Below are 57,671 nucleotides of genomic sequence, written 5' to 3'. Positions count from 1 at the left end.
GCGAGGTGCGCCGGTGGGAGTGCGAGATGGCGTTGCCGAAGCTCGGCACGGCCCCGGTCACCTGGCAGCGGGCGGGCATGGCTGGGTCCTCTCGATCCGGCGGACGGCGTGGTAACGCCGCGACGGGGAGGACGCTACCGTAAACGGGAACCGTTCTCATCGATTGAGGAGCCGCCATGAAGCCCGGCACGCACCCGCCCTACGGACCCGTCGTCTTCCGCGACCGCTCGGCGGGGGTCTCCTTCCTCTCGCGCTCGACGCTGGCCGGCCGCGCGGGCGGCGCCGTCGTCGAGTGGGAGGACGGCCGGACGTACCCCGTCGTCGACGTCGACGTCTCCGCGGCCAGCCACCCGTTCTGGACGGGCAACGCCCGCGTGCTGGACGCCGAGGGCCGCGTGGAGAAGTTCCGCCGCCGCTACGGCCGGCGGCCGTGAGCCGGCTCGTGCGGCGCGGACGCCGCACCACCCCGGTGACGGTCGTCGTCTCCGCCGACGGCGTCCTGCGCGACGCCGCCGTCGGCGGGCTCCTCTGCGACGAGCCGGGGGTCGTCGTCGTGCGGCACGACCTCGGACCGCACCGCGAGGACGGCCTGCGGCGGGTGGTCGTCGACGCGACCGGCGTCGTCGAGGACGTCACGGTCGCCCTCGAGCACTCCTGCCTCTCGTGCGCGCTGCGCGAGGACGCGCTGCCCGCCGTCGTCGCCGCCGCGCGGGACGGCCGGTGGCGCCGCGTCGTCCTCGTGCTGCCCGTGACGGCGGAGCCCGTGCCGGCCGTCATGGCGCTGGCGAACGGCGAGGTGGCGGGACGGGCCGTCGCCGAGGTGGTGCACCTGGACGGCGTCGTGGCCGTGGCCGCGGCCGGCGCCGTCGTGCCCGACCTCTTCGGCGACGACCTGCTGCTCGAGCGCGGGCTGGGCCTCGACGAGGTCGACGAGCGGTCCGTCGGCGAGGTCGTGGCCCGGCAGCTCGAGGAGGCGGACGTCGTCCTCCTCGACGGCCCGCCCTCCCCCGCGGCGGGGGCGGCCCTGCGCCACCTGGCCGGCGCCCGGGCGGAGGTGCTGCGGCTGCACGAGGCGACCGGCGCCGAGGTGCTCGCGCCGCGGCGGCCCGCGGCCGTGCGGGGCGCGCGCAGCGACCTCCGCCGGCTGCGGCACCCGGGCGTCCCCGACGAGCACGGGGTGTGGACGCTGCTGCTCGAGTCGAGCCGGCCCCTGCACCCGGGCCGTCTCGTCGACCGGGCCGCCGAGCTGGGCGGCAGCCCGCTGCGGGCGCGCGGCACCTTCTGGGTGCCCACCCGGCCGGGCACGGCTTGCGCCTGGGACGGCGCGGGCGGCCAGCTGAGCATCGGCCCGCTCGCCGGGCCCGGGCTGCCGGCCGCCGGCGGCCCGCCCGTCACGCGGCTGCTCGTCACCGGGCGCACGGGACACCCGGAGGAGGAGGACCCGGACGGGGCCGCGCCGGAGCAGGTGCGCCGGGTCTTCGAGGAGGTGCTGGCGACGCCGGCCGAGCTCGCGGCCGGGTGGCCGGCGGGCGACGACGGGCTCTCGCCGTGGCTCGGGGCGCCGGACGTCGTCGGGCGCGAGGGCAGGGGCCGCGCTGGGGCGGCCTGAGCCGGCGCGGGCCCGGCTCCTCGTCCCGGCGGTCACCCCGGCGACGTCACCGGCGACCGGCCGTGGGCCACGGGCGCAGGGGCCGGGCCCCGGGGACCGTCGCCGGGCGCCCGACGCCGCCGGGACGGCACCGTCACGGCCGCGGCCACCACCACGGCGGCAGCGGCCCCGGCGGTGTTGAGGAGCGCGTCCACCGGGGAGACGACCCGGCCGGCGGCCGTCACGAGCTGCAGCACCTCCACCGCGACGGCGACCCCGGCCGCCGACGCCACGAGCGCCGGCACGTGGGCCGGGCCGGGCCGCAGCCGCGACGCCGCCAGGGCCGCGGGCACGAGGAGGAGCAGGTTGCCCAGCAGCTGCACGAGCGTGCCGGGGCGGCCCAGGCCCGCCGCGTACCAGCGCAGCTCCTCGACGGGCGGGGCCCAGGTCCACCCCGCCCCCGTCGGGGAGAGCGTCAGCACCGCCGTCGCCGCCAGCGCGGCGACGAGCGCGGACGTCGCCGCCCGCCGACGTCCCGACGACGCAGGGGCGCTCGTGCCGGCGGCCGGGCCACCGCCGGTCGAGGGGCCCGGGGGTACCGCGGTCCCGGTCGGGTCGGTCATCGGGTCCTCCGGGGCGGGGGGTCGTGCGGCGGGTGGACGCCCCGACCATCGGCCGCCCCGAGGACGCCGACAAGGGACCTGCGGGACCGCGGACCGCCGGGCCCCCTGTGCGCCGGCGGCTCCCGCCGCCCGGGACGGGTGCGCACGGGTCTGCAGGGGGCGGCCCGCGGCGGGCACGGCTCCCCGAGCCGCTGACCGACGGGCCCTGGCTCCGGTGCTGCGCGGCGCGGACGGTGGGGCCTCGCCGTCGCGTCGTCGACGTGGACGGCCCCACCACGACGACCCCGGAGGTCCGCCATGCCCCGCCGCCCGTCCGACGTCCCGCCGTCCGCCACGACCGGCACCGCGGCGGAGCACCGCGGCGACGAGGGCGGGGCGAGCTCCCGGCCGGTGTCGCGGCGGTCCGTCCTCCGGCTGCCGGTGGTGGCGCTGGCCGCCGGTGGCGCCGGGTACGGCGGGGCCCGGCTGACCTCCCCCGGGGCGGAGATCCCGGACTGGACCGCGGCGGACGTCCCTCGGCAGGACGGCCGCCGCGCCGTGGTGACGGGCGCGAACGGCTACCCCGCGGACGGCCGCAGCGGCCTCGGCTACCACCAGGCCCTCCTGCTGGCCGGGGCGGGCGCCGACGTGACCATCGCCTCGCGCGACGCCGAGCGGGGCGCGGAGGCCGTGCGACGCATCCGGCGGGCCGCGCCGGGCGCGGCGGTCACCTTCGAGACGCTCGACCTCGCCGACCTCGGCTCGGTCCGCTCCTTCGCCGCCCGCCTCGGCGACACCGGGGACCGGCTCGACCTCCTCGTCAACAACGCCGGCGTCATGGCCCGGGTCGACCGGGAGGTCAGCGTCGACGGCTTCGAGCGCACCTTCGCGACCAACGCCCTCGGCCCCTACGCCCTGGCCGGTCGGCTGCTCCCCCTGCTGCGGAACGGCACGGCGCCGCGCGTGGTGTGGATGGCGAGCCTGCGCGGCCACACCGGGGCGATCGACTTCGACGACCTGCAGCAGGAGGACCCCTACGGCTACGAGCGCTCCTACGACGACACGAAGCTGGCGAACCTGCTGATGGCGTTCGAGGCGCAGCGCCGCAGCACGGCCGGGGGGTGGGGCGTCACGAGCATCGCGGCGCACCCGGGGACCGCGCGCACCAACATCGTCCTCGACGGGCCCGGCCCCGACACCACCGAGGGCCGTCGCTTCAGGTTCGTCCGGCCGATGTGGCAGGACCCGGCCGTGGGCGCGCTCCCCGTCGTCTACGCCGCCACCTCGCCGCAGGCGACGGGCGGCGGCTACTACGGGCCCAAGGGCTTCCAGCAGCTGCGGGGGCTTCCGGGGTACACCGTCGTCCCGGACAACGCGCGCGACCCCGAGCTGGCGTCGCGCTACTGGGACACGCTGGCGGAGCTGAGCGGGGTGGCCTGGGCCTGACCTCCCGGGGCGGCGGCCCGACGGGTCGACCCCTCAGCGCGTGAGGCGGTGGTGGAGCTCGTCGACGCGGGCGGCGATGTCGTCGCGGACCAGCCGCATGCGCTCGAGGCCCTCGACACCGCGGGCCGACGGCTCGTCGGTCCGCCAGACCTCGACGGGCGTGCCGTCGACGGGGTCGACGTGGGCCTCGTCGCCGAGGACGACGACGAGGTCCGCCGCCGCGACGAGGTCGTCGGTGAGCTGTCGGGGCCGCTGGTCGCTGATGTCGACACCGACCTCGGCCAGCGACTCCGCGGACTGCGCGTTGAGCGCGGTGCCGGCCCTGGTGCCGGCGGAGGAGACGGTGACGGGGGCGTCGGGGCGGGCGGCGACGGCGCGGCGCATCAGGCCGGCGGCCATCTGGGACTTGCCGCCGTTCTTGACGCAGACGAAGAGCACGTGCGGAGCGGTCACCGGGGGTCCTCCGGGTCAGTCGGGCCGTCAGGGCGGTCGAGGGCCGGGTCAGCGGCGGGGGGCGGGAGCCGGCGGTGGGGGTCGGAGCGGCGCCGCAGCGCGAGGCTGACGTAGACCAGGCCGACGAGGACGGGGACCTCGACGAGGGGGCCGACGACGCCGGCGAGGGCCTGGCCGGAGGTCGCGCCGAAGGTGGCGATGGCCACGGCGATCGCCAGCTCGAAGTTGTTGCCGGCCGCGGTGAACGCGAGCGTGGTGGTGCGCCCGTAGCCCAGCCCGAGGGCGGCGCCGGTGACGTACCCGCCGCCCCACATCAGCGCGAAGTACACGAGCAGCGGCAGCGCGATCCGCGCGACGTCCAGCGGTGCGGACAGCACCTGGTCGCCCTGCAGGGCGAAGAGCACGACGATCGTGAAGAGCAGCCCGTACAGGGCGAAGGGCCCGACGCGGGGCAGGAAGCGGCTCTCGTACCAGTCGCGGCCCTTGACCCGCTCACCGAGCACGCGGGAGGCGAGCCCGGCCAGCAGGGGGATGCCGAGGAAGATCAGCACCGACCGGGCGATGTCCCACGGCGAGGCGTCGATGCCGCTCTGCGGCAGGCCGAGCCAGCCGGGCAGCACCTGCAGGTAGAACCAGCCGAGCGCGGCGAAGGCGACCACCTGGAAGAGCGAGTTGAGCGCCACGAGCACGGCGGCGGCCTCGCGGTCACCGCAGGCCAGGTCGTTCCAGATGACGACCATGGCGATGCAGCGGGCCAGGCCCACGACGACCAGGCCCGTGCGGTACTCGGGCTGGTCGGGCAGGAAGACCCAGGCGAGGACGAACATCAACGCCGGGCCCAGGACCCAGTTCAGCACCAGCGACGCGACGAGCAGGCGCGTGTCACCGGTGACGGCCGCGACCCGGTCGTAGCGGACCTTCGCCAGGACCGGGTACATCATCACCAGCAGCCCGACCGCGATGGGCAGGCTGACCCCGTCGACCTGCACGGCCTCCAGCGCCCCGCCCAGGCCCGGCGCGAGCCGGCCGAGCCCCAGGCCGGCGACCATCGCCACGCCGATCCACACCGGCAGCCACCGGTCCAGCGTCGACAGCCTGCCGACGACGGCGCCCGCGGGCGCCGACGGGTCGGTGACCGGGACCGTCACGTGCGCACCGTCCCCACCGGGTGGTCGTCGGCGGACGACGTCGCGGCGTCGTCGACAGGGGTCAGTGCTGCTGCCATCTGCGCCAGCGCCGCCGGCACGACCCGGTACCAGACCCACGACCCGCGCCGCTCGCACGTCAGCAGCCCGGCCCCGCGCAGCACCTTGAGGTGGTGGGAGACCGTCGGCTGGGACAGGTCGAAGGCCTGCAGCAGGTCGCACACGCAGGCCTCCCCGCCCGGGGAGGAGGCCACGATGCTCACGAGGCGCAGACGCACCGGGTCACCCAGGGCCTTGAACATCGCGGCGAGACCGGCGGCGAGGTCGACGTCCATCGGGGCGCCCCCCGGCGGCGGGCAGCACGCCCCGTCGACGGTCGCTCCCGCGACCGGCTCGGCCGGCCCCTCCGTCGGCTCGCACATCGACATGTGTCGATATTGACAGGCACCTATAAGGAGCGCAAAGAGGGGTCCCCGGGACCGAGACCGCGGGGCCGGTCCGACGACGACGGGGGCGCGCCCGCCACGTCGGCCCGGCGCGGGCCCGGCAGCAGCGGGGCGACGCCGCTGCGCGTGCCGTCGACGACCCGCCCGCCGCCGGAGCGCTTGGCCTCGTACATCGCCGCGTCCGCGCCGCCGAGCAGCTCCTCGGCGTCGACGCCGCCGTGGGTCCGGCGCAGGCCGATGCTCGCGCCGACCGCCGTCGTCGCGCCGTCCGGGAGCCGGACGGGACGGCGGACCTCCGCGAGCAGCAGGCCGGCGAGGACCTGCAGCTGCGCGGCCCCGGCGGAGGGCACGACGACGGCGAACTCGTCGCCGCCCAGCCGCGCCGCGGTGCCCTGCCCGGCGACGACGTGCTCCAGCCGGGCGGCGACCTGGCGCAGCACCTCGTCGCCCGCCGCGTGGCCGTGGCCGTCGTTGACCGCCTTAAAGCCGTCGAGGTCGACGAAGAGCAGGCCGGCCGCACCCTCGCCGCGGCCGGCCGCCGCCACCGCCTCCTCGAGGCGCTCGCGCAGGAGGGCCCGGTTGGCCAGGCCCGTCAGCCCGTCGTGGGTGGCGAGGTGCGAGAGGCGCTCCTCGGCGGCGCGGCGCTCGGTGACGTCCTCGACGAGCAGGAGCAGGTACGGCGCGCCCGCACCGGGCCGGACGACGGACGCCGTGAGGGCGCCCCACCGCACCGTCCCGTCGGCCTGCACGAGCCGCTGCTCGAAGCGGGCCTCGGCCGCGCGGCCGGCGAGGACGGCGCGGAGGCGGCCGCGGGCGGTACCGCGCTCGCCGGGGTGCACGTGCTGCATGACCGTGCGACCGACGAGCGCGTCCGCCGGGACGCCGACGAGGAGGGCGCCCGCGTCGTTGGCGCGCAGCACCCGCCCGAGGTCGGCGCCGACGAGGCCGACCATGAGCATCGCCGTCGGGGCGGTGTCGAAGGCGAGGCGGAACAGCGCCTCGGAGTCCGCGAGGCGCTGCTCGGCGAGGACCCGCTCGGTGACGTCGGTGGCGACGCCGATGTAGCCGGTGATGCGACCGTCGGCGTCGCGGCGGGCCGTCATGGTGAGCATGACCTGCAGGCGACGTCCGTCGGCGCGCACGTACGTCCACTGCCGGGTCTCGTGGCGGTCCTGCCGCGGGACGACGACGAAGACCTCCAGCCCCGGCGCGATGCCGAGCTCGGCGGCGCGGGCGACGACCTCGCGGCCGTCGTGGAAGAGGTCGGCGCCCCGGCCGAGGACGTCGGCGGCGCGATAGCCGAGCATCTGCTCCGCGCCGACGTTGAAGACGGTGACGAGGCCGCGGTCGTCGGTGCCGATGATCGCCTGCTCCGTGGCGGCGTCGAGGACGCCGCGGTAGAGGTCGCGGGCCTGGGCGAGGTCGACGGCGGCCGCCCGCACCGCGGTGACGTCGCCGTACGAGGCCACCACGCCGCCGGACCACGGCTCGGGACCGGGCGGGAGCGGGACGGCGCTCGTGCTCACCGTCCGCGGCGACGCGCCCTCCGGGCGCAGGACGACGTCGGACTCCCGCACCGACTCGCCGGCGAGGGCGCGGGTGATGGGCAGCTCGTCGAAGGGGTACGGCGTGCCGTCTGGGCGGGCGAGCCGGTTCTGCTCGGCCCAGGCGCGGCGTCCGCCTGTCGCGGGCCACGGCCCGACGAGGCGCTCGGCGGCCGCGTTGCGCAGCAGCGGCGTCCCGTCCGCGGCGAAGACGGAGAGCCCGCCGGTGGTCGAGCCGACGACCGCCTCGAGGAGCGCCGCCTGCCGGGCGGTCGCGGCGGTGGCCTCGGCGGCCCGCGCGAGCAGGACGTCCCGCTCGTCGCGGGCCAGCGACAGCAGCAGGGAGACGGTCGTGACGACGAGGACGAAGGCCTGGGCGGTGGGTGCCGCGGCCTGGGGCCCGAGCGCCGCGAAGGGCCCGGCGTCCAGGAGGGTGGCGGCGAGGACGGCCGCCGCGGCGACGGCGACGTGGAGCGTCGTCAGCGTCGTGCGGCGACGCAGGGCCAGCCAGGCGTGGAGCGGCAGGACGGCGAAGGCCAGCGGCAGCACGGGGAGCCACACGAGGACGACGCCGTAGCCCGCGACGAGCGCGAGCGTCATGAGCCGCTGCTCGACGGGGCCGGCCAGCCACGGCGGGCGCGCCCACGCGACCTCGCGGTCCAGCAGGCGCAGGCCTACGGCGCCCACGACGACCACACCCACGAGGTGACGGACGAACCACTGCCCCGCGACGACGGCGAAGGGCGGCGCGCCGGCAGGACCGGCGGGGTGGTCGAGGACGGCGGTGAGCCCGCCGACGAGGCTGCCGACCGCGCAGGCCAGGGCGGCGGCCCCGAGGAACCACCAGAGGTCCGTCGGGGTACGCAGGGAGAAGGAGGGCCCGTCCCCGCGGCGGCGGGCGTAGACGTGGGCGAGCACGGCGCCCTGCAGGACCGTGGCCGCCGAGACGCCCGTGGACAGGAAGATGCCCGCCCCGGTGACCTCCACGACGAGGAAGCTCGTGACCAGCGCGCCGAGGAGCGCGGGCGCCCAGGCCCGGGTGCCCACGGCGGCGAGGAGCCAGACGACCACGACGCCGGCCGCCGGCCACACGAGGGCGAGCTGGGCGCCGTCGGGGCGGCTCTCGCGGCCGACGAGCACGGCGAGGACGAGGAGGACGGCGAGCACGACGGCGCGACGCCGCTCCACGCCGGGGCCCGGGCGCAGCGCCGGCACGACGGCGCGCGCGGTCTCGGGGCTCACCCTCCCCGCATCGGCGGACGCCCCCCGCGCCTTGAGGGAAGTGCCCCCCGGTGGCGCGCACGGCCCACGGGCCGTGGACTGGGGTCCTCCGTGGACGACCCGCGGGGCGTCCACGGACCGGGCCGCACCCGGCCGTGGCGACCGCACCACCGCACGGGAGGACCCCCATGAGCCCTGCACCCGACACCCCCGGCACGCCCCGCGACGAGGGCGTGGCCAAGGTCGCCGAGATCATCAAGGACATCAAGACCTGCATGCTCACGACGACGGACGACGAGGGCACCCTCGTCAGCCGCCCGATGGCCGTGCAGCAGGTCGAGTTCGACGGCGACCTCTGGTTCGCCTCGGACGCCGGCAGCCGCAAGGTGCACCAGGTCCGCCACGGCGCCGGCGTCAACGTCTCCTTCGCCTCCGGCGACGCGTGGCTGTCGCTGGCCGGCGAGGCCGAGGTGGTCGAGGACCTCGAGAAGACGAAGGAGCTGTGGAACCCGGGCCTGTCCGCCTGGTTCCCCGACGGCCCCGAGTCGACCGGCCTCGTGCTGCTCAAGGTGCACGCCTCGTCGGCGGAGTACTGGGACACCCCCGGCGGGAAGGTGGCGACGCTGCTCTCCTACGTGAAGGCGCGCACCAAGGGCGAGCGCTACGACGGCGGCGAGAACGAGGTCGTCCAGCTCTGACGCCCCGGGCCTCCGGCCCGCACGTCCCGACGCCGCCCGTCCTGCTGCTGCAGGACGGGCGGCGTCGCGTCGTGCGTCAGCGGGTGGTCGCCCCGAGCAGGGCCGCGACGACGTCGTCCTTGGCCGCCTGGCCCGACGGCCCCGCGCTCCGGAGCGCGGACACGGGCTGCGGGTCGAAGGGCCGTCGGTCCGCGGCGCAGACGGTGCCCTCCGCGGGCAGCTGCTGGTCGACGAGGTAACGGGCGACGGCGTCGTCGACGCACCCGCTCGCGCCGAGGGCCGTGTGGCCCCAGCCCTCGAGGGTCAGCAGCCGCGCCCCGGGCAGCTGCTCGGAGACGGCGACCGCGTCCCAGTAGGGGGTCGCCGGGTCGTACCGGGTGCCGACGACGAGCACCGGCGCCGCCGTCTCCTCGTCCCACGGCCCGGTGTACCGGCTGTCGGCGCGCACGGGCCACGTGGCGCAGGCGAGCTCGCTCCACACCCACGCGCTGCCGAAGTACGGGCCCTGCGCATCGGCCGCGGCGGCCGAGGTGCGCCACGCCCGCTGGCGCCGGGGGTTGTCGCCGTCGGTGCACAGGACCCCGTCGGTGCCCTCGGAGATCTGCACCCGCTCCTCCGCGGGCTCGGGCTCGTCCGCCGCGGTCGCCAGGCGCTCGCCGGCGGCCGCGGCGCGCGCCGTCGTCGCGGCGTCGGGAGCCACGCCGTCCTCCCTCGCGTCGACGAGGACGAGCAGCGCCGCGACGAGGTCGGCGAGCGCCGGGTAGGAGCCCGCGTCGTAGAGGGCACCGAGCGACGTGCTGACGAGCTCGGCGTAGGTCCACCGCGTCTCGCCGCCCTCGGCGTCGACGACGACGAGAGGTTCGTCGAGCAGCGCGGCGGCCAGCCGGTCGTAGTCGCCGGACGGGTCGCCGCCCGCCGCCAGCGCGCAGGCCTCGGGCCCCGCGGCGGCGCACTCGGCGAGGAGGGCCTGCAGCGTCCCGTAGGCGCCCTCGCCGGTGCGCAGGCGGTGCGACGTCGTCTCCGTCAGCGCCTGGCGGCGGCTCTCGCCCGTGGTCCAGGCCACCGGCTCGATGACGGCGTCGAGCGCGAGGGCGCGGACCCGGTCGGGGAAGAGGTTGGCGTACACGTCGCCGAGGTGGGTGCCGTAGGAGTAGCCGGCGTAGGTCAGGGCCTCGTCGCCGACGGCCTGCCGCAGTAGGTCGAGGTCGCGCGCCACGTCGGCCGTCGACATGTGCTCGATGACCGGCTGCTCGTCCACCTGCCCAGCGCAGAAGTCGGTGTAGGTGCGGTACGCGGCGAAGTGCCGCAGCTGCTCCCGCGTGCCGACGGGGAAGGGCGGCAGGTCGAACAGGGTCTCCACCGCGGTGTCGAGGTCGGGGAAGCACGCGAGCGGCGTCGAGCGGGCGACGCCGCGGGGGTCGAAGCCGACGACGTCGAAGCGCTCGAGCACCTCCGCGGGGAAGGCGCCCTCGGCGCTGTCGACGAAGCCGACGCCCGAGCCGCCGGGGCCGCCGGGGTTGAGGAAGAGCGTCCCGATGCGCTTCGCGGGGTCGCCCGAGGCGGGCAGGCGCTTGACGGCCAGGTCGATCGTCGGGCCGGTCGGGTCGTCGTGGTCGAGCGGCACCGCGGCGACGGCGCAGTCGAAGGCGGCCGGGTCCACGCCGTCGCGGGTCCAGCCCTCGGGGCAGGCACCCCAGCCGAGCTCGGGGACGGCTGCCGCCGCAGGGGCGGGGGCAGCCGCACGGGCGGGACGCTCGACGGGCGCGGCACCGGCCGCGCCGGGGGCGACGACGACCGCGGCGAGGGCGAGCGCGAGGGCGACGGGCGGGCGGCGCCGTCGGGCCGCCGGGCGGGCGCCGGGGCGGACGTCAGGGGTGGGGATGACCGACGGGGGCACGGGGCTCCTCCGGGACGGGCCGCCCGGCGGACCGGGGCGGGGGCGGCCGGTCGCCGCGGGCACGGGTCTCGGGACCGGTGCGGCGAGGCTAGGGCGGAGGGCCGACGTCCGGGACAGGCCGGAGGAAAGGTGACCGATGCGACAGGTCGTCCGGCGACGCCGGCGGGCCGGGCCCCTCGACGTCCGTCAGTCCCACGAGATGGTGCAGACGTGGTGGCCCGGCGGGACCGGCGGGTGCGACAGGGCGTCGTCGGGCCACCCGCCGACCTCGACCGGGTCCGCGTCCAGGAGGTCCGCCACCGCGGAGAAGGACTCGGCGGGAGCGGAGGTGATGACGTGCACCGCCTCGGCGAAGGGCCACTCGTCCGGCTCGTACTCGTCGGCCTCCATCCCGACGAGCACGACGACGTCGAGGACGTCCGCTCGTGCCCGCAGGACCCGGAGGACCTCGAAGATGCGGGCGGGTCCCGGGTGGTCGCCCAGGTTGGGCGCGATGCTGCCGGCGTCGTCGTTGCCCTCGAAGAAGGTCTCCAAGGGCACCGCGACGGCCTCGGACGCCGGCGAGCCCCCTGCGTGGCGCAGCTGCTGCACCAGCAGCTGCGACCCCGTCAGCCGCGGCTGCTCCGGCTCGACGGCGCGTCGCGGTTCCGGGCGACGCCTGCGGAACAGGGCCATTCGCTCTCCTCGGGTGGTGGCCGCACGACCGACGCGGTCGGGTCTCGGTGGCTCCGGCGATGGTGCCGCACCGACCGCCGGGCGGGCAGAGGTCCGCCGAGGACGACCCGTCTGCTCGCGGGGCACCGATGAGGTCCCGGACGGGCACGAGTCCGTACCGGCATGACCGCCACCTACACCTGGGACGTGTTCTCCACGCTCGACGGCTTCGGGTCCTTCGTCGAGACGGCCGACTGGGGCGGCTACTGGGGGCAGCAGGGACCCGAGCTGCTCGAGCACCGCGCGGGGCAGCTCGACCCCCCGCCCCGCATGGTCTTCGGCGCCACGACCTTCCGCGAGGTCGCCGACATCCTCGTCTCCGGAGACGACCCCCTGACGCAGGACGAGTGGAACCAGCGCACCCTGCGCGCGCCGGCGACGGTGATCTCCTCCACCCTCACCGAGCCCCTGGGCTGGCCCGACGCCACGATCGTCGACGGTGACGCCGTCGACGTCGTCCGCCGGCTGAAGGACGAGTCCGACGTGCCGCTTCGCTCCCAGGCCAGCCTGTCGCTCAACCGGGCACTCATGGCCGCCGGGCTCGTCGACCGCTTCCAGCTGACGATCTTCCCGGTGATTTCCGGCCGCACGGGCACCAGCCGCATCTTCGACGGCGCCGAGGACTTCGACCTGCAGCTGCTCGAGAGCCGCACGCTGGACGGGCGCACCCACGAGCTGGTCTTCCGCCCGACTCGGCACTGAGCCCCTGCGGGTCGCCGTCCGAGCGCTCGACGGGGAGGGGACTGACCTCACCGCCATCTGCCTGCCTACCAAGTGGTTGACGCCGTGCGTACTCTTCCGCCATGTCGACGCAGATCGCGATCCGCCTCGAAGCACCCGAGCTCGCAGCCCTCGACGCCGAGGTCGCCGCAGGCCGCGCCGCCAACCGCTCCGAAGCCGTCCGACGCAGCATCGCCCGCCTCCAGCGCGAGCAGCGCTACCGCGCCGAGGAGACCCTGCTCCTCGACCTCGCCCGCCGCGGAGAGCCCCTCTACCCCGACCTGCACCCAGCACCAGAGGGCACCCACCCCGAGCTCGACTGAGCGTCCCCCGACCGTGCGCACCATCGCCGTCGTCCAGCTGGACAAGCGACGACCAGCCCTCGTCCTGACCCGCCAGTCCGAGCTCCACCTGCTGCGGTGGGTCACCGTCGCGCCCATCACCAGCACCATCCGCGGCATCACCAGCGAAGTCCCCGTCGGCCCCCGCAACGGGCTCGACCACGACAGCGTGGTCAGCTGCGACAACATCGTCACCGTCCCCGCGGACGCCGTCGAGCACTCCGTCGGGCTCTTCTTCGACGACCAGGAACCCGAGCTCGCCCGGGCCATCAGCGACGCCTTCGACCTCTTCATCGCCTGACCGAAGTCCCCGTCTCCGGCCCCGCACCACGTCCACCGAGCCGCCCGACCGTCCCGCTGACGATCCCCTTCCTGGCGTGGACTTCCGCGGCTTGCGCGGTAGGCAGATAGGTAGGTAGGGGGCGTGCGCGAATGAGTGATGCCGGTCTGAATCCTTGAAACCCCCGCTCGTCTGGCTAGCGTCGCGGCATGTCGCACGACCTCGCCGTCTACGTAGGCGCGCAGCCCGACGACGCAGCGCAGGCCATGGCGGCTTTCGCCCGCCTGGCGGAAGAGACCACTGAGGAGGCGACCCCACCCGCTCCGGCGATCCGCGCCTTCCTGGACGACCTCGCCCGGGTCCTGCCCGACGATCATGAGGCATGGGCCTCATCACCGCCCTCCGGCGAGGCCGACGGCGACACCCTCGTCCTGCCGCTCACCTACGGCGATGGCCTCGAGCTGACCATGGTCACAATCGTCGACCTAGCCCACCAGCACGGCCTCGTGTGCATCGACCTGTCTGCCGAGGACGTCTACCTGCCCATGGACGACGGCTCGGCCTACGCCGACCACCTCGACGCCCTCGAACCACCCGCCGACCCCGCCTTCGACGTCTACGCCCGCTTCATCCGCGACGTCATCTCTCCCGAGCTGCGCCGGCTCGGCTTCCAGGGGTCTTCCGGCAGGTACCGCCTCAAGGGCACCGACGACCACGTCCTCGTCGCCTTTCAGAAGGGCCACAACAACAGCGCCTGGGAGGTCACCTTCACGATCAATCTCACCTACATCAGCGCGGACGCCTGGGCCCAGGCATGCCGTGAGCACACCGAGCTGACCGAGCGACGACCGAACGGGACGGCGCGTGAGCCCGCCCGCGGTTGGTACGAGCGGATCGGGATGCTCGACGACCCTCCCGGAGACCGCTGGTGGGCCCTGCGCACGCAAGACGACGTCCCAGCGGTGGCCAAGGACGTGATCCGGCTTCTGCGCGACGAAGCGGTCCTCGAGCTCGGCCGACAGCTCACCGGCGAACCCACCGCCCGGCCCATGGAGTACTGACGCGGCCCGTACCGATTGACGATCGTCCAACGGCGCAGGCCAAGCGGCTCGTGTTCCTACTCCGCGGCCCGGTGTGCGTGTGTGATTTCTCGGCGGGCTCGCGCGTTCGCTATCCGCGCGGTGACCACCCACGTGATCATCAGCGCCAGCGTCACCACTGAGGCCCAAGTGGGCAGTCCGTCACCGCCAGTCAGGCGGGAGATCAGGCCGACGGCGTTGACGGTAATGGCGATCCAGAACGGGATGTAGGCGGGGTGCCGAGGAGACACCGCGAAGGGCCAGCTGTACGGGTCGACAGTGCGTGCCATCGCTCGACGGTAGGACAAGGTGGACACCACGCGTCCAGCGCGCCGTCGCAGCATCGACTGCCCCTCGGTGTGTGAGCAGGCGGGTCTTAAGGCAGCCTCAAGCGCGTGGGCATGATGAATATGCGACTGATCGAGCCACCACCGTGCTCGTGCGGGCACTCCAGGAACGACCATTGCCGTCAGTTCCTGCCATCACCTGCCTGGTGTCACGACGTAGGTCCATGCCGAGAGTGCGACGGCTGTCGCGGGTACCAGCGGCAACGGGGTCTATGGAATGGCCTCGTGGCTTTCATGCAGAAGTGAGCGGCGAGCGACCGCCAGCTGGCACACCTCGACGTCCATGGGTCCAGACTTCGGTCAGCGTCCCGCTGACGATCGTCGTCCGGTCAGCGCCGGGCCCGCGGCGTCGCACGCCTCAGTCAGCGAGGTGTCGGGCCCGCCATGTCGTAGCTCTCGCGGAGGAAGCGCGCGGTGAAGCGGTAGCCCTCCAGGTTAACGAGCGCCTTTCCCTCAACGACATGGCCGTGCTGTTGCGCCTGCTCGTGCTCGGCCTCGAGGTGGGCAGCGCACTGCTCGGCGTAGGCAATCAGCGACCCGATGACGCCCTGAGGCACCTGCGGGGCCGCAGGGAAGTAGTCGTCCACGGCCCATCGGTATCAGGTGACCACCCCGGTCGCTAGCGCCAACGTCCCCCGGCAAGGCGCACCGAATGACGATCGTCGTCCGGTCAGCGTCCCGCTGACGATCGTCGTCCGGTCACGTCACGAGGGCCGGAAGGGCGCCCGACGGTCCAGCGCATGGGGCAACCTGAGGCATGACCTCGTCCGCCACCACGCCCTGGCCGCGCGATCTGCCCTCGGTGCTACTGGTGGTGCTGGCGCTGACCGCGGGGGCTGTCGCGACCGTCATGGTGTGGGCCGGCGGCGGAGGCGCCGCCGGGGCCAGTGACACCCTGATCGGGATCCTCTTCCTCCTGTGGAACCTCACGCCCATCGCCGGCATGGCCGGCGTAGTGCTCTTCGCCAGGCGCCGACGACCGACAGCCGCGGCCGTGACGCTGGGCGTCCTAGGGCTGGCCGGTCTGGTCACGACCTTGCTCGTCGACTTCGTCCGTAGCGACTCCTCGACCGCGGCACTGCTCTTCATCTTCCAGCCGCTGTACCTCTGGCTGGTCGCCGGCCTCACCGCCGGGCTCGCCGCCGCCTCGCTGTGGCTGGTCGACCGTCGCCGGGCTCGATCACAGGCAAGCCGACGGGAGACCGTCGTACGAACAGGCGACGGCTGACCAGCGTCTGGTGGTTGCCGCCGGCAGCCCCAGCGGTGGACCTGGTCTCAGGAGGACGACCTGCGGGCATGCTGACCCACCGAGGTGCCGGTTGCTGCCTCGCCTGCTCGAGGAGGTCATGTGGCCGCGTTGAACGGTACGGAAATTGCGGTACTCGCTCTGTGGTTGGTCGGCGTCGTAGCCGCACTCTTCAGCTGGCCCCAGCTCACGTCGGCCCGTCACCGGATCGGCCTGCTCGTCGTCGCTGTCGCGTTACCCGTGGTGGGCAGCCTCGTGGCCGTGACGACCCTCGTTGCTCTCAACTGGCGCAGCGCTCACCACACCAACGCCTAGGTCACCGCAACCTGCGCGGTCCATGCCAGCCAGCGACCTGTGGCCGGTCAAGCTCCACTGACGATCGTCGTCCGGTCAGCGTCCCGCTGACGATCGTCGTCCGGTCAGCGTCCCGCTGACGATCGTCTGCTGGGACTTCGGGAAGTGGGGCCGTGCCCTCGGACGCGTGAACACCGATGACTGACCCAGCGGAGAGCCTGCTGGCCACCACACTGCTCTACGTGTCTAAGAAGCAACGCAATCCCCGCGGCCTCCAGCGCTTGGCCTTCATCCCCTTCGGTATCGCTTACGGGTGGCTGATCGGTGGCCTGCTGCAGGGAGAGACCTTCGTGTCCGCAGTTGTCGGCGCTGCCGTACCCACCGTCGTAGCCGCTCTTCTCGCGGCTGGCCTGTGGTGGACCTCCACCAGCCGGCACTCCCGATCATCGACAGGCGTCGATGAGCCTCGAGCCTGAGGCCGCACGTGCGAGGCGCGCAGGAAGGCCCGCACCCGCGCTTTCAGCAGGACGCTGACCGGACGAGGATCGTCAGCGGAATGGGCCGCTGGTAGCGCTGGCCCCCCAAGGGTGCGTCGTCCCTGAAGTCCGTCGCGGGACCGGTGAGGTACGGCAGGGTGCCGACCATGCTGCACAGCAAGGCGGGCCAAGTCCTGCACATCTTCGTTGCCCTCGGCGCGCTGGCTATCGCGATACTCGCCGCTGCAGAGGGCTCCGACGCCTTAGCCATCGGGTCGTCGGCGACCTTCATCAGTGCAGTCTTCAGCTTCCTAGCGCTTCGACGCCTGCGCCGAGAAGCCTCTGACCCTTCCTAGCAGTCGGCTGCGGGGAACTACCCACGGACCAGCGAAGGCTGACCGGCCAGCGATCGTCGTCCGGTTAGCGTCCCGCCGACGATGGTCGCGCGGAGCGTGCCGCTTGCCGGTCCTGGGCGAGGCGCCGCAGCGGACGGCCGCAAAGCCCCGTCACACACCTCGGGCGGCGGGATCTCGTCGTCCGCGCGACCCCAGATGCCCCAATAAATCAGCCGCCTACCACCATGCTGACGCCGCACCGCCGTCTTCACCAAACGACCTGAGAAGTAGCCTCCTCGCCGCCAGCGCGAGGATCGGCATTTCGCCATAGGCGTAGGGGAGCTGGCCGCTGGCGAATCCGTACATATGTGACGTGGCGCCGCCCTCGACTTCGAGACCGTACAGCCTTGCGTCATGGACGGCACGTGACCGTGCTGCATATGCCGCCTGAAGAGAATCGATGTCCCGCTGGTCGAGCACTAACGTGATCGCTTGCTTGAAGAGATCTGCCTTCAACAGATCCTGCGATTTCCGCACACCTATGAGAGCCGCCCCTACAGCTTCGATCGTCGCCACATAAGCAACACTCGCGAGAGTGGGGTGCCTACGCTCGACATACCGCCCCTCCATGTACATGGAAAGGCCATTACGTAGGCGGACTGCAGCGCGGACGCCCACCACCTTCGGCCATTCCCGATCGAGCCAGGCGGGCACCGACAACCGTTCGACAGATTCTCGCCAGTCGCCATCCGGCGTCCACGTCGTCGCCGAATTCCATGGAAGCACCTCCGGTACGTGCACCCTATGCCCATTCAGGGCGCTTGGCGCCTGGATGACGTCGATGGTGACACCCCAAGCGAGGGAGAGCATGCCGCACAAAGCCCGCAAGTCGGAGGCAACCATCCGAGGCGCTAAGTGCTCCGAGATTGCTTTCGTCGTCCCACTTACGATGACTGGCACGCACATGCTCTGCGACCAAGCACTCATCGAAGGCACATCCTGCATGATGGGACGCTCTTGTAGCACGTCGCTGGAGTAGATGCGCATCCCACCAACATGACCCTCGAGGCCGAGCGCCGGCATCGGTGTTCGATTGGAGTCCACCGCGCCAATAACCGCTACCCAATCATGGGTTGTCCCTCCCGAGCGAAACAAAGCGTCCGCGTGCGCGACGCTCTCGGCAACGCGCCGCCGCGTCTCCTCTGGCCAGTCACCCGAAGCGACAAGCACCGTCTCATTGGAAGCCAGCACATCGGAGAAGATGAGTACGGAGACCGCGCCGCCCTCGACTAGGAGGTCCAGCGTTCGGACGCCGCCCGAGTGCGAGGTTCCCCGAACCCGAACATCGCTAGGGGCATCGAAGTCCTCGCACGAGCGCGCAAGAGCGCCGAACCAAAGATCTCCCTCTTCGTCCCAAGAGAGTTCCAGCACGCCGACTATTCGTCGTTCCAGGTCCTCGGCCACGCTTCATCCTCGCGTACACCCGACCATGAGCGCAGCTTCCCCTAGAAGTTGCCGTACACGTACCGGGGGCAATAGAGACCGCTGCACGAGGCGGTGACTCCGGACCTGCGGAGTGCCTACGTCGTGACCGGTTGGGGACCCCCTTGCGGCGAGATCCCAGCTCAGGGGCTCCTCGAGTCGTCGGCTCGCCCGAAGAGTCCCAGCAGACCCGTCCGGGCACGAGTCCCGGTCAGGCACGCCATGCGGGACGCCGCTCCTGCGCGGCCGGCGCTGCCCCGCACGGACCGAAATGGCGAGACGTCCACCGGGGACCCCCATCGCGGCTCGGGTACAGGACGACATTCTGCTCTCCCTCGAGAGGCGCGTGGTCACCCCGCCTGCGGCGAGGTCGGGGGCGCCACGGCGGGCGAGGGGGTCGGCGTCTCCTCGCCGTCGTCCGCGGGTGCGGTGGCGGCCGGTGCGCTCGTCCGGGTGCCGTCCGGCGGCGCGTCGACGTACACCCGCCCGCCGTCGCCCAACAGCGGCCGTGCCGCGACCAGCAGGCCCACGGCGGCCACGACGAGGACGCCCGCGACGAGCCGGCCACGCAGGTGGGCCCAACGGACCCGGCCGAGGGCGAGGCCCGCCACCCCGAGCGAGCCGACCGCCAGGGCCGCCACGACGGCGGCGGTCCAAGGGCGTCCGGCCGTGACCTCGACGACCACCCACACCGCGGCGAGCACGAGCGCGGCCGGGCCGAGGACGGCGGCCGGCACGTCGCCACCGGACGGCACCGGCGACGCGGTCCCGTCGACCGCGGGAGGCTGGTGCGGCGGGAGAGGCACGTTCTCGTCGACCCACAGCGGCCACCCCGGCGGCGGCTCCGGCCACGAGGGGTCCGGCGTCCAGCCCGGGGGCGGGGTCCACCAGCCCGGCGGGTCCGGCCAGCCGGGCGGGGGGTTGAGGCGCTTCGCCACCGGACCTCCCGCGCGGTCGCGCCCGACCAGCGGCCCCTCGGCCGTGGTGCGCACCGCCGGCGCCGACGATGGCACGCCGCCGGCCCGCGCGGGGCGTCCCGTCGGTGGTCGGGACCGGTCGCGGGTCGCCCGGGACGCCGTCGTCGGGCCCGCCTGGTAGGTACTGCGGGATGAGCGCCGGTCGGGTCGTCGTCGTGGGCAGCGCCAACGTCGACCTCGTCGTGGCCGTGCCCCGCCACCCGCGCGGCGGCGAGACGCTGCTCGGCGGCGGGCTGCAGCGGCTGCCGGGCGGCAAGGGCGCCAACCAGGCCGTGGCCGCGGCCCGGGCCGGCGGGGCGCCGACGTCGTTCGTCGGGGCGGTCGGGCGCGACGACGACGGCACGCTGCTGCTCGACGCGCTGCGGGGCGACGGCGTCGACGTCACGGCGGTCGAGCGCACCGCCTCGCCCACGGGCACCGCCCTCGTCATGGTCGACGGCGACGGCGAGAACGCCATCGTCGTCGCGCCGGGCGCCAACGCGGACGTCGGCCCGGGCGTCGGGGTCGCGGTGGTCGCGGCGGAGCCGGCCGTCGTGCTCGCGCAGCTCGAGGTGCCCGTGGACGCCGTCGTCGCCGCCTTCCGCGCCCGCCCCGACGCCGCCCGGTCCGTGCTCAACGCCGCACCGTCGCGGGCGCTCCCGGCCGCGCTGCTCGCCGCGACCGACGTCCTCGTCGTCAACGAGCACGAGGCGCGGGACGTCCTGGCGGGCGAGCACGGGGACGAGGGGGGCGACGAGGGCCCGGCGGACCCGACGGACACCGCGCGGGCGCTGCTCGCGCTCGTGCCGGCGGTGGTGCTGACGCTCGGGGCGCGCGGCTGCGTCGTCGCCGTCCGCGACGGTGACCCCGTCGCGGTCGCGGCCCCGGTGGTCGAGGCCGTCGACACGACGGGCGCCGGCGACGTCCTCTGCGGCGTCCTCGCCGCGCGGCTGGCGGACGGGGACGCCCTCGTCGTCGCGGCCCGCACCGCCGTGGTGGCGGGCGCGCTCGCCGTCACCCGGGCCGGCGCGCAGCCGGCCGTGCCCACGGCGCGCGAGGTCGCCGCTGCCGCGCCCTGACCGGCCTCGACCGACGCCCGACCGGCCGGACGGCCGCTCACCGGCGTCGGTGCGCCGGGGCAACCGCGGTGCCGCATGCTGTCCCGGCCACCCCCGACCGACCTCGCGGAAGAGGACCCATGACGACTGCGCCGCAGCGCGCGTCCACCGGCGAGCGCCAGCGCCGCGCCGTCCCGTACTGGACCACCCTGGTCGTCGCGTCCGCGGCGCAGTTCATGGTCATCCTCGACGTGAGCATCGTGAACGTCGCGCTGCCGTCGATGCGCACGGACCTCGACCTGTCCACGGCCGGCCTGCAGTGGGTCGTCAACGCCTACTCGTTGGCCTTCGCCGGGCTGCTGCTCCTCGGCGGGCGGGCGGGCGACCTCTTCGGGCGCAAGCGGGTCTTCCTCGTCGGCGTCGTCGTCTTCTCGCTCGCCAGCCTCGTCGGCGGGCTCGCGCAGAGCGAGGCCTGGCTCGTCGCCGCCCGCGCCGCGCAGGGCGTCGGCGGTGCGGTGCTCGCGCCCGCGACCCTCAGCCTCCTCACGACGACGTACACCGACCCGGCGCACCGCGCGAAGGCCCTCGGCGTCTGGGGCGCCGTCGGCGGGGCCGGCGGCGCGATGGGCGGCCTCGTCGGCGGCCTCCTCACCCAGGGCTTCGGCTGGCGCGCGGTCCTCTTCGTCAACGTGCCGATCGGCGTGGCGCTCGTCGTCGCGGCGGCCTGGGCCCTCGTCGGCGGCCGCCCCGCCGTGACGCGGCTGCGCGAGCTCGACCTCCCGGGGAGCCTCGCCGTCACCCTCGGGCTGACGGCGCTCGTCTACGGCGTCGTGAGCAGCGAGACCCGCTCGTGGACCTCGCCCCTCGTCCTCGGTCCCGTGGCCCTCGGCGTGGCGCTCCTCGCGCTCTTCGTCGCCGTCGAGAAGCGCGCCGCGCGGCCGCTCGTGCCGCTCGCCGTCTTCCGCCGGCGCGCGCAGACGGCCGCGAACGGCGTCGCGCTGCTCGTCGGGATGGGCATGTTCTCGTTCTGGTTCTTCATGTCCCTCGTGCTGCAGCGCGTCAACGGGTACGACGCCCTCCAGGCGGGCCTGGCCTTCCTTCCGGCGAGCGCCACGCTCGTCGTGACGTCGACGCTCGCGTCGCGCCTCGTGGCCCGGCACGGGCCGCGGACGCTCCTCGTCGTCGGGCCCCTCGTCTCGGCGGCCGGGCTGGCGTGGCTGTCGACGGCCGACCCCGGCGGCTCGTACGCGAGCCAGCTGCTCGCGCCGACGATGCTCGCCGCGGGCGGCATCGGCCTCGTCATGGTGCCGCTGGCGAGCGCCGCGACGGCGGGCGTCCCGCCCCACGAGGCCGGTCTCGCCTCGGGCCTGCTCAACACCTCCCGCCAGGTCGGCGGGGCCGTGGGCATCGCCGTCCTGTCGACGGTGGCGGCCGCGGTGACGGCCGACCGGCTCGGCACGACGTCGGCCGACGCGGCGGCGGCCGCGGGCGCCGCCGGCGTCGAGGCGCTGGCCGCCGGGTACGACCGCGGCATGCTCGTCGGGGCCGTCGTCGTCGCGTGCGCGGCGCTCGTCGCCCTGCTCGTGCCGCGGGGCCAGAAGGCCTGAGGCGACCGCAGGCCGGGGTGGGCGCCCGCGGCCGTCAGCTCCCGAGCTGCGCCGCGGTCGCCCCGTCGAGCTGCTCGCGCAGGAGGTCGGCGTGCCCGCAGTGCCGGGCGTTCTCCTCGAGCAGGTGGAGGAGCACCCAGCGCACCGACCAGTGGCCGACCCCGGGCATGGGACACGGCGCGCCGAGGTCCTCGACCGCCGCGACGACCCGCTCGGTCTCCTCGCCCACCGCGTCGAGGAGCGCGCCGAGGGAGGCGACGTCGTCGCCCTCCTCCAGCGTCCACTCGGCCCGCGGGTCCTCGACGGGCCAGAGCCCCTCGGGCCGGCCGCCCACCGCGGCGACGACCCAGCGCCGCTCGTCGAGGGCCACGTGCTTGACGAGCGCCCCGAGCTGCATCGCGCTGCCCGTCGGCCGGGCACGCAGCTGCGCGGCGTCGAGGCCGGCGATCGTGGCCCGCAGGCTCGCGCACTGGCCTGCGAGGAAGGCCAGGAGCTGGCCCCGCTCGTCGGGACGGGGGTCGACGAAGACCGGCACGGACCCATGGTGGCGGCGTGCGGGGCGGCGGGGAAGACCCGCGGTGCGGCGTCAGGCCGTGCGCATCCAGCGGCCGGCACGACGCCCGCCGACGACGAGGCCGCCGCCCGCGAGGAGGACGAGGCCGCCCAGCGCGGCGCCGAGGACCAGCTCGCCGCCCGTGCGCGGCAGGGCCGTGACGGTGGACGTCGCCGCGGGCGTGACGGTGAAGGAGTCGAGGACGACGAGGCCGGCGGCGGGCCGGGTGGCGGCCACGGGCGTCGTCGCGAGCGGCACCGCGGCGGCGGGGGCCGTCGTCGTGGCCGCCGGGGCCGCCGCCGCGGGGGTGGCGGGCGCGGTCGGCACCGGGTCCGCGGCGGCCGGGACGGCGGTGGGGACGGGTGAGCCGAGGACGACGACGCCCTCCTCGGCTGGCGGGGCGGGCGGCGCGGGCACGGGGTCGGTGACCACCGCGGCGCGCACCGTGCCGCGCGAGACGGGGGGCGGCTCGGCGGACCTCACGGCCGGGACCGGCTCGGCGGCCGGCTCCGGCGTCGTGGCGGGCTCCGGCGCGACGGCCGGGTCGACCGCGAGCGCGACCGCCACCGGCTCGCCGCGGACGCCGTCGCGGTCGACGACGCCCACGGTCCCCTCGACGGACCCGCCGGCCGGGACGGTGACGACGAGCTCGTCGCCGTCGACGGCGAGCGCACCGTCGGCGTCGTCCTCGAGGACGGCCACGGCGTCGGTGCCGTGCAGCGCCAGCGGCAGCCGCACGACCTCCCCGGCGGGGACGGGCACCGGGGTGTCGCCGGCCAGGGTCACCTCGGGGCGGACCTCGAGGGCCACGGGCACGGGCAGCCCGCGGAGGCCGTCCAGGACGGGAACGAGCTGGACCGCGGCGAGGCCGCTGGTGCCGTGGGGGTCGACGACGAGGACGTCGCCGCGGACGGAGGCGTCCACGCCCTCGGGCGCCACGACCTCCACGTCGCCGCCGCCGACGACCGCGGGCAGCGGCACCTCGACGGCACCGTCGCCCGTGCCGCGGGCGTCCGGGGCGGGGACGTCGCCCAGCCCGGGCGCGACCTCGACGACGAGCTCCAGCGGGGCGGCCGCGGGGGTCGACGCCGCGGGCTCCCCGGCGGTGTCCTCGGCGTCCTCCTCCGTGCCCTCGGCGGGCGCGGCCGCCGGGTCGGCGACGGGCGTCAGCGTGAGGACGGAGCGGCCGGCGACGCCGTCCGCGGCGAGGTGGAGGACTCCCCCGTCGACGACCGCCGCGAGGCCGTCGCCGGCGCCGGTGACGTCCACGGTGCCGAGGTCGTCGGGCAGCGGCACCGCGAGGGAGGCGGTGCCGCCGCCGTCGAGGGCGAGCCGCAGGTGCTCCCCCCCGGCCAGGGGCGCGTCGTCGGCGACGTCGACGAGGACGACGTCCGTGGACGCCGTGCCGGCCGCGCGGTCGACGGCGTGCCGCACGAGGGCGGTCCGGCCGCGGACCCCGTCGGCGGCGGCGACGTCGAGCGTCCCCGTCGCCGGGTCGAGCCGGGCCGACGCGAGGAGCGCCGGGTCGGGCGCCCCGACGAGCTGCCAGGTGACCCGATCGCCCGCCGGCCCGCCGGCCGCGAGGGCGGCGGACCCGCCCGGCGCGACGGCCACGACGGGTCCCCCGGCGCCGGTCGCGGCCGAGGCGCTGCCGGCCCCGGTGCCCAGCGCCAGCGCGCCGGCGGCGACGAGCGCCGCGAGGGCGAGCGGTCGCACCCGGGCGGGCCGGGCGGTGCCCGGACGGCGCGCGGGGACGGCGGTGCTGCGGTGCATGGGGACGTCTCCTCGGTCGGCGTGCTCCCCGACCGCATCGGCAGGCGGGACGGCCGCTGGAGCGACCCGGCGCACGGTCCCCCCGGACGGGCGCCGCCGGCGCCCGACGAGGACGAGGCCGGCGCCCGGCAGGAGGAGCAGGAGCCCGAGCCCCACGAGGGGCGCGACCTCCGCGCCGGTCCGGGCCAGCCGGTCCGGGAGCGAGGTGCCGCCGGAGGCCGACGTCGTCGGCGCCGTCGAGGTGCCCCACCCTCCGGAGGTGCCGGAGCCGCTGGAGCTGCCCGACCCGGTGCCCGTGGAGGTACCGGGGGCCGGGGTCGTGGTGCCGCCGCCCGTCCCGGTGCCGCCGCCGGTGCCGCCCGTGCCGCCCGTGCCGCCCGCGCCGCCCGTGCCCGGGTCCGGCGTGGGCGCCGGCGTGGGCGCCGGCGTGGGGGTCGGGGTCGGCGTGGGGGTCGGCGTCGGGGTCGGGGTGGGGGTCGGCGTCGGCGTCGGGTCCGGCGTGGGGTCCGGGTCCGGCGTCGGCGTCGTGGTCGACGCGAGGTAGGTGTAGGCCGCGGGCGCCGAGGCGTCGAGGCCGGGCAGGACGACGCGGACGTCGACCGTCCCGGGCCGGACGCCGGCGGGGACGACGGCCTCCACCGTCGAGGGCGCCTCGACGGCGGCGGCGGACAGGCCCTCCGGCGTCACCGCGACGACCTCCGTGGCGGCAAGGCCGCCGAAGAGGACCTGCACGGCCGGGCCGAGGCCCTCGCCGGTGATGCGCACCCGCTGACCGCCGCGCAGCACGCCCTTCGCCGGGGAGAGCGAGGTGATGGTCGGCGCCAGGTACATGAAGGTGCCGGCCTCGACGACGCCGTCCGGCGTCACGAGGAAGATCGTCAGCTCCTCCGCCGCCTCGTGCGGCGGGGCGTCGAAGGCGACCCAGGTGCCGTCGGGGGCGACCTCGGGGTCGGTGACCGTCATGGGACCGACGCGGACGGCCGTGGTGGCGCCGAGCCCGGTGCCGCGGACGACCACGCGGTCGCCGCCGTGCGAGCGGTCCACCGCCTGCACGGGCCCGGTGACGTCGGCCATCGAGCCGTCGTCGACGTAGGTGTACGTGCCGGCGGGCAGGAACGCGCCGGTGCCGGTCGTCCCGACCCGCACGAGGACGGGCTGCGGCCCGGGCCTCGTGCCCGCGGGCACCGTGAAGGACACCGAGGAGCCGTCGCCGCCGACGACCACGTCGGTGGCCGGGCGGCCGCCGACGAGGACCGAGGTCACGCCGCCGAGGCGCGAGCCGGTGACGACGGCAGGGCGGCCGCCGCCGAGGGGGCCGGACGCCGGGTCGAGGCGCACGACGGTCGGGCGGGGCGCCGGGGGCGCCGCCGTGTAGGTGAAGGTGCCGGCGTCCACGGGGCCGCCCGTCGTCTGCAGCTGCAGCGACGTCGGGCCCACCGCCGCGCCCGGGGGCGTGCGGAGGACGAGCGAGCCGCCGTCGTCGGCCACGGCGACGACCTCGGCCGCCCGGTCGCCGACGAGCACGGCGGTGACGCCGCGCAGGCCGGAGCCGAGGACGGTGACGAGGGTGCCGCCGCCGAGGTCGCCGGAGCGCGGCTCCACGGCCGTGACCTCGGCGGCCACGGCCGCCGGCGCCTCGTACGTGAAGGTGCCGACGGGGACGAGCCCCGCGGGCGTGCGCAGCTGGACGGTCACGGGCCCCGGCGCGGCGCCCGCGGGCGTCATGAGCCGCAGCGCCGTGCCGTCGGCGGAGACCCGCACCGCGGGGGCGGGTCGGCCGCCGACGAGGACGACGCTGACCCCCGCGAGGTCGCGGCCGCTGAGGACGACCTCGGTGCCCCCGGCCACGGGGCCGGCGGCGGGCGCGAGCCCGGTGACGACGGGGAGCGCCTGCTCCGGGGCCGTGTAGGTGTAGCCGCCGACGAGCTCCGGCCCGGTGGCGGGGCGGACCCGCACCTCGACCGTGCCGGGCGCCGTCCCCGCGGGCACGACGACGTCGAGCTGGTCGGTGCCGGTGCGGGCGGTCACCTCGGCCTGGCGGCCGTCGACGAGGACGGACGTGGCCGTCGCGACGCCGGGGCCGGCGAGGCGGACGGTGGTCCCGCCCGCGAGCGGGCCCGTGCCCGGCGCGACGACGAGGGCCGGCGCGACGTGGTCGAGGTCGCCCGCGGGGCGGCTGCCGCCGGGGAAGGTCAGGACGACGGGTCGGGCGCCCGGCGTCGGCTGCGCCGGGGCGCGGAACGTCAGGGACGTCCCGTCGTCGGCGACCGCGACGCCCGTGGCGGGCACGCCGCCGACGGTCACGCCGACGAGGCCGCCGAGACGGGTGCCCGTCACGCGGACCTCCTGGCCGCCGCTCGTGAGCACGGTGCCCGGCGAGAGCGTGGCGACGGCGGACGCGGTGCCGTCGTCGACGTAGCGGTAGGTCGTCGTGCCGCCGCCGCCCGGGAGGGTGACGACGACGTCGACGACGCCCGGCGCGGTGCCCGGGGGCACCGTGACCGAGATCCGGCCCGGGCCGAGGACGACCGGCGCCGACGTGGCGCGCCCGTCGACGGCGACCCGGGTGGCGAGCTCGAGACCCGCCCCGGTGAGCTCGAGCGTCGTGCCGCCGGCCAGCGGGCCCGCGGCCGGGGACGCCGTGACGGCGACCTCGGTGCGCACGTAGGTGAGGGCGCCCGCCGCGAGCGTGCCCGTGGGCAGCCGCAGCGTGACGTCGACCGTGCCGGCGGCGTGCGCCGGGGCGAGGAAGGTGACGGACGTGCCGTCGACGGCCACGACCACCCCGGTGGCCGCCTCGCCGTCGACGAGGACGCCGGTGGCGCCGACGAGGTCGGTGCCGGTGAGGACCACGCGGCCGCCGGCCAGCGGGAGCCGGGCGGGGTCGAGCGCGGTCACGGACGGGGCGCTCGCGGCGACGTAGGTGAAGGTCGTCGAGACGTCCGCGCCGGGCAGGGCCACGAGGACCGCGGCGCCGCCCAGCTCGCCGGGGGGCGTCGTCACGACGACGGCGTCGGGGCCGTCGGCGCGCAGGTCGGTGGCGGGGACGCCGCCGACGAGGACGCCGGTGGCCTGCCCGAGGCCGGAGCCCTGCAGGCGCAGGCGGGTGCCGCCGGTCGTCGGGCCGCTGAGCGGGCTCGCGGTGACGACGGGGAGGACCGAGACGAGGTCGCCGAGGTCGACGCGGTCGCCGCTGGGGAGGACGAGCACGACGTCGCGGGCGCCGGGGGCGTCCACGGCGGGGGCCACGAGCACGAGGTCGTCGCCGTCGGTACGCCACCGGACGGGCTCGCCGCCGACGAGGACCTCGGTGCCGAGGTCGAGGCCGGTGCCGGTGACCCGGACGTCGACGCCGCCGGTCGTGGGGACCGTCGACGGCGCGAGGCCGCCGGCGACGACACCGGTGCCGTCGGCGAGGTAGGTGAAGCGGGCGGTCGCGTCGCGGCCGGGCAGCGTGAGCACGACGTCGACGCCACCGGGCAGCCCCGCGGGAGGGGTCACGAGGCGGACCTCGTCGGCGTCCACGCGGCGCACCTCGACGGGCGTGCCGCCGACGGTCGCGCCGGTGGCGGCGCCGGCGCCGCGGCCCGTGAGGACGACGACGGTGCCGCCGCGCTGCGGGCCCTCGGCGGGCACCGCGGCGACGTCCACGCCGACCAGCTCGAGCGTGCCCGCCTCGACGGTGGCGCCGGACGGCAGGACGAGGACGACCCGGGCCGGGCCGGGCTCCTCGGAGGGGGGGACGACGAAGGACAGCCAGGTCCCGTCCGCCGCGTGGCGCACGTCGTCGGCGCGGACGCCGTCGACGAGCACCTCGACGACGCCGGCGAGGCCGGCCCCCGTGAGCGTCACGCGGTCGGTGCCCGTGGTGAGCACCGCCTCGGGCGCGAGGTCGGCGACGGAGGTCAGCGAGCCGTCGTCGACGTAGGTGTACGTGGTGGCCGCGTCCTCGCCGGGCAGCTCGACGAGGACGTCGACCGTGCCGGCGCGGGTGCCCGCGGGCACCTCGAGGACGAGGGCGCCGCCGTCGACGACGAAGGGCACGTCGCGGCCGTCGAGCCGGACGGCCGTGGCCCGGTCGACGCCGTCGCCGGTGAGGCGCAGCGTCGTCCCGCCGGCCAGCGGGCCCGCGGGCGGGTCCGCGACGACGGCGACGGCGCTGTAGGTGAAGACGCCGGCGGTGGTGCCGCCGCCGGGGGCGGACAGGACGACGTCGGCGCCGCCCGTGGCGCCGGCGGGCGTCGTGAAGGTCAGCGACGTGCCGTCGGCGGCGACGACGAGGTCGGTCGCCGGGGCGCCGCCGACGAGGACGGCGGTGACGTCGCCGAGGCCGGTGCCGACGACGGTGACGGGGGTGCCGCCGGCCGTGGGGCCGGTGGCGGGGGCCAGGGCCTCGGCGACGGGGCGCAGCGGCTCGGGGAGGTAGGTGAAGGACGTCGTCGCGTCGGCGCCCGGGAGCTCGACGCGCACGACGACGGAACCCGCGCGGCCGGACGGGGCGGCCGGGACGAGGACGGCGACGGCGTCGCGGCCGACGACCTCGAGGCCGGTGGCCGGCACCCCGTCGACCGTGACGGCCGTGGCGGCGGTGACGCCCGCGCCGGTGAGGACGAGACGCGTGCCCCCGGCGAGCGGGCCCTCGGCGGGCTCCGGCGCGACGGTGACCGGCACGTAGCCGAGCGAGCCGGCGTCGAGCGTGCCCGCCGGGAAGGTGATGACGACGACGGCCTCGCCGGCGCTCTCGCGCGGCGGCGCCGTGAAGGTCACGGAGGTGCCGTCGGGGGCGACGACGACGCCGGTGGCGGGGACGCCGTCGACGGTGACGCCCGTGGCGGGGGCGAGGCCGGTGCCCGTGACGGTGACGGTGGAGCCGCCGGAGGTCGGCACCTGCCCGCCCGCCGTGGCGCCGGGCGCGCCGGCCGGGACGTCCGGGTCGAGCGGCTCGGCCGTGGCGGCCGTGCCGTCCTCGACGTAGGTGAAGGTCGCGGAGGTGTCGGCGCCGGGCAGCTCGACGTCGACCGTCACCGGGCCGGCTGTCGCGCCGACGACCGCACCGGCGGGGACCTCGAGGAGCAGGGTGCCCTCGGAGCGGCCGAGGACCCGCACCTCGGTGCCGGCCACGCGCACCGCGGTGGCGCGGTGCAGCTCGGGACCGGTGGCGGTGACCTGCGTCGTCGCCCCGAGGGCCGCGGCGGACGGCTCGAGGACGACCGTCGGGACGGTGCGGACGACGGTGCCGGCGGCGAGCGTCGTGCCGGCGGGGAAGCCGAGGACGACGGCGGCGGCGCCGGCCGCCTCGACGGGCGGCAGCACCGCGGTGATCGTGCGGCCGTCGGCGGCCACGGCGAGGCCCGTGAGGACCGTGCCGCCCGCGGTGACGGACGTGACGTCCTGCAGCCCCTCGCCGCGGACGGTGAGGACCTGGCCGCCCGTCGTGGGGGCGGCCGCGGGGGCGGTGGAGGCCACGACGGCGGCGGCGCCGTCGGCGCGGTAGGTCAGCGTGGTCGTCGCGTCCGCGCCGGGGAGCTCGACGACGACCGCGGCGGCACCGGGCAGGTGCGCCGGCGCGAGGACGACGAGACGGCCCGGGGAGCGCTCGACGACGACGGCGGGGACGCCGTCGACGGTGACGCCCGTCGCGAGCTCGAGCGTCGCGCCGACGAGGTCGACGCGGGTGCCGCCGGCGGCGGGGGCGGTCGCGGGGTCGGCGGTCGCCGTCGGGGCGACGTAGGTGACGGTGCCCGCGGCGACCCGGCCGGCGGGGTAGCGCAGGACGACGGGCTGCGGCCCGGCGTCCTCGGCGGACGGGACGACGGCGGTCACGCCGGCGGCGTCGACGCGGACGCCGGTGGCGGGCACGCCGCCGACGAGCACCTCGACGAGGCCGTCGAGGTCGGTGCCGCGCACGGCCAGCCCGACGCCGCCCGCGGTGGGCGCGTCGAGGGCGACGGGGCCGGTGACGCGGCCGCGCGAGCCGTCCTCGAGGTAGGTGAAGACCCCCGTGGCGTCCTCGCCCGGCAGGGCGACGACGACGCCGACCGTCCCGGGCGCGGTGCCCGCGGGCACGGTGACGGTGAGGGTGCCGGTGGTACGGCCGGTGACCGCGGCGGCCCGGCCGCCGACGGTGACGCCGGTCGCGAGGGAGAGGTCCTCGCCGCGGCGACCGGTCACGGTGACGGAGGTGCCGCCCGCGAGGGGACCGTCCACGGGGGACAGCTCCACGTCGACGCGCAGGGAGACGAAGGTGCCGGCGTCGAGCGTGCCGCCGCGGGGGAACGTGACGACGACCGCGCGGTCGCCGGAGACGGTGGGCGGGGCGACGGCGGTGAGGCTCGTGCCGTCGGCGGAGACCGCGACGTCCGTGGCGGGGACGCCGCCGACGAGGAGGTCGGTGGCGCCCTGCAGGCCGGTGCCGCGCACGACGAGGCGCGTGCCGCCGGTGGAGGGCCCCGAGGAGGGCTCGAGCGAGACGACGGTCGAGGCCGAGCCGTCCGCGACGTAGGTGAACGTCGTCGTGGCGTCGGCGCCCGGGAGCTCGACGACGAGGGCGGTGGCGCCGGGGGCGGTGCCCCGCGGCGTCGTCACGGCGACCTCGTCGGGCCCGCGGACCTCGAGGTCGGCGACGGGGCGGCCGCCGACGGAGGCACCGGTGGCGGCGCCCACGCCCGCGCCGCGGACGACGACCCGGTCGCCGCCGGCGAGCACGCCCTCGGCGGGCGTGGCGACGACGGTGACGGGCGTGACGGAGAGGTCGCCGGCGCGGAGCTCGCCGGCCTCGAGCCGCAGGACGACGGGCAGGTCGCCCGTCACCTCCGACGGCGGGGACGTGAAGGACACCGACGTGCCGTCGGCCGCCACGGCGACGTCCGTGGCGGGCACGCCGCCGACGGTGACGCCGGTGACGTCGGCCAGGCCGGTGCCGGTGACGACGACGCGGGTGCCGCCGGTCGTCGGCGTCGTGCCGGGGGCGAGGCTCCCGACCGTCGCGCGGGAGCCGTCGTCGAGGTAGCGGTAGGTCGTGCGGGCGTCGAGGCCCGGCAGCGCGACGACGACGTCGACGTCGCCGGGGGCGGTGCCCGCGGGCACCACGACGGCCACGGCCGCCGTCCCCGCGCCCGACCCGTCGTCGACGACGGCGACGGGGCCGGCGTCGCGGCCGCCCACCGAGACGGCGGTGGCGCGCTCGACGCCCTCGCCCCGCAGGACGAGGCGCGTGGTGCCGGCGAGCGGGCCGCGCGCGGGCTCCGGGACGACGCGGACGGCCCGGTACGTGAGGGCCGCGGAGCGGGAGGTCGTGCCGCCGGGCGTGGTGACCTCGACGGCCACGGCGCCCTCGGCCTCCGCCGGGGGCAGAGCGGCGGTGAGGCTGCGGCGGTCCGCCGCGACGACGACGTCCCCCGCGGCGACGCCGCCGACCCGCACCTGCGTGGCGCCGGGGGCGAAGGGGCCGCCGGTGACGGTGAGACGGCCGCCGCCGGTCGTGAGCGAGGAGGTGGGGGTGAGGGCGTCGACGGCGGGCGCGCCCGGGACCGGCGTCGTGCAGCCCGCGGTGGTGACGACGACGCTGCCGGTCGTCGAGGCGACGGGGAGGCCGAGCAGGGTCTTGGCGACGAGCTGCACGTCGACCCGCAGCGCGGTGGCGCGGGCCGCGGCGGGGGTGCCGGCGGCGGCCGGGGTGACGACGCGGGCGTCCGGGCGGGCCGTGGCGACGAGCTTCGCGTCGAGGAGGCCGTCGACCGCGACGGCGGCCTCGACGCGGGTCGAGGGGGCGTTCACGTCGACCGTCGCGCCGAGCACCTGGAGGCCCGCGACGCGCGAGGAGGCGGTCGGCGTGCCGTACGTGGGGCAGGAGGTCGCCGCCTCGAGGGCGGTCGCGCGCACGAGGGGGAGGCCGAGCACGTCGACGCCGAGGCCCTCCACCCGCGTGGAGGAGGAGGCGCCGGCGGTGTCGGCGGTGGAGGAGGAGGTCGCCGTGGTGCTGCGGGCGAGACCGCCGCCGAGGCCGGGCAGCACGCCGAGGTCGGCGACGCTGCGGGTCGTCGACGGCGGCGCCGTCGTGGCGAGGGCCTGGGCGTCGACGTCGAGGAGGGACAGCAGGAGGACGTCGAGGTCGAGGTCGACGCCGAGGGCGGTCGCGTCCGCGGCGCCCGTGCCCGCGGGCGCGGCCAGCGCGGCGGGGGCGGGCACGAGGGCACCGCCGACGATCGCGGCCACGAGGGCGGCGACGAGATGGCGACGGGCCGCGGGGGGTCGTGCGCTCCCCCGGCGGCCGGTCCTGCTGGTCGTGCCCGACGTCGTCGGCGTGCTGTCCATGCGTGTCCCCCAGAGCAGGCGTCCCCATCGGCTGGAGACGTCGTGCCCCGGGCAACGGTCGAGGCGCGCCGAGGCTTGACCGCGGTTCAATTCCCGGGTCACCCGTCCGGACCATCGCCACCCGGCCACCGCTCGCGCCCGCCGCGTCCCTAGGCTGTGCCCCGCACGAGACGACCGTCACACCGCCGCCACGCCCCCCGACGTCCTCGGACGTCGCCGGGACCCGCCCGTACCGCCCGAGGAGACCCATGACCACCACCGCCACCGGCCGGCCCACGGTCGTCGTGCTGGGCGCCGGGTTCGCCGGCCTCTCGGCCGTCCGCGAGCTCCAGGGCGTCGACGCCGACGTCCTGCTCGTCGACAAGAACGCCTACAACCAGTTCCAGCCGCTGCTCTTCCAGGTGGCCACGGGCGGTCTCAACCCCGGCGACGTCACCTACTCGCTGCGCTCCTTCACCGGCGGCCGCCGCCGCGTGCGCTTCAAGCAGGCCACCGTCACGGGCGTCGACGCCGCCGCCAAGGTGCTGCGCACCGAGTCGGGCGACGACATCGCCTACGACTACCTCATCGTCTCCAGCGGCATCACGGCGAACTACTTCGGCATCCCCGGCGCCGAGGACCACACGCTGACGATGTACACGCGCGCCGGCGCCATCGAGGTGCGCGACCGCCTCCTCACCGCCTTCGAGCGGGCCGCCGAGCGCGGCGGCGAGGCCCCCTGCGTCGTCGTCGTCGGCGGCGGCGCCACCGGCACCGAGATGGCCGGGGCCATCGCCGAGCTGCGCAGCACCTACGTGGCCAAGAACTACCCCGAGCTCGACCCGACGGCCGTCCGCGTCGTCCTCGTCGAGATGCTCGACGTCGTCCTCGGCCCGTTCGAGGACCCGCTGCGCCAGTACGCGGCCAAGGCGCTGCGCGACCGCGGCGTGGAGCTGCGCCTCGGCGCGGCCGTCGCCGAGGTCCGCGAGGACACCGTCGTGCTCAAGGGCGGCGAGGAGCTCCCCTCGGTCCTCACCGTCTGGGCCAGCGGCGTCTCCGCGCCGCGCAGCCTCAAGGACTGGGGCTTCCCCCAGGGCCGCGGCGGCCGCCTCCAGACGGACGCCGACCTGCGCGTCCAGGGCAGCGACCACGTCTTCGCCGTCGGCGACGTCGGCGTCGTGGACGGCGCGGCGCTCCCGCAGCTGGCGCAGCCCGCCATCCAGACCGGCAAGCACGCGGCCGCCAACGTGAAGCGTCTGGTGCAGGGTCAGGCCACGGCCCCCTTCGCCTACTCGGACAAGGGCACGATGGCGATCGTCGGCCGCCTCGCCGCCGTCGCGGACATCAAGTGGCCCTTCGCCGGCAAGTTCACGGGCGCCATCGGCTGGCTCATGTGGATGGGCCTCCACATCGCGCTGCTGCACTCCTGGCGCAACCGGATCGCGACGCTGGTCAACCTGACGACGCACTACGTCACCGCGTCCGGCGGTCGCAACGTCATCGCGGGCGAGCCGAAGGACGTGCCCCAGCACGGCCGCGAGGACTCCGACGGGGCCGAGGCGTCCCGCGACCCGCAGCTCGAGCGCCAGGGCGGCCACGCCTGACCACCGCCCACCCTCGACAAGCCCCCGTCTCGACCTTAGGTAGAGGTCGAGGCGGGGGCTCCGTCGCTCCCGGGCACCCGGCCGGCGGGGGACCCGTTGGCCCGCGGGCCCGGGCGCCTGCCAGGGTGGCGCGCGTGAGCTCCGGTACCGCCACGCTCGTCGCCCGCGGCCTCGCCGCCGGGCACGCCGACCGCACCCTCTTCGCCGGCCTCGACCTCGTCGTCGCCCCGGGCGACGTCGTCGGGCTGGTCGGCGCGAACGGCGCCGGCAAGTCGACGCTGCTGCGGATGCTGGCCGGGCTCGACGAGCCGCAGGAAGGTTCGGTGGCCACGACGCCGCCCGGCGCGGCCGTCGGCTGGCTCCCGCAGGAGGTCGAGCGGCGCGCGGGCGAGGACGTGCTCGGGCACCTGGCCCGCCGGACGGGCGTCGCCGCGGCGCAGGCCGCGATGGACGCCGGCGCGGAGGCGCTGGCCGAGGGCGCGCCGGGCGCGGACGACGTCTACGCCGACGCCCTCGACCGCTGGCTCGCGCTGGGCGGTGCCGACCTCGAGGAGCGCGCCGACGCCGTCCTCGAGGACCTCGGGCTCCCCCTCGACACCACCGCGGCCATGACGTCGCTCTCGGGCGGCCAGGCCGCCCGCGTGGGCCTCGCGGCCCTGCTGCTCTCCCGCTTCGACGTCGTGCTGCTCGACGAGCCCACCAACGACCTCGACCTCGACGGCATCGCGCGGCTCGAGCGCTTCCTCGCCGAGCAGCGCGCCGGCGTCGTCGTCGTCAGCCACGACCGCGAGCTGCTGGCCCGCACGGTCACCCGGGTCGTCGAGCTGGACCTCGCCCAGCAACAGGTCTCCGTCTTCGGCGGCGGCTACGAGTCGTACCTCGAGGAGCGGGCCACCGCCCGGCGGCACGCGCGCGAGGAGTACGAGGAGTACGAGGACAAGCGGTCCGCCCTCACCGACCGGGCGCGCATGCAGCGCAACTGGCTCGCCAAGGGCGTGCGGGACTCCGTCAAGAAGAAGTCGGACCCGGACAAGCACATCACCCACAAGGCCCGCGAGGGCTCGGAGAAGCAGGCCGCCAAGGCCCGTCAGACCCAGCGGATGATCGAGCGGCTCGACGTCGTCGAGGAGCCCCGCAAGGAGTGGGAGCTGCGCTACACGATCGCCGCCGCGCCCCGCTCGGGCTCGGTCGTCGCCACCCTGCGCGGCGCCGTCGTCCGCCGCGGCGGCTTCACGCTCGGGCCGCTCGACCTCCAGGTCGACGGCGGGGACCGGATCGGCGTCACCGGCCGCAACGGCGCCGGCAAGTCGACGCTCCTCGCGGCGCTGCTGGGCCGCGTGCCGCTCGACGAGGGGGCCGGCGGGCTCGGCGCCGGGGTGGCCCTCGGCGAGGTGGACCAGGCGCGGCGGGCCCTCGGCGCAGCGGACCGACCGCTGGTCGAGGCCTTCGCCGCGCACGTGCCCGACCAGCCCACCGCCGAGGTGCGGACGTTGCTCGCGAAGTTCGGCCTCCGCGCCGACCACGTGCACCGGCCGACGTCGAGCCTGTCCCCCGGCGAGCGCACCCGGGCGGCACTGGCGCTGCTGCAGGCCCGCGGCGTCAACCTCCTCGTCCTCGACGAGCCGACGAACCACCTCGACCTCCCGGCCGTCGAGCAGCTGGAGGCGGCGCTCGAGGCGTACACCGGCACGCTGCTGCTCGTCACGCACGACCGCCGGATGCTCGAGGCGGTCACGCTGACGCGCCGCTGGGACGTCGAGGACGGGCGCGTCACCGAGCGCTGAGGACCTCGGCGCCGGGCGCCCGCAGGCGCGCAGGAAGGTCCCCCGGACGGCTCAACCCGGGCCCGGTCGCGGCCGATGAGGCGTCGGAGGGCGGCATCCCGCCCCTGCAGGTCCGACCCCCGAGGACGCCTCGATGCCGCTCGACCACGCCCGCGCCCCGCGCCCCGCCGCCCGCCGCACCCCCGGGCTGCGCGCCCTGCTGCGGCGCGCCCGCCGCCAGGGCACCGTCGCCGTCGTCCTCTCGCTGCTGGCCGGGCCGCTGCTGGCCGTCGCCGTCGCGCCGGCCGCGTCGGCCGCGATCACCTCGCCGTTCGAGCGGCAGTTCGTGGCGAACACGAACGGCGACGTCGTCGTCGTCGGCAACACGCTCATGAGCTGCGCCACGGGGTCGACCGCCGCCACCGGCGGGGGCTCGACGTGCGCGGGCGCCCGGGCCGGCACGGCCGAGAAGAACAACAACAACGACTGGGCCATGACGGCCGTCGACGTCGACGCCGACCCCTCCACGTCGAACAGCTCGTCGGCCACGCTCACCCTGCCGCCCTCGGGCGGCGTCCTCTACGCCGCGCTCGTCTGGGGCGCCAAGACGGACGGCGCCACCGGCGGCGCCGCCGCCCCGGCACCGGCCTCGCGCGGCAGCGTGCGCCTCACGGGCCCGGGCGGCTCGTCCACGACGGTCACCGACCCGGCACCGCTCGCGGGCCAGGACAGCGCCTACCAGGCCTGGGTGGACGTCACCGAGCAGGTCCGCACGGCCGGCAGCGGCTCCTACACCGTCGCCGGCGCGCAGCTGGGGACGGGCCAGGACCGCTACGCCGGCTGGTCCCTCGTCGTCGCCGTCGCCGACCCCGACGCCCCGGCGCGCAACCTCGCCGTCTTCAAGGGCTTCGGGACCGTCCGCAACGCCGACGCCGACCGCGTCGCGGACATCCCCGTCAGCGGGTTCCTCACCCCGGCGGAGGGGGCCGTCCGCACGACGATCGGCATCGTCGGCTACGAGGGCGACCTCGGCCTCACCGGTGACCGCCTGCAGCTGCGCCGCCAGGGCTCCGCCACCTTCCGCGACGTCACCGACGCCGCCAACCCCGCCGACAACGTCTGGAACTCGACGATCAGCACCCGCGGGGCGGACACGACCGCCCGCTCGCCGCGCCACGCGAACCAGATGGGCTTCGACGCCGACACCCTCGTCGCCGACGGCCTCCTCGGCAACGACGAGACCTCCGCGACCCTCCGGCTCACCACCGGCGGCGAGACCTACTTCCCCGGCGCCGTCACCTTCGCGACCGACCTCTACGAGCCGCAGCTCGAGGGCGCCAAGCGGGTCGACGACGTGAACGGCGGCCTGCTCCAGCGCGGCGACGTCCTGCGCTACACGGTGCCCGTCTCCAACACCGGCCTCGACACCGCCTCGTCGGCGCGCATCGTCGACGCGATCCCCTCCGGCACCACGTACGTGCCCGGCTCCCTGCAGGCCGGCAGCGGCACCGGCCCGTCGGACGCCGAGCTGGACTTCACGCCGGTCTCCGACGCCGGGGGCGACGACCGCGGCACCTACGGGACCGGCCCGAACGGCGGCTTCGTCCAGGTCACCGTCGGCGAGGGCGCCACCGCCGCGTCGGGCGGGCGCGTCCCGCCGACCTCGACGGTCGCGGCGGGCGGCACGACCCACCACGCCCTGCGCTTCGACGTCAGGGTCGACGGCGACGTCGCCGACGGCGCGCGCCTCCTCAACGTCGCCGAGCTGCTCTTCCGCGGCGCCACGACCGGCGCCTCGTCGACGTCCGTCTCGAACGCCGTGACGTCCGTCGTCGACGGCACCGCCCGCGGCGGCGGCACCCCGCTGACGACCTCCCCCGACGTCGCCACCCTCCGGCCCACGCCGTCCACGCCCACCGTCCAGGTGCCGGTGCTCGCCAACGACGGCGGCGACGGGCTGACCGTCGTCGAGGTCACCGACGCGGCCGGCGGCCTCGTCTCGCTCGAGGGCGGCACCGTCACCTACCGCCCCGCGGCCGCCTTCGCGGGCCGCGACGCCTTCACGTACACCGTCCGCGACGCCCACGGCGCGACGGCCGCGCAGGTCGTCTACGTCGACGTGGTCAACGACGCCCCCGTCGCCGCCGACGACGCGGCGACCACGACGCGCAACGGCGAGGTGCTCGTCCCCGTCCTCGCGAACGACACCGACGCCAACGGCGACGCGCTCCACGTCGTCTCGGCCGGCGCCCCCCGGCACGGCACGGCCGTCGTCGACGGCGCCGGCGTCCGCTACACGCCGGCCCCCGGCTGGACGGGCACCGACTCCTTCCCCTACGTCGTCTCCGACGCCCGCGGCAGCCGCACGACGGGCACCGTGACGGTCACCGTGGCCAACCGCGCCCCCGTCGCCGTCGCCGACTCCGCGGAGACCGTCGTCGACGGGGCGGTCGACGTCGCCGTGCTCGCCAACGACACCGACGCGGACGGCGACGTGCTGTCCGTGGTCGACCTCGTCCAGCCCGCGGGCGGCGGCACCGTCTCCCTCCGCCCCGACGGCACCGTCCGCCTGGAGCCGGCCGCGGGCACCGCCGGCACGGTGACGTTCACCTACCGCGTCACCGACGGCCTCGCCACGAGCGACCCCGCCACCGTCGCGGTCGTCGTCCAGGGCCCGCCCGTCGCCGCGCCCGACACCCTGGACCTGGCCACCGGCCAGGCGGGCGAGGTCGACGTCGTCGCGAACGACAGCGACCCGAACGCCGGGGACACGCTCCGGCTCACGACCGTCACCGGCGCCGTCGAGGGCGCCGACGCGTCCGTCCTCGACGCCCGCCGCGTGCGCTACACGCCCGCTCCCGGCTTCGCAGGCACCGACGAGCTCACCTACACCGTCACCGACGGCACCAGGACCGCCACGGGCACGTTGACCGTCACCGTCCGCAACGCCCTCCCCGTCGCCCGGGACGACGCGGCCGGCACGCCCGTCCGCACCCCCGTCGACGTCGACGTGCTGGCCAACGACACCGACGCCAACGTCGTGCCGGGCGGCCGCCACAACCAGACGCTCGTCGTCGTCCGCGAGTCGCTGCGGGCCCTCGGCGACGACGCCCGCGCCTCCGTGGCGCTCACCGACGAGGGCCTCGTCCGCGTCACCCCTGCCGCCGGCACGACCGGCGAGGTCCGCGTGGCCTACACGGTCGACGACGGCGCGGGCGGCACGGACGACGCCGTCCTCACGGTGACGGTCTCCGACCGGACGCCCGTCGCGGCCGACGACCTCGGTGCGACGACGGCCACCTACGGCTCCGTGGACGTCGACGTCCTCGGCAACGACACCGACCCGGACGGCGACGCCCTCCGCGTCACGGCCGTCGGCACGCCCGTCGACGCCGACGGCACCGCGCGCGGCACGGCGGAGCTCGTCAGCACGCCCGAGGGCCCGCGGGTCCGCTACACCGCCCCGCGGGACGGCTGGGCCGGCCCGGTCCGCCTCTCCTACACCGTGACCGACGCCCCCGAGGGCGAGCCGGCCGGGCGCACGGCGTCCGCCGTCGTCGAGGTCGAGGTCGGCAACGAGGCCCCCGACGCGGGCCCGGTGCTGGAGGAGGAGCGGGCGACGGCCGAGCCCCTCGTCGTCGACCCGCTCGGCGGGGCGGTCGACGCGAACGTCCCGGCCACGCCGGGCCAGGAGCTCACGTGGCGCGACGCCACGGCCGACGGCGCGGTCGACCTGCGCCGCACCGACGACGGCCTCCTCGAGGTCGTGCCGCGCCGCGGCACCCGGGGCCTCGTGACCGTCACGTGGACCGTCTCCGACGGTGCCGGCGGCGAGGCGACCGGCTCCCTGGAGCTGACGCTGACCAACACGCCGCCGACCGCCGTCGACGACGCGCTCGAGCTGCCCGCCGACGCCGGCACCACGGTCGTGCCGGTGCTCGACAACGACTCCGACGCCAACGGCGACGAGCTGGCCGTCACGGCCGTCGGCCCGGTCGTCTCGGCCGACGTCCCCGACGGCCGGGTCGCCGGCACCGTCGAGCTCGTCGACGGCGTCGTCCGCCTCACGCCGACGACGGGCTTCGCCGGCAGGGCGACCGTCACGTACACCGTCTCGGACGGCGAGGAGAGCGCCACCGCGACCGTCACGGTGACCGTGGCCAACACCCCGCCCACGGCGCCCGCGTCGCTGACGACGGTCGTCGACCCCGACGTCCCGGCGTACGTCGACGTCGTCGGTCGCACCACCGACCCCAACGTCGGGCCGACGACGCAGCGCCTCGCGGTCGACCTCGGCCGCACCCGTGCCGACCGCGGCGCCGCCGTGGACGTCGCAGCCGACGGGCGCCTCCGCGTCACGCCGGCGCAGGGCACGAAGGGCGACGTGACCGTCACCTACGTCGTCGTCGACGGCGCCGGCGGCGAGGCCTCGGGCACCCTCGTGGTCACCGTGCCGAACCTCGCCCCGGTCCTTGTGGACGACGCCGTGGACACCGACAGCGGACGGGCCGTCGTCGTGCCCGTCCTCGACAACGACCGCGACCCCAACCACGACACGATGCGCCTCGTCGCCGTCGGGATGCCCCTCGACGACCGGCAGGAGGTCCAGGGCACCGCCGTCGCCGAGGGCGGCAAGATCACGTACACGCCGCCGGCGGGCTTCAAGGGCGTCGTCAGCTTCTCCTACGAGGTCGAGGACGACGAGGGCCTCCGGTCGCGGGCCACGGCCACCGTCCGGGTCCGCAACGCCGCCCCCACGGCGGCCGACGTCCGCGAGACGACCCCGTCCGCCACCCCCGTCAGGGTCCTCGTCGACGCGCAGGACAGGAACGGGGACACGCTGCGCGTGCTCCTCGTCGACGGCGACGCCGGCCTCCCCCGCGACGCCCGGGGTGTCCGTCAGGGCACCGCGGCCGTCGTCGACGGGCGGCTCGTCTACACGCCGCCGACCGGCTTCCGCGGCGTCGTGACCTTCCCCTACGTCGTCGACGACGGCGACGTCGACGGGCGGGCGAGCGCCCGCGTGACGGTCACCGTCGCCAACGCCGCCCCCGTCGCCGGGGACGACAGCGCCCGCACGCCGCGGGGTCGCGCGGTCGCGGTGGACGTCCTCCGCGACGACACCGACGCCAACGGCGACCGGCTCGTCGTGGCCCCCGGCTCCCTGACGGGGCCGGTGGACGCGACCGGCACCCAGCAGGGCTCGGTGACGATCGACGACGACGGCCGGCTCCGCTGGGCGCCGCCCGCCGACTTCGTCGGCACGGTGACCCTCACCTACCGCGCCGACGACGGCATAGACCTCTCGCGGCCGGCCACCGTGACGCTCCAGGCCGTTGCCCCGCCGCCGGCCACGCAGGTCGACCGGCGCACGACGACGCGCACCGACCAGCCGGTCGAGGTCCCGCTGGACGGGCTGACCGGCGACGTCGTCCTCGTCGACGTCGAGGGCGCCGACCACGGCACCGTCGAGGTCAGGGGCGGCCGGCTCGTGTACACGCCGGCGCCGGGCTGGACGGGCACGGAGACCTTCACCTACACGGTGCAGGACGAGCTGGGGCAGCGGACCACCGGCACCGTGACGGTGACCGTGGCCGGCGCGCCGGTCGTCGTCCCGGACCCGACGCCCGGCACGGGCGACGGCGGCACCGGCACGGGCTCCGGCACGGGCTCCGGCACGGGCTCCGGCACGGGCTCAGGGACCGGCACGGGGACGGGCACGGGGACCGGCACGAGCTCGGGCACCGGCACCGGCACCGGGACGTCGCCGCGCTTCCAGCTGCTCGACCGCTTCACCGTCGACGGCCCCGCCGCCGCGGTGGTGGACCGGCTCGCGCGGACGGGCGCCGACGTCGGCGGCCCGCTCGTGGCCGGCGGGGCGCTGCTCCTCCTCGGCGCCGGGGCGCTGCTCCTCGCCCGGCGCCGCCGGGCGCAGGACTGAGCCGGCACCGTCCCGGCACCCGTCCCGGCCGGCCTCCGGGCCGGCCGGGTCGGGCAGGACAGGACGGGTGCGTCAGACGTGCGGCCAGCCCGGCAGCAGCCGGCGCGGGACGTGGCAGGTGACCACCCAGTGCGGGGCGTCGACCACCTCGGAGACCCGCAGGTCCGCGGCGAGCGACAGCAGGAGGTAGGCGTCCTCGCGGGACGTCCCACGCTCCTCGACGAGGAGGTCGACCGCCTGGCGGACCGCGTCCCGCGAGCACTCGAGGAGGTCGTCGCCCACGCCCGTCGTCGCGAGCGTCGTCTCCAGCCGGAGCGTCCGCAGGTCCGTCACGACGACGGGCGAGGCGGGCGCCCGGCCGGGCGCGACGGTGAGGCGGACCCGCACGAGCGCCGACGTCTCCACGCCGGTGCCGCAGACCTCGCCGTCGCCCATGACGGCGTGGACGTCGCCGAGGGAGAAGAGCCCGCCCTCGACCCCGACCGGGAGGACGACGCGGGCGCCCGGGCCGACGTCGCGGATGTCGAGGTTGCCGCCCCAGCGGCGCGGCGGGACGACGCTGTGCGGGCCCGGCTCGGGCGGGGCCACGCCGATCGTCCCGACCATGGGCGCGAGCGGCAGGACGACGTCCGGCAGCAGCTGGACCCCTCCGCCGCCCGGCGTGGAGTCCACCGCGGAGGTGCGCAGGTACGGCTCGGGGAACTCGTCCGCCAGCAGCCCGAAGCCCGGGATGAGGGCCGACCAGCCCCACGTGTCGAGGTCGACCGACAGGACGTCGACGACGAGCGCGTCCCCGGGGCGGGCCCCCTCGACGAAGAAGGGGCCGACGACGGGGTTGATGCGCCGCAGGTCGAGCACGGCGATGTCGGCGGCGGTGCTGCCGGGGCCGAGCTGGCCGCCGGAGGCCTCCTGCGTGAGGACCTCGACCTCGTCGCCGGAGCGGACGACCGCCACCGGGTCGAGCGCGCGGTCCCAGACGGTGTGCGAGGCGGAGACATGGGTCCCGCGCGGTCGGGGGAGGGGCACGGCCACCTGCTTCCCGCGGGCGCCGGGCCCGCGTCGGTCCGGGTCGGTCGGGGTCGGTCGGCGTGCCGTCCGGGTGCCGGCCCCGGGCGGCGGGGCGTCAGTCGTGCTGGACGGCGAGCACCGGGCAGGGCGCGTCGAGGAGCACGCGCTGGGAGGTGCTGCCCATGAGCATCTTCCCCACGGGCGAGCGCCGGCGGAGGCCGATGACGACGAGCTCGGCCCCCACCTCGTCGACGAGGTCGAGGAGCGTGTCGGCGGGCGCCTCGTCGCCGGTGCCCCGGCGCACCTCGTGCTCGACTCCGGCCTCGGCCAGGAGCGCGTCGAGGTCGGCCAGCTCGGCGTCGTCGGCCACGAAGTCCTGCGCGAACTCGCTGCTGCGGGGCACGTTGAGGGCCACGAGACGGACGCCGCGCGAGCGGGCCTCGTCGACGGCCCGCTCGAGGACGAGCGCGCCCTCGCGGCTGGGGACGTAGCCGACCACGACGCTCACGGGGGCCTCCTGCGCAGCTCGGGGGGACGCGCCGACCCTAGGACATCGGCGCCCCCGCGCCCCCCGGACGACGGGAGGTCCCTGCGGTGGCACGCTGGCCGGGCGCGCCCCCGCCCCCGGGCGGACGCGGCGCCCTGGACCCCGCGCGGGTCGTGCGTCGCCCCGCCGCGCCCGCGCGGGCGTCCGGCGCGGCGGGCAGGCTGTCCCCGTGGTGAAGGTCGAGCAGTACCGCCGTCCCCGCGGCGCCGTCGGCGTCGGGCTCGGCTTCGTGGCCCTCGGCGTGCTCCTCGCCGTCGTCCTCGACCCGACCGCGGAGGGCCCCGGCGGGCTCCCCGTCTGGGTCGGCGTCGTCGTGGTGGTCGTCGGCGGGCTGCTCACGTGCGGGCTGGCGGTCCGGCAGCTGCGGGCGCAGCGCCGCGGCTGAGGGACGCCCGCGGTGTCCACGGGCCGTGCGCGGGAGGCGCCGCTCGCGCCCCTCCGGGCGTAGCGTCGGCACGCACGCACCGCGCACCGCGCCTGGAGACACCCGGGGTCCCGTCCCGCCCGAGGAGTCCCGCCGTGCACCTGCCGTCCCGCCCGTCCCTCCGTCCGCACCTGCCCCGGGGCGACCGGCCGCACCGCCGGCCGCTCTCGGCCCTCCGTCGCGTCCCGGCCGCAGAGGGCCGCTCGCGCGCCGGGTCCGCGCTGCTCGCCGAGCTCGACGTCATGGCCGCCGACGTGCGCGCCGCCTGCCCCGAGCCCCCGCCCGGGCCCGGGCGCCGTCACCCGCGCGGCTGAGCGCCCCGACCGCACAGCGGGAGCACGGGCTCCGCACGGGCCGGACCGACGTCCGGCTGAGACGATCCGCCGGTGACGGACCCCGGCACCACCTCGTCCGACGTCGTCCAGAGCTCGGGCGACCTCGTCATCGGCCCCCTCCTGCGCCACGTCGCGGGCACGTCGGCCACCGTCTGGGTGGAGACCGCCCGCCGGGGCGAGGTGGCCGTCCGCGCCGGGGACGCCGGCGGCCGCGCGCGGACGGTGACGGTGGGCGGCCACCACTTCGCGCTCGTCGTCGTCGAGGGGCTCGAGCCGGGCGGGGAGACGGACTACGCCGTCGACCTCGACGGGGCCCAGGTCTGGCCGCTGCCCGACGACCCGCGGCCGGCGCCCCGGATCCGCTCGCTGCCGGAGCCGGGCAGCCGCACCTCCCCCGCCGGCTCCGACGGCAACGACCCCACGACCGCGCCGGACGTGCAGGCCGCGCACGACGAGGCCGTCCGCGAGGGCGCGCTGGCGCCCGAGCCGCCGCACGCGGGGACGCCCGCGCCATCGGCGTCCCAGACCCCGGCGCTGTCCATCGCCCTGGGCTCGTGCCGGGTCGACCGCCCGCAGGTGCCGCCCTTCACGCGCGACGTCGGCGAGGAGGCCGTCGGGGTGGACGCCCTCGTCGCCCTCTCCGTGGCCTGCCAGCGCGGGCGCCGCACGCCCGACCTGCTGCTCATGCTCGGAGACCAGGTCTACGCCGACGAGGGCCTGTCCCCCGGCATGCGCGAGCGCATCACCGCCAAGCGCGGGGACGCCGAGCCGCACGGGGAGGTCGGCGACTTCGAGGAGTACACCTGGCTCTACGCCGAGTCCTGGGCCGACCCGGAGGTCCGGTGGCTGCTCGCGACGACGCCGACGGCCATGATCTTCGACGACCACGACGTCCGCGACGACTGGAACACCTCCCGCGCCTGGCGCGAGCACGTGCAGACGCTGCCGTGGTGGCGCGGGCGCATCGCCGGCGCGTACGCCTCGTACTGGCTCTACCAGCACCTCGGGAACCTCGAGCCCGCGCGGCTCGCGGCCGACGACCTGTGGGCGCGGGTGCGCGAGGTCGGCGAGGAGGGCGACGCCGAGGAGGTCCTGCGGGAGTTCGCCCTGGACGCCGACGCCCAGGTCGACGGCAGCGGCACGTCGCAGTGGTCCTACGTCCGCGACCTCGGCCGCACCCGGCTCGTCGTCGTCGACACCCGCTCCGGGCGCGTCCTGTCCGACGACCGCCGCACGATGCTCGACGAGGAGGAGATGCGGGCCGTCGAGGACGCGCTCGTCGGCGACGTCGACCACCTGCTCGTCGCGTCGTCGCTGCCCGTGCTGCTCGAGCCCGCGCTGCACGACCTCGAGGCGTGGAACGCGGCGACGGCGTCCGCCGGCGCCTGGGGCGAGCGCTTCCGCCCGCGCGCCGAGGCGCTGCGCCAGGCCGTCGACCTCGAGCACTGGGGGGCCTTCGAGACCTCGTTCCGCCGTCTCGTCGACCGCGTCGGCGCCGTCGCGGCGGGCGAGCACGGCCGCGAGCCCGGCTCGGTGCTCTTCCTCTCCGGCGACGTCCACCACGGCTACGTGGCGCCGCTGTCCTTCCGCCCCGACCGGGGCGTCCGCGCCCCGGTGTGGCAGGTGACGAGCTCGCCGCTGCGCAACGGCCTCCCGCGCGGCCTCACGACGGCGTTCCGCTTCCTCCACACCCCCCTCGCGCGCGCCGCCGGGCGCCTGCTGCGCCGCACCGTGGGCGCCGAGCCGCTCGACGTGCACTGGCGCTCGACGACGGGGCCGATGCTCGGCAACGGCTTCGCGACGCTCGTGCTGCTGGGCCGCTCGGCCCGCGTCGTCTTCGAGAAGGCCGAGCCGGGCCGGGGCCCGGGCACCGACCCGGCCGCGCCCGACGACGTCCGCCTCCGCGAGGACCGCGAGCTCTTCCTGGCCTGAGCCCGCAGCCCGGCGCCGGGGGTCACCAGCCCCAGGTGCCGGGCCCGCCCTTGAAGGGGCCGACGACGTCGTCCGTCACCCAGCCGCCGTAGAAGCCGCCCTCCTGGGGGCGGACCCGCTCGCCGTCGACCGTCGCGGCGACCTGCGCCGGCGCGAAGGCGAGCGCCCCGGCGAGGTCGGCGAAGCGCGGCGTCGGCGTCTCGTACGACCACGCCGCCGCCTCGAGGCGTCCGCCGTCGGGCAGGACGACGTCCCAGTAGGTGGCCCGGCCCTTCCACTCGCACGTCGTCGCGGGAGCCGCCGAGCGCACGAGGACGCCGTCCGCGACGTCCTCGCGCGGCACGTACCAGGTGGGCGGGTGGCTCGTCTCGAGCACGCGCCAGGCGCGGTCGGTGCGGGCCAGCACCGCGGCGCCGTCCGGCGAGCGCACCTCGACGCCGCGGGGGCTGCGGACGAGGGCCGGCGGGCGCGGGTAGTCCCACACCGACTCCTGGCCGGGGCCGGCGGGCAGGGGGCGGGGTCGCGGGGCGGGGGTCATGGGCGCAGTCTCGGTCGCACGGCCGGTCGGCGCACGGGTGAGCACGCCCGTCCCCGCCGGGAGGTACTTGCACTCTCAAGGAAAAGGCGTACCGTCGTCCCCGGCGCCGACGTCGTCGCCGCACCGACCACGTCACCGGCCGTCCCGCGGCCGCGGCACCGCTCCGGCCGCACCACGGCCACCCCGCTCGGAGGCACCCATGTCCCACCGCTCCCGCACCGACCTCGGCCTGCTCGCCCTGCGCGTGGGCGTCGGCGGCACCCTCTTCGCCCACGGCGCCCAGAAGCTGTTCGGCTGGTTCGGCGGCCACGGCCTCGACGCCACCGGCGGCGCCATGGAGGCCATGGGCTTCCGGCCCGGGAAGCGCAGCGCCCTGCTCGCGGGCCTCGGCGAGGCCGCCGGCGGCGCCGGCCTGGCCCTCGGCCTCGGCACCCCCGTCGCCGGCGCGGCGACCGCCGCGACGATGACCGCGGCCGGCACCGTCCACGCCCCCGCCGGCTTCTGGGCCGCCTCCGGCGGCTACGAGCTCAACGCCGTCCTCGCCACGACGGGCGCCGCCCTCGCCGTCGCCGGGCCGGGCCGGTACTCCCTCGACCACGCGCTCGGCCACCGGCTGAACCGCCCGTGGATGGTCGCCGCCGCCCTCGCCGGCGTCGGCGTCGCGGCCGCCCAGGTCATCGGCGCGCGCCAGAAGGCCGTCGCCGCGAGCGCGACGACGGACGCCGAGCAGCTCGACGCCGCCGGCGACGCCGAGCAGGCGCAGGACGCCTGAGCGGTCCCGCCGCACCGCAGCACCACCCGCACGACGCAGCACCACGGAGCAGCACCCGCCCGCCCCCGGAGGCAGCCGTGACCGACCTCGAGGCCCGTCCCGACGAGCGCCCGGTCCCCGGCGAGCCCCTGGGGGCGGGCGGGACGCCGCGACGGCAGGTGCTGCCCGCCCGCACCGTGCCGCTCGGCGGCGTCCGGGGCCTCGAGGTCCGGCGCACCCTGCCGCAGCGCGACGTCCCCACCGTCGGCGCCTGGTGCTTCGTCGACCGCTACGGCCCCACGTCGGCGTCGATGCGCGTCCTCCCCCACCCGCACACCGGCCTCGCGACCGTCACCTGGCCGCTGTCGGGGACGATCCGGCACCGCGACAGCGTCGGCAGCGACGTCGTCGTGCGCCCCGGTGAGCTCGACCTCATGACCGCCGGCCGCGGCGTCAGCCACTCCGAGGTGTCGCTCGACGACGGCGCCCCCCTGTCCGGCGTCCAGCTCTGGCTCGCGCTCCCGGACGCCACCCGCCACGACCCGCCGCGCTTCGAGCACCACCGCGACCTGCCGGTGCTCGAGGGACCGCGCTCGTCGGCCCGCGTCATGGTCGGGCGGCTCGGCGACGCCGTCTCCCCCGCCCGGACCGACACCCGCGCCGTCGCCGCCGAGGTCACGCTCGCCGAGGGGGCGACGACGCTCCCCCTCGACCCCCGCGACGAGCACGCCCTCCTCGTCCTCACCGGCGACCCGGCCGCCCTCGCCGTCGACGGCGGCCCCGTCCCCGAGCACGCCCTCCTCCACCTGGGCGCCGGCCGCGAGGGCCTCGACCTCCTCGTCGCCCCCGGCGCCGGCCCCGTCCGCGTCCTCCTCCTCGGCGGGGAGCCGTTCCGGGAAGACCTCCTCATGTGGTGGAACCTCGTGGCGCGCACCCACGACGAGGTCGTCGCCCGGCGCGACGACTGGGAGGCCCGCTCGGACCGCTACGGCCGTGTCGACGGCCACGGCGACGAGCGCATCCCCGCCCCGCCGCTGCCCGGCGTCCGCCTGGTCCCGCGGCGACGCGCCGGCTGACACCGGCCCCTGCCCCGAGGCGTCGAGGGTCTGCACGAGATCCGCGGTGCACGGCGGATCTCGTGCAGAGGCTCGGGGTGCGGCGGCCGCGGCCGGGTCACGGCGGGTCACGGCGCTCGGTCGCCCCCGCGGGCGGCGCCGGGCGCGCTCTGGCACTGCCTCGGCGCGCTCCGGCCGGGTGCCGCACGGGGCGGGGCGCCGGCCTGACGTGCCGGACGCGCGCCCGCCGCCACCCGCTCGTCCCGGGTCGTCGCCACCCCTTCGTCCCTCGCCTCGCCACCCGCTCGTCCCGCCCTTCCCTCCCCGTCGACGCCCCCCCGGCCGCTACGCGTGAGCCTCTGCACGAGCGGCGGGATGCATCCCGCCGCCCGTGCAGACCCTCCCGACGACGCCGTCGACCTCTCCTTCGCCCGTCGTCCCGCCGGTGCACCACCCCTCTGCCTCAGCGCCGACCCCACCCCCTCCCCCGATGTGTGCGCGTCTCTCGGGAGGGTGGGGTGCGCGCCTCTCGCAGGGGCGGGGTGCCGGGCGCGCGTCGGGTCTCGGGCGGGTTCTCCGCGAGCGGATGGTGCGGGCGCAGGGGCGCCGTCGTGCCGCACGTGCGGGTCTAGAGTCGGGCGCATGCCGCACTACCGGATCAGCGAGGCCGCCGGGCTCCTCGGTGTCAGCGACGACACCGTGCGGCGGTGGGTCGACTCGGGGGTGCTCGAGGCGGGGCGCGACGGCGCCGGGCGCCGGGTCGTCGAGGGGGCCGCGCTCGCCGCCTACGCGCGGGAGCACGCCGCCGCCGCGGCGCCGGACCCGACCGGCGTGGCGCGATCCGCGCGCAACCGCTTCGTCGGGCTCGTCACCCGCGTCGTCGCCGACGGCGTCATGGCGCAGGTCGAGGTGCAGTGCGGGCCGCACGCCGTCGTCTCGCTCATGAGCGCCGAGGCGGCGCGGGAGCTGGGGCTCGAGCCCGGCGTGCAGGCCGTCGCCGTCGTCAAGGCCACCACCGTCGTCGTCGAGACCCCCCGGGACCGCGCATGAGCCCGGTCCGCACCGCCCTCCCGCTCGCCCTCGTCGCCGTCCTGCTCGTCGGGTGCGGCGGCGCCGACGACGTCGACCCCTCCGCCCCGACGGCGGCCGGCGACCCCGGCCCGGCGCTCGAGGGCACCCTCACCGTCTTCGCGGCGGCGTCGCTCACCGAGGTCGTCGACGAGCTCGCGGAGCAGATGCAGGAGGAGAATCCGGGCCTCACGGTGCGGGCGTCGTACGCCGGGTCCTCCGACCTCGCCGCCCAGCTGCAGGAGGGGGCGCCGGCCGACGTCCTCGCCACCGCCGACGAGCGGACGATGCAGGCCGTCGTCGACGCCGGGCTCACGGCGGGCGAGCCGGAGGTCTTCGCCACCAACGTCCTCACCCTCGTCACCCCGCCCGACGACCCCGCGGGCGTCGCGTCGCTCGCCGACGCCGCCCGGGACGACGTCGCCGTCGTCGTCTGCGCCCCGCAGGTGCCGTGCGGCGCCGCGACCGAGCGGGTCGAGGAGGCCGCGGGGGTCACGCTCTCGCCCGTCAGCGAGGAGGGCTCGGTCACCGACGTCCTCGGGAAGGTGACGAGCGGCGAGGCCGACGCCGGGCTCGTCTACGTCACCGACGCCCGGCGCGCGGGGGACGCCGTCCGCGTCGTCGACGTCCCCGAGGCCGCCGCGGCGGTCAACCGCTACCCCGTCGCCACGCTGGCCGACGCCGCCTCCCCCGAGGCCGCCGCCGCCTTCGTCGACCTCCTCGCCGGCCCGGACGGCCAGGAGCTGCTGGCGGACGCCGGGTTCGGCCCGCCCGACGGCCCGTGACGGCCGACCTCGCCCCGGGCACGCGCCCGAGCGGACGAGCAGGGCGCCCCGCCGTCGCGGGCCTGCCCCGCTGGGTGCTCCTTCCCGCGGCGGTCGGCGCGGCGCTCGTCGTCGTCCCGCTCCTCGCGCTGGCCCTCCGGGCCCCGTGGACCCGCCTGCCGTCGTTGCTGACCACGCCGGCCGCCGTCGACGCCCTGCTCCTCAGCCTCCGGACCGCGGGCACGGCCACGGTGCTGTGCGTGCTGCTCGGCGTCCCGATGGCGCTCGTCCTCGCCCGGTCGACGTGGCGCGGGGTGCGGGTCCTGCGCGCGCTCGTCCTCCTGCCGCTCGTGCTGCCGCCGGTCGTCGGCGGCATCGCGCTGCTGTCCGCCTTCGGCCGCCGCGGGCTGCTCGGCGAGAGCCTCGAGGTGCTCGGCGTCGAGGTCGCCTTCTCGACGACGGCCGTCGTCCTCGCGCAGACCTTCGTCGCCCTGCCCTTCCTCGTCGTCAGCCTCGACGGCGCGCTGCGCACCGCGGGCCGCCGGCACGAGGAGGTCGCCGCCGTCCTGGGGGCCAGGCCGACGACGGTGCTGCGGCGCGTGACGCTGCCGCTCGTCCTGCCCGGCCTCGTCTCCGGCGCGGTGCTGTCCTTCGCGCGCGCCCTCGGCGAGTTCGGCGCGACCCTCACCTTCGCCGGCAGCCTCCAGGGCACCACCCGGACCCTCCCCCTCGAGGTCTACCTGCAGCGCGAGACCGACCCGGACGCCGCCGTCGCGCTCTCGCTGCTGCTCGTGGCCGTCGCGGTGCTCGTCGTCGTCGCGGTGCGCGGCCGGCCCGCCGCGTGAGCGGCCTCCTCGTCGCGGCCACCGCGCCGGACCGGGACGTCGACGTCGAGGTCGCCGCCGGGCCCGGGGAGGTCGTCGCCGTCCTCGGGGCGAACGGCGCGGGCAAGTCGACGGCGCTCGCGCTGGCCGCGGGGCTGCTGCGTCCCGCGCGCGGACGGGTCGTCCTCGACGGGACGGTGCTCGCCGACGCCGGCGGGCCGGGCCGGCGCCCCGCCTGGACGCCGCCGCACCGTCGTCGGACCGCCCTCATGACGCAGGACGCGCTGCTCCTGCCGCACCTGGCGGCGCGCGACGACGTGGCCTTCCCGCTCCGCGCACGGGGCGTCGGACGGCGGGAGGCGCGGCGCCGCGCGGAGGGCTGGCTCGCGCGGGTCGACGCCGCGGGTCTCGCCGACCGCCGCCCGGCGCAGCTGTCCGGCGGGCAGCAGCAGCGGGTCGCGCTCGCCCGGGCCCTCGCGGCCGAGCCGCGGGCCCTCCTGCTCGACGAGCCGACGGCGGCCCTCGACGTCGCCGCCGCGCCCGCCGTCCGGGCGCTCCTCGCGGAGGTGCTCGCGGGCGGCGACCGGTGCGCGCTGCTCGTGACGCACGACGTCCTCGACGTCGTCGCGCTGGCGCACCGCGCCGTCGTGCTCGAGCACGGGCGCGTCGTCGAGCAGGGGCCGGTGCACGGCCCCGACGGCGTGCTCGCCGCGCCGCGGAGCGCCTTCGCCGCGCGCCTCGCCGGCGTCGGGCTCCTGCGGGGCACGGCGGCCACGGGCGGGCTCCGGCGGCCCGACGGCACGCTCCTCCCCGGCAGGCCCGCGCCCGGGTGCGCGGCCGGGACGGCGGCCGTCGCGGCGGTCCCGCCGTCGGCGCTGCGGGTGGTGCCGGCGGGGACGGCGGGCGCGCTGCCGCTCGTCGTCGCCGCCGTCGAGCCGCGGGGCGACGTCGTCCGGCTGCGGGCGGCCGACGGGCCGGGCGGCGAGCCCGGGCCGGCGGTCGACGTGCCCCTCGCGGCGCTCCGGCCGGGGGCCGCGGTGCCCGGCGCGACGCTGGCCGTGGCCGTCGACGCGGCGGCCGTGCGGGTGCGTGCCGCCCTGGGTTGAGGTCAGGCGTGGGCGGCGGCCGGGGCCGGGTCCTCGAGCCCGACGGGTCCGCGCGGCCGCGGCGGGCGGCTCGCCTTGACGGCGTACATCGCGCGGTCGGCCGTGCGCAGCAGGTGGTCCAGGGCGGTCGCCGCGTCCTCGGGGCCCGCCCCGGTGAGCAGGCAGCGGGCCGTCCCGACCGAGCCGGCACCGGGCAGCAGGGCGCCGTCGTGCTCGACGGGTCGCCCGAGGGCGACGGCGCAGCGTCCGGCGAGCGCCGTCACCGCGTCGGCGCCGGCGTCGGCGCCCCGGACGAGGACGGCGAACTCGTCCCCGCCGAGGCGGGCGACGAGGGCGTCGGGGCCCGCTGCGGCGCGCAGCCGGGCCGCCGTCGCGACGAGGACGGCGTCGCCCGCCGCGTGGCCGTAGGCGTCGTTGACGCCCTTGAAGCCGTCGAGGTCGACGAGGACGAGGCCGAGCGCGCCCCGCGAGGCCCGGCTGCCGACCTCGCGGCGCAGCGCCCGGCGGTTGGCCGCACCGGTGAGGTCGTCGGTGAGCGCGTCCTCGTGGGCGGCGTGCGCCCCGCCGGCGGTGCGGAGGGTCACGGCGAGGAGGACGTGGACGGCGACGGAGGTCACCACGGCCGTGGCGACGACGACGGGCCCGAAGGGCGGCGGGAGCACGCCGTTGAGCGCGACGAGGAGGACCGAGGTCGCCGAGACCACGACGACCGGGACGACGGCCGGGCGACGGACCCCGTCCGCCGCCCCCGTCGGCGGGCGGGCGAGGGCCGTCGACAGGAGCAGCAGCCCGACGACGTAGGCGAGCAGCCGACCGGGCTGCCCGAGCCGGCCGAGCTCGGCGAGGCCCACGGGGACGAGGAAGGTCGCCTCGGCGACGGCGAGGAGGAGCAGCCCGAGCACCAGGCGGACGTCGCGCCGGCCGGGCCGACGTCCGGGGAGCCGGCGGCGGGCGAGCACGACGACGACGAGCGCCAGCCACGTGCCGGGGACGAGCAGCGCGAAGGCGGCCAGCGGCGGGACCCACCCGAGGACCACGGGACCGGCGAGGACGGCCGCCGTCGTCGTCGCGCCGCCCCCGATGACGACGAGGGCCTCGACCGCCACCGGTGCCGCCGTCGAGCGCCGGTCGTCGAGGAGGACGGCGGTCGCCAGCAGGAGGATGGCCACGGCGAAGGGGTGGCGGGACGGCGGCAGGGGGTCCAGGCCGCCGTCGAGCACGTCGTGGACGAGGACGACGTGCGAGGCGGTCCACACGAGGATCCCCAGCAGCAGGAAGCGCAGCTGCGTGCGGCGGGCGGGCGCCCGCCGGAGCGCGACGACGGCGGGCACGGCCGCGGCGAGGGTGCCGAGGGCGGCGACGACGACCCCGAGGAGCAGCGGCGCGGCACGGCCGACGGGCGTGAGCAGAAGGGCCGCCGTGACCGCGAGGGGCAGGAGCAGCGCGCCCAGCGCGCGACGCCCCGGGAGGTCGGGCGGCAGGACGGCGTCGCGCACCGTCGCGAGCACGGCCCGCCCGGCGCTCACGGGAGCTCGGGGCCGGGGCGCACGACGGGCGGCGCGGCGTCGGGCGGGACGGGGAGAGCGGCGGGGGCCGAGGGGCCGGCGGCGGGCGGGGCCGCCCCGGCGGCGAGGCTGCGGCGCGGCACGGGCACGCCGAGGCCCAGGCGACGGTCCATGTCGGCCGCCGGCGCGGGGCGGCCCGTGTGGTAGCCCTGGACGGCGCGGACGCCGAGCGCGCCGAGGCGGGCCAACGTCTCCTCGTCCTCCACGCCCTCCGCGACGACGTGCAGCCCGAGGTCCTGCCCGAGCCGGACGGCGGCGCCGACGATGGCGGCGCTCCCCCGGTCGACGAGCATCGAGCCGACGAAGGTCCGGTCGATCTTCACCTCGCCGACGGGCAGCACCTGCAGGTAGGCGAGCGAGGAGTGGCCCGTCCCGAAGTCGTCCACCGACAGCCGGACGCCGAGGGCGCGCAGCTCGCCGAGGGCGAGGAGCGAGCGCTCGAGGTCGGCGAGCTCGGCGGTCTCGGTGATCTCCAGGACGAGGGAGGCCGGCGGCACGCCGGCCTCGGCGAGCGCGTCCGCGACGACGTCGACGACGCCCGGGTCCTGCAGGCAGCGCGGCGAGAGGTTGACCGAGACCGTCATGCCCGGGAGGACCGTCCGCCAGCGCGCGAGGTCGCCCAGCGCGCGGCGCAGGACGAAGGACGTGAGGGCCGGGACGAGGCCGGAGCGCTCGGCGAGGGGGACGAACTCGTCGGGCGGGACGACGTCGTGGACGGGGTCGGTCCACCGCACGAGCGCCTCGGCGCCGGACAGGCGGAGGGTGCCGGGCTCGACGACGGGCTGGTAGGCCACCTGGAGCTCGCCCGCGGCGATGGCCCGGCGCAGCGCCTGGACGACGGCGAGGCGGCGGCTGGTGGCGAGCTCGTCGACGGTCGACCAGACCCGCAGGCCCGTGCGGTCGCCGCCGGCCGCGGCCAGCGCCGTCTCCGCGCGCCGGAAGACCTCGGCCGCCGTCTCGCCGCGGACGCCCGTGGCCAGGCCGGCCGTGGCGGCGAGGTCGACGACGACGCCGCCGGCCCGCGCGGGCGGCAGGGTGCGGAGCAGGCGCTCGACGCCCTCCGCGGCCTTCGCGGACCGCTCGGGGCAGCCGCGCAGCAGGAGGGCGAACTCGTCGTCGCCGAGCCGGGCGACGACCGCGTCGTCGCCGGCGGCCGCGACGAGGTGGCGGCCGACGGCGCGCAGGGCCTCGTCGCCGACGTCGTGGCCCAGCGCCTCGTTGACGTCGGCGAACCCGTCGAGGTCGAGGACGACGACGGTCGCCGGGCCCTCCGCGAGGGCCTCGTCGAGGACGCGGAGCAGGCCGCCGCGGTTGGGCAGGCCGGTGAGGGCGTCGGTGACGGCGGCGCGCTCCTGCAGCTCGGCCTCGCGGCGCAGGAGGTCGACGAGGCGGGCGCGCTGGAGGGCCACGCCGGCCTGGCCGGCGAGCAGCCGGAGCAGGCGGACGTCGCCCTGGCGCAGGGGGCCGCGGGCGCGGAGGCGGTCGGCGACCACGAGGACGCCCACGCCGGTCCCGTCGCCGGCGTGGCCGAGCGGCACGGCGACGCCGGAGCGGCCGCCGCCGGGGCCGCGGCGGACGACCTCGCGGCCCGCCCAGGCGGCGGAGGCCCAGTGGCCGGGCGGCGCCGGCGGGGCGAAGCGGGTGCCGTCGTCGTCGAGGACGAGGCGGCCCTGCGGGCGGCCGGGGCCGTCGGGGACCTGCCACGCCACCTCGACGCGGCGGACGCCGAGGACGTCGCGGACCTCGGCGAGGAGGGCGCGGCTCAGCTCCTCGGTGGAGGCGCCGGGCGCCTGCAGGCGCGAGGAGACGCGGTGCAGGTGCTCGAGGCGCTCGTGGTCGCGGACCAGCCGGGCGTGGCGGGTGTGGGCCGCCCCGAGCACGGCGAGCAGGGCGGCGAGCGGGAGCAAGAGGGTGGGCGACCAGTCGGCGAGGACGACGAGGAGGAGGGCCGCGCTGGCCTTCGCGAGGCCGGCGACGACGTCGGTCACCGCGGCGTCGAGGACCACGCGGGCGTCGGGCAGGCCCGCCGTGGCGACGATGGCGGCGGCGACGACGAGCGCCCCGGTGAGCACGACGGCGACCGTCGTCACGAGCACGGCGGGAGCGAGCCCGGCGGGCGGCCCGCCGAGGGGCGAGGGGTCGAGCAGCGCGTGGAGCAGCGTCGTCGCGAGCGCCGCCTCGAGCGCCGCGAGGACGACGTTGAGGGTCGCCTTGAGCAGCGGCGGGCGGCGGCGCAGGAGGCCGAGGACGGAGCCGAGGACGACGGCCGGGACGAGCTCGCCCGGCGTCAGCAGCAGGGCGCCGACGACGAGCGGTACCTCCGTGAAGGAGAGGCTGAGGGTGTCCCCGCGCACGTGGAGGCGGACGACGACGACCTCCGCCAGCGCCACGACGGGCACGAGCACCCACCACGGCAGCGAGCCGTCGCCGAGCAGCGGGACGTCGTCCGGCCAGGCGAGGAGGACGCCGGTGAGGCCGGCGAGGACGGCGGACAGCACGACGACGGCGGGCGCGCCGCGCGCGCGCCTCCGCCGGGGCGTCTCCTGGTCCACCTGCTGGTCATCGGCGGCCGGGCCCGGTGCTTGAGGGGTCCGCCGCCGCCGGGCCCCCCGGTGCGCCGCGGGTAGGCCGGGCGGGTACGGCGGGCGGGGGCGCCGCACGGCGTCGGGAAGATGCGCGGGGTCGTCCCACGTTCCACCATCTCGACAGCACCGGGACGGCCCGGTGCACCCCCGAGAACTGCGGAGGACCCATGCCCACGCGTACCGCTCGCACCGCCTGGAACGGCGGCCTGCAGGACGGCTCCGGCCAGGTCGAGCTCTCCAGCTCCAAGGTCGGCACCTACGACGTGTCCTTCCCCAAGCGCGCGGCCGACGAGGCCGGCGGCGCCACCAGCCCCGAGGAGCTCGTCGCGGCGGCCCACTCGGCCTGCTACGCCATGCAGTTCTCCGCCCTCATCGCCGAGGCCGGCGGCACGCCGCAGAGCCTCGAGGTGTCCGCCGACGTCTCCCTCGGCCCGGACCCCGCGGGCGGCTTCCGCCTCACCGGCATCGCCCTGACCGTCCGCGGCGAGGTCGAGGGCCTCGACGAGGCCGGCTTCAAGGACGCCGCGCAGAAGGCCAAGGAGACCTGCCCCATCAGCAAGGCCCTCACCGGCGTCGAGATCACGCTGGACGCCGCGCTGGAGTCCTGAGCCACCCGGCTCCACCCGCTCCACCGCTCCACGACGACGGCCCCCCACCCCGCGCGGGTGGGGGGCCGTCGTGCGTCGGGCGCGTGCCGGCGCCCCGGTGGCGCTGCCGACCGCCCGGGGCGTCGTCGCACGGCGTGGGCGACCGAGCCGGTGGCCGGGTGCGGCGACCACGCCGTTCCGGGGCTCTGCACGGGCGGCGGGATGCATCCCGCCGCCCGTGCAGAGCCTCGGGGCAGGCGCCCTCGGGGCCGACGTCCGTCGGCGGGGACGGTGGACAGCCGTGGCGGCTGTCGGCCCTCTCGACTATCATTCGAACACACGTTCGGGTACGGGTCACGAGGGGGTGGTCGAGGTGGGTCTGCAAGAGCCCGAGGAGGACCGCCCGCGCGACCACGCCCCGCGGGCGGCCGATGACCTCGACGCGTCCGGTGCTCCTTCCGGTGCTCCGTCGGGTGCTCCGTCGGGAGCACCGTCCGGTGCCGCCCCAGAGCCCTCGGTGTCGGCCGGCCCGGTCGACGTGCCGGTGGGCGACCTCCCCCTCTCCCGGCGGGCAGGTCGGGCGGTCCTGGACCAGCTCCGCGACGCCCACGCCGCGGCGTCGGCCCAGCACGCCGCGATGCTGGGCCTGGTGGCCGACCTCGTCGACGAGACGGCCGCCTC

Annotated in this window: 44 protein-coding genes (1 of these 44 running past the window's edge); 25 read left to right on the top strand and 19 right to left on the bottom strand. The window is 77.2% G+C overall.

Annotated elements, in window-relative coordinates:
* Positions 1-79 carry the beginning of a 50S ribosomal protein L28 gene (gene rpmB / locus EDC03_RS14510; protein WP_123380981.1) on the bottom strand. It extends 158 nt beyond the left edge of the window, so 79 of the gene's 237 nt are visible here — the first part of the coding sequence; it begins with the start codon at positions 77-79; its stop codon lies beyond the left edge, outside the window.
* Between the two features lie 97 nt (positions 80-176).
* Here rpmB and EDC03_RS14505 point away from each other — a divergent pair, with 97 nt between their 5' ends.
* Entirely contained in the window at positions 177-434 is a 258-nt protein-coding gene (locus tag EDC03_RS14505) for a type B 50S ribosomal protein L31 (protein ID WP_123380980.1), read from the top strand.
* Positions 431-1,609, top strand: a complete 1,179-nt coding sequence (locus tag EDC03_RS14500) for a GTP-binding protein (protein WP_158674321.1) — start codon at positions 431-433, stop codon at positions 1,607-1,609. The genes EDC03_RS14505 and EDC03_RS14500 overlap by 4 nt, the downstream gene beginning before the upstream one ends.
* A 32-nt stretch (positions 1,610-1,641) precedes the next feature.
* Here the strand turns inward: EDC03_RS14500 and EDC03_RS14495 are convergent, their stop codons facing one another.
* Positions 1,642-2,211 carry a VanZ family protein gene (locus EDC03_RS14495; RefSeq protein WP_123380978.1) on the bottom strand — a complete coding sequence of 190 codons (570 nt, stop codon included), beginning with the start codon at positions 2,209-2,211 and terminating at the stop codon, positions 1,642-1,644.
* A 297-nt stretch (positions 2,212-2,508) separates the two neighbouring features.
* Between EDC03_RS14495 and EDC03_RS14490 the strand changes: the two genes are divergently transcribed.
* Positions 2,509-3,636 carry an oxidoreductase gene (locus EDC03_RS14490; protein ID WP_123380977.1) on the top strand — a complete coding sequence of 376 codons (1,128 nt, stop codon included), beginning with the start codon at positions 2,509-2,511 and terminating at the stop codon, positions 3,634-3,636.
* A 33-nt stretch (positions 3,637-3,669) separates the two neighbouring features.
* On the opposite strand, the gene EDC03_RS14485 is transcribed toward EDC03_RS14490, so the two are convergent.
* From EDC03_RS14485 to EDC03_RS14470, 4 genes are all read right to left on the bottom strand, one after another.
* Entirely contained in the window at positions 3,670-4,089 is a 420-nt protein-coding gene (locus EDC03_RS14485; RefSeq protein ID WP_123380976.1) for an arsenate-mycothiol transferase ArsC, read from the bottom strand.
* Positions 4,086-5,237 carry an ACR3 family arsenite efflux transporter gene (gene arsB / locus EDC03_RS14480; protein WP_123380975.1) on the bottom strand — a complete coding sequence of 384 codons (1,152 nt, stop codon included), beginning with the start codon at positions 5,235-5,237 and terminating at the stop codon, positions 4,086-4,088. Before arsB ends, EDC03_RS14485 begins: the two co-directional genes overlap by 4 nt.
* Entirely contained in the window at positions 5,234-5,569 is a 336-nt protein-coding gene (locus tag EDC03_RS14475; protein ID WP_123381082.1) for an ArsR/SmtB family transcription factor, read from the bottom strand. Before EDC03_RS14475 ends, arsB begins: the two co-directional genes overlap by 4 nt.
* 113 nt (positions 5,570-5,682) lie before the next feature.
* Positions 5,683-8,466: a sensor domain-containing protein gene (locus EDC03_RS14470; RefSeq protein WP_123380974.1), complete on the bottom strand. Its 2,784-nt coding sequence runs from the start codon at positions 8,464-8,466 to the stop codon at positions 5,683-5,685.
* A gap of 167 nt (positions 8,467-8,633) precedes the next feature.
* Between EDC03_RS14470 and EDC03_RS14465 the strand changes: the two genes are divergently transcribed.
* Positions 8,634-9,143, top strand: a complete 510-nt coding sequence (locus EDC03_RS14465; RefSeq protein WP_123380973.1) for a pyridoxamine 5'-phosphate oxidase family protein — start codon at positions 8,634-8,636, stop codon at positions 9,141-9,143.
* Positions 9,144-9,219: 76 nt separating this feature from the next.
* Here the strand turns inward: EDC03_RS14465 and EDC03_RS14460 are convergent, their stop codons facing one another.
* Both EDC03_RS14460 and EDC03_RS14455 read right to left on the bottom strand, forming a co-directional pair.
* Positions 9,220-11,040 carry an alpha/beta hydrolase gene (locus EDC03_RS14460; protein WP_158674320.1) on the bottom strand — a complete coding sequence of 607 codons (1,821 nt, stop codon included), beginning with the start codon at positions 11,038-11,040 and terminating at the stop codon, positions 9,220-9,222.
* Positions 11,041-11,226: 186 nt separating this feature from the next.
* Entirely contained in the window at positions 11,227-11,715 is a 489-nt protein-coding gene (locus tag EDC03_RS14455) for a hypothetical protein (protein WP_123380971.1), read from the bottom strand.
* Between the two features lie 162 nt (positions 11,716-11,877).
* Here EDC03_RS14455 and EDC03_RS14450 point away from each other — a divergent pair, with 162 nt between their 5' ends.
* The 4 genes from EDC03_RS14450 to EDC03_RS14435 all read left to right on the top strand — a co-directional run bounded on the left by EDC03_RS14450 (position 11,878) and on the right by EDC03_RS14435 (position 14,156).
* Positions 11,878-12,456, top strand: coding sequence for a dihydrofolate reductase family protein (locus EDC03_RS14450; protein ID WP_123380970.1), 579 nt, complete (start codon positions 11,878-11,880; stop codon positions 12,454-12,456).
* A 101-nt stretch (positions 12,457-12,557) separates the two neighbouring features.
* A complete protein-coding gene (locus tag EDC03_RS14445; RefSeq protein WP_123380969.1) occupies positions 12,558-12,797 on the top strand; it encodes a ribbon-helix-helix domain-containing protein in 240 nt (79 codons plus the stop codon).
* 13 nt (positions 12,798-12,810) lie between these two features.
* On the top strand, positions 12,811-13,116 hold the full coding sequence (locus EDC03_RS14440; protein WP_123380968.1) for a type II toxin-antitoxin system PemK/MazF family toxin: 306 nt from the start codon (positions 12,811-12,813) through the stop codon (positions 13,114-13,116).
* A 188-nt stretch (positions 13,117-13,304) separates the two neighbouring features.
* Positions 13,305-14,156 (top strand): DUF4304 domain-containing protein, encoded by an 852-nt coding sequence (locus tag EDC03_RS14435; RefSeq protein ID WP_123380967.1) that lies wholly within the window; start codon positions 13,305-13,307, stop codon positions 14,154-14,156.
* Between the two features lie 56 nt (positions 14,157-14,212).
* On the opposite strand, the gene EDC03_RS14430 is transcribed toward EDC03_RS14435, so the two are convergent.
* Positions 14,213-14,464 carry a hypothetical protein gene (locus EDC03_RS14430; RefSeq protein ID WP_123380966.1) on the bottom strand — a complete coding sequence of 84 codons (252 nt, stop codon included), beginning with the start codon at positions 14,462-14,464 and terminating at the stop codon, positions 14,213-14,215.
* Positions 14,465-14,883: 419 nt separating this feature from the next.
* Positions 14,884-15,108 carry a hypothetical protein gene (locus tag EDC03_RS14425; protein ID WP_123380965.1) on the bottom strand — a complete coding sequence of 75 codons (225 nt, stop codon included), beginning with the start codon at positions 15,106-15,108 and terminating at the stop codon, positions 14,884-14,886.
* 170 nt (positions 15,109-15,278) lie between these two features.
* Here EDC03_RS14425 and EDC03_RS14420 point away from each other — a divergent pair, with 170 nt between their 5' ends.
* Together EDC03_RS14420 and EDC03_RS14415 are read left to right on the top strand one after the other, a co-directional pair.
* Complete coding sequence (locus tag EDC03_RS14420; protein ID WP_123380964.1) at positions 15,279-15,749, top strand: hypothetical protein; 471 nt, start codon at positions 15,279-15,281, stop codon at positions 15,747-15,749.
* Between the two features lie 120 nt (positions 15,750-15,869).
* Positions 15,870-16,082, top strand: coding sequence for a hypothetical protein (locus EDC03_RS14415; protein ID WP_123380963.1), 213 nt, complete (start codon positions 15,870-15,872; stop codon positions 16,080-16,082).
* Positions 16,083-17,109: 1,027 nt separating this feature from the next.
* Here the strand turns inward: EDC03_RS14415 and EDC03_RS14405 are convergent.
* A complete protein-coding gene (locus tag EDC03_RS14405) occupies positions 17,110-18,336 on the bottom strand; it encodes a hypothetical protein (protein ID WP_148058101.1) in 1,227 nt (408 codons plus the stop codon).
* Positions 18,337-18,704: 368 nt separating this feature from the next.
* Positions 18,705-19,292, bottom strand: a complete 588-nt coding sequence (locus tag EDC03_RS17935) for a hypothetical protein (protein WP_199720282.1) — start codon at positions 19,290-19,292, stop codon at positions 18,705-18,707.
* A 170-nt stretch (positions 19,293-19,462) separates the two neighbouring features.
* On the opposite strand from EDC03_RS17935, the gene EDC03_RS14395 reads away from it, so the two are divergent.
* Complete coding sequence (locus EDC03_RS14395) at positions 19,463-20,389, top strand: PfkB family carbohydrate kinase (RefSeq protein WP_123380960.1); 927 nt, start codon at positions 19,463-19,465, stop codon at positions 20,387-20,389.
* 119 nt (positions 20,390-20,508) lie between these two features.
* Entirely contained in the window at positions 20,509-21,975 is a 1,467-nt protein-coding gene (locus tag EDC03_RS14390; protein WP_123380959.1) for a DHA2 family efflux MFS transporter permease subunit, read from the top strand.
* 34 nt (positions 21,976-22,009) lie between these two features.
* On the opposite strand, the gene EDC03_RS14385 is transcribed toward EDC03_RS14390, so the two are convergent.
* Together EDC03_RS14385 and EDC03_RS14380 are read right to left on the bottom strand one after the other, a co-directional pair.
* Positions 22,010-22,510, bottom strand: a complete 501-nt coding sequence (locus tag EDC03_RS14385) for a DinB family protein (RefSeq protein ID WP_123380958.1) — start codon at positions 22,508-22,510, stop codon at positions 22,010-22,012.
* A 51-nt stretch (positions 22,511-22,561) separates the two neighbouring features.
* Positions 22,562-32,614, bottom strand: a complete 10,053-nt coding sequence (locus EDC03_RS14380) for an IPT/TIG domain-containing protein (protein WP_123380957.1) — start codon at positions 32,612-32,614, stop codon at positions 22,562-22,564.
* A gap of 248 nt (positions 32,615-32,862) precedes the next feature.
* Here EDC03_RS14380 and EDC03_RS14375 point away from each other — a divergent pair, with 248 nt between their 5' ends.
* From EDC03_RS14375 to EDC03_RS14365, 3 genes are all read left to right on the top strand, one after another.
* Positions 32,863-34,197 (top strand): NAD(P)/FAD-dependent oxidoreductase, encoded by a 1,335-nt coding sequence (locus EDC03_RS14375; RefSeq protein ID WP_123380956.1) that lies wholly within the window; start codon positions 32,863-32,865, stop codon positions 34,195-34,197.
* A gap of 134 nt (positions 34,198-34,331) precedes the next feature.
* The gene (locus tag EDC03_RS14370; protein WP_123381081.1) at positions 34,332-35,981 is read left to right on the top strand and encodes an ABC-F family ATP-binding cassette domain-containing protein; all 1,650 of its coding nucleotides are present in this window, start codon (positions 34,332-34,334) and stop codon (positions 35,979-35,981) included.
* Positions 35,982-36,114: 133 nt separating this feature from the next.
* A complete protein-coding gene (locus EDC03_RS14365; protein WP_123380955.1) occupies positions 36,115-41,901 on the top strand; it encodes an Ig-like domain-containing protein in 5,787 nt (1,928 codons plus the stop codon).
* A 72-nt stretch (positions 41,902-41,973) separates the two neighbouring features.
* Here the strand turns inward: EDC03_RS14365 and EDC03_RS14360 are convergent, their stop codons facing one another.
* The gene (locus tag EDC03_RS14360) at positions 41,974-42,927 is read right to left on the bottom strand and encodes an acetamidase/formamidase family protein (protein ID WP_123380954.1); all 954 of its coding nucleotides are present in this window, start codon (positions 42,925-42,927) and stop codon (positions 41,974-41,976) included.
* Between the two features lie 97 nt (positions 42,928-43,024).
* Positions 43,025-43,417 (bottom strand): universal stress protein, encoded by a 393-nt coding sequence (locus tag EDC03_RS14355; protein ID WP_123380953.1) that lies wholly within the window; start codon positions 43,415-43,417, stop codon positions 43,025-43,027.
* 208 nt (positions 43,418-43,625) lie between these two features.
* On the opposite strand from EDC03_RS14355, the gene EDC03_RS14350 reads away from it, so the two are divergent.
* From EDC03_RS14350 to EDC03_RS14340, 3 genes are all read left to right on the top strand, one after another.
* Entirely contained in the window at positions 43,626-43,841 is a 216-nt protein-coding gene (locus tag EDC03_RS14350; RefSeq protein WP_148058100.1) for a hypothetical protein, read from the top strand.
* Positions 43,842-43,975: 134 nt separating this feature from the next.
* On the top strand, positions 43,976-44,194 hold the full coding sequence (locus tag EDC03_RS14345) for a hypothetical protein (protein WP_123380951.1): 219 nt from the start codon (positions 43,976-43,978) through the stop codon (positions 44,192-44,194).
* A gap of 72 nt (positions 44,195-44,266) precedes the next feature.
* Positions 44,267-46,147: an alkaline phosphatase D family protein gene (locus tag EDC03_RS14340; protein WP_123380950.1), complete on the top strand. Its 1,881-nt coding sequence runs from the start codon at positions 44,267-44,269 to the stop codon at positions 46,145-46,147.
* Positions 46,148-46,169: 22 nt separating this feature from the next.
* On the opposite strand, the gene EDC03_RS14335 is transcribed toward EDC03_RS14340, so the two are convergent.
* Positions 46,170-46,685 (bottom strand): DUF427 domain-containing protein, encoded by a 516-nt coding sequence (locus EDC03_RS14335; RefSeq protein ID WP_123380949.1) that lies wholly within the window; start codon positions 46,683-46,685, stop codon positions 46,170-46,172.
* Positions 46,686-46,884: 199 nt separating this feature from the next.
* On the opposite strand from EDC03_RS14335, the gene EDC03_RS18475 reads away from it, so the two are divergent.
* From EDC03_RS18475 to EDC03_RS14305, 6 genes are all read left to right on the top strand, one after another.
* Positions 46,885-47,457 carry a DoxX family protein gene (locus EDC03_RS18475; RefSeq protein ID WP_123380948.1) on the top strand — a complete coding sequence of 191 codons (573 nt, stop codon included), beginning with the start codon at positions 46,885-46,887 and terminating at the stop codon, positions 47,455-47,457.
* Between the two features lie 77 nt (positions 47,458-47,534).
* Positions 47,535-48,512, top strand: a complete 978-nt coding sequence (locus EDC03_RS14325; protein ID WP_123380947.1) for a pirin family protein — start codon at positions 47,535-47,537, stop codon at positions 48,510-48,512.
* A gap of 621 nt (positions 48,513-49,133) precedes the next feature.
* Positions 49,134-49,541: a TOBE domain-containing protein gene (locus EDC03_RS14320; RefSeq protein WP_123380946.1), complete on the top strand. Its 408-nt coding sequence runs from the start codon at positions 49,134-49,136 to the stop codon at positions 49,539-49,541.
* Positions 49,538-50,344 carry a molybdate ABC transporter substrate-binding protein gene (gene modA, locus EDC03_RS14315; RefSeq protein ID WP_123380945.1) on the top strand — a complete coding sequence of 269 codons (807 nt, stop codon included), beginning with the start codon at positions 49,538-49,540 and terminating at the stop codon, positions 50,342-50,344. Before EDC03_RS14320 ends, modA begins: the two co-directional genes overlap by 4 nt.
* Complete coding sequence (locus EDC03_RS14310; RefSeq protein WP_123380944.1) at positions 50,341-51,168, top strand: ABC transporter permease; 828 nt, start codon at positions 50,341-50,343, stop codon at positions 51,166-51,168. Before modA ends, EDC03_RS14310 begins: the two co-directional genes overlap by 4 nt.
* Positions 51,165-52,253 (top strand): ATP-binding cassette domain-containing protein, encoded by a 1,089-nt coding sequence (locus tag EDC03_RS14305; protein ID WP_123380943.1) that lies wholly within the window; start codon positions 51,165-51,167, stop codon positions 52,251-52,253. The genes EDC03_RS14310 and EDC03_RS14305 overlap by 4 nt, the downstream gene beginning before the upstream one ends.
* Before the next feature lie 2 nt (positions 52,254-52,255).
* Here the strand turns inward: EDC03_RS14305 and EDC03_RS14300 are convergent, their stop codons facing one another.
* Both EDC03_RS14300 and EDC03_RS17685 read right to left on the bottom strand, forming a co-directional pair.
* A complete protein-coding gene (locus EDC03_RS14300) occupies positions 52,256-53,779 on the bottom strand; it encodes a GGDEF domain-containing protein (RefSeq protein ID WP_123380942.1) in 1,524 nt (507 codons plus the stop codon).
* Positions 53,776-56,370 (bottom strand): putative bifunctional diguanylate cyclase/phosphodiesterase, encoded by a 2,595-nt coding sequence (locus EDC03_RS17685; protein ID WP_158674319.1) that lies wholly within the window; start codon positions 56,368-56,370, stop codon positions 53,776-53,778. The genes EDC03_RS14300 and EDC03_RS17685 overlap by 4 nt, the downstream gene beginning before the upstream one ends.
* Before the next feature lie 200 nt (positions 56,371-56,570).
* Between EDC03_RS17685 and EDC03_RS14280 the strand changes: the two genes are divergently transcribed.
* Positions 56,571-57,011 carry an OsmC family protein gene (locus EDC03_RS14280; protein WP_123380941.1) on the top strand — a complete coding sequence of 147 codons (441 nt, stop codon included), beginning with the start codon at positions 56,571-56,573 and terminating at the stop codon, positions 57,009-57,011.
* Positions 57,012-57,671 lie beyond the last annotated feature (660 nt).

The organism is Pseudokineococcus lusitanus (assembly GCF_003751265.1).
In the GTDB taxonomy this organism is placed as follows: domain Bacteria; phylum Actinomycetota; class Actinomycetes; order Actinomycetales; family Quadrisphaeraceae; genus Pseudokineococcus; species Pseudokineococcus lusitanus.
This window is presented reverse-complemented; position numbering and strand designations above follow the sequence as displayed.

Coding starts and splice junctions, on each gene's coding strand:
- EDC03_RS14280 (WP_123380941.1), top strand. CDS start 56,571: ATGCCCACGCGTACCGCTCGCACCGCCTGGAACGGCGGCCTGCAGGAC.
- EDC03_RS14380 (WP_123380957.1), bottom strand. CDS start 32,614: ATGGACAGCACGCCGACGACGTCGGGCACGACCAGCAGGACCGGCCGC.
- EDC03_RS14365 (WP_123380955.1), top strand. CDS start 36,115: ATGCCGCTCGACCACGCCCGCGCCCCGCGCCCCGCCGCCCGCCGCACC.
- EDC03_RS14395 (WP_123380960.1), top strand. CDS start 19,463: ATGAGCGCCGGTCGGGTCGTCGTCGTGGGCAGCGCCAACGTCGACCTC.
- EDC03_RS14430 (WP_123380966.1), bottom strand. CDS start 14,464: ATGGCACGCACTGTCGACCCGTACAGCTGGCCCTTCGCGGTGTCTCCT.
- EDC03_RS14445 (WP_123380969.1), top strand. CDS start 12,558: ATGTCGACGCAGATCGCGATCCGCCTCGAAGCACCCGAGCTCGCAGCC.
- EDC03_RS14450 (WP_123380970.1), top strand. CDS start 11,878: ATGACCGCCACCTACACCTGGGACGTGTTCTCCACGCTCGACGGCTTC.
- EDC03_RS14375 (WP_123380956.1), top strand. CDS start 32,863: ATGACCACCACCGCCACCGGCCGGCCCACGGTCGTCGTGCTGGGCGCC.
- EDC03_RS14490 (WP_123380977.1), top strand. CDS start 2,509: ATGCCCCGCCGCCCGTCCGACGTCCCGCCGTCCGCCACGACCGGCACC.
- EDC03_RS14320 (WP_123380946.1), top strand. CDS start 49,134: ATGCCGCACTACCGGATCAGCGAGGCCGCCGGGCTCCTCGGTGTCAGC.
- EDC03_RS14505 (WP_123380980.1), top strand. CDS start 177: ATGAAGCCCGGCACGCACCCGCCCTACGGACCCGTCGTCTTCCGCGAC.
- EDC03_RS14420 (WP_123380964.1), top strand. CDS start 15,279: ATGACCTCGTCCGCCACCACGCCCTGGCCGCGCGATCTGCCCTCGGTG.
- EDC03_RS14495 (WP_123380978.1), bottom strand. CDS start 2,211: ATGACCGACCCGACCGGGACCGCGGTACCCCCGGGCCCCTCGACCGGC.
- EDC03_RS14390 (WP_123380959.1), top strand. CDS start 20,509: ATGACGACTGCGCCGCAGCGCGCGTCCACCGGCGAGCGCCAGCGCCGC.
- EDC03_RS18475 (WP_123380948.1), top strand. CDS start 46,885: ATGTCCCACCGCTCCCGCACCGACCTCGGCCTGCTCGCCCTGCGCGTG.
- EDC03_RS14455 (WP_123380971.1), bottom strand. CDS start 11,715: ATGGCCCTGTTCCGCAGGCGTCGCCCGGAACCGCGACGCGCCGTCGAG.
- EDC03_RS14435 (WP_123380967.1), top strand. CDS start 13,305: ATGTCGCACGACCTCGCCGTCTACGTAGGCGCGCAGCCCGACGACGCA.
- EDC03_RS14335 (WP_123380949.1), bottom strand. CDS start 46,685: ATGACCCCCGCCCCGCGACCCCGCCCCCTGCCCGCCGGCCCCGGCCAG.
- modA (WP_123380945.1), top strand. CDS start 49,538: ATGAGCCCGGTCCGCACCGCCCTCCCGCTCGCCCTCGTCGCCGTCCTG.
- EDC03_RS14465 (WP_123380973.1), top strand. CDS start 8,634: ATGAGCCCTGCACCCGACACCCCCGGCACGCCCCGCGACGAGGGCGTG.
- EDC03_RS14475 (WP_123381082.1), bottom strand. CDS start 5,569: ATGGACGTCGACCTCGCCGCCGGTCTCGCCGCGATGTTCAAGGCCCTG.